Source organism: Streptosporangium sp. NPDC001681 (assembly GCF_040298085.1).
Taxonomy (GTDB): domain Bacteria; phylum Actinomycetota; class Actinomycetes; order Streptosporangiales; family Streptosporangiaceae; genus Streptosporangium.
Genome location: NZ_JBEOZN010000068.1, coordinates 1 through 50,812, shown reverse-complemented (window position 1 = coordinate 50,812; position 50,812 = coordinate 1). Strand labels below are relative to the sequence as shown.

The 50,812-nt window shown below is 70.3% G+C and carries 44 protein-coding genes and 4 tRNA genes; 32 read left to right on the top strand and 16 right to left on the bottom strand.

What is annotated here, in order from left to right:
- The first annotated feature begins 418 nt into the window (after positions 1–418).
- The 11 genes from ABT130_RS27840 to ABT130_RS27790 all read left to right on the top strand — a co-directional run bounded on the left by ABT130_RS27840 (position 419) and on the right by ABT130_RS27790 (position 9,388).
- The gene (locus ABT130_RS27840) at positions 419–1,183 is read left to right on the top strand and encodes an ABC transporter ATP-binding protein (RefSeq protein WP_350960081.1); all 765 of its coding nucleotides are present in this window, start codon (positions 419–421) and stop codon (positions 1,181–1,183) included.
- Positions 1,180–1,890 (top strand): ABC transporter ATP-binding protein, encoded by a 711-nt coding sequence (locus ABT130_RS27835; protein WP_350960078.1) that lies wholly within the window; start codon positions 1,180–1,182, stop codon positions 1,888–1,890. The genes ABT130_RS27840 and ABT130_RS27835 overlap by 4 nt, the downstream gene beginning before the upstream one ends.
- A gap of 7 nt (positions 1,891–1,897) precedes the next feature.
- Positions 1,898–2,797, top strand: coding sequence for a branched-chain amino acid ABC transporter permease (locus ABT130_RS27830; protein ID WP_350927153.1), 900 nt, complete (start codon positions 1,898–1,900; stop codon positions 2,795–2,797).
- A complete protein-coding gene (locus ABT130_RS27825; protein WP_350960075.1) occupies positions 2,794–3,813 on the top strand; it encodes a branched-chain amino acid ABC transporter permease in 1,020 nt (339 codons plus the stop codon). Before ABT130_RS27830 ends, ABT130_RS27825 begins: the two co-directional genes overlap by 4 nt.
- Before the next feature lie 35 nt (positions 3,814–3,848).
- Entirely contained in the window at positions 3,849–5,171 is a 1,323-nt protein-coding gene (locus ABT130_RS27820; protein ID WP_350960072.1) for an ABC transporter substrate-binding protein, read from the top strand.
- A 10-nt stretch (positions 5,172–5,181) separates the two neighbouring features.
- Positions 5,182–6,003, top strand: coding sequence for an SDR family NAD(P)-dependent oxidoreductase (locus ABT130_RS27815; RefSeq protein WP_350960070.1), 822 nt, complete (start codon positions 5,182–5,184; stop codon positions 6,001–6,003).
- A 258-nt stretch (positions 6,004–6,261) separates the two neighbouring features.
- Entirely contained in the window at positions 6,262–6,801 is a 540-nt protein-coding gene (locus ABT130_RS27810; protein ID WP_350927161.1) for a TetR/AcrR family transcriptional regulator, read from the top strand.
- Between the two features lie 509 nt (positions 6,802–7,310).
- Positions 7,311–7,433 carry a hypothetical protein gene (locus ABT130_RS27805; RefSeq protein WP_350960067.1) on the top strand — a complete coding sequence of 41 codons (123 nt, stop codon included), beginning with the start codon at positions 7,311–7,313 and terminating at the stop codon, positions 7,431–7,433.
- Positions 7,434–7,492: 59 nt separating this feature from the next.
- Complete coding sequence (locus ABT130_RS27800; RefSeq protein WP_350960064.1) at positions 7,493–8,068, top strand: biotin transporter BioY; 576 nt, start codon at positions 7,493–7,495, stop codon at positions 8,066–8,068.
- A gap of 43 nt (positions 8,069–8,111) precedes the next feature.
- Entirely contained in the window at positions 8,112–8,786 is a 675-nt protein-coding gene (locus ABT130_RS27795) for an energy-coupling factor ABC transporter ATP-binding protein (protein WP_350927167.1), read from the top strand.
- Positions 8,786–9,388: an energy-coupling factor transporter transmembrane component T family protein gene (locus tag ABT130_RS27790; protein WP_350960062.1), complete on the top strand. Its 603-nt coding sequence runs from the start codon at positions 8,786–8,788 to the stop codon at positions 9,386–9,388. Before ABT130_RS27795 ends, ABT130_RS27790 begins: the two co-directional genes overlap by 1 nt.
- Before the next feature lie 7 nt (positions 9,389–9,395).
- On the opposite strand, the gene ABT130_RS27785 is transcribed toward ABT130_RS27790, so the two are convergent.
- Positions 9,396–10,889 carry a PucR family transcriptional regulator gene (locus tag ABT130_RS27785; protein ID WP_350960060.1) on the bottom strand — a complete coding sequence of 498 codons (1,494 nt, stop codon included), beginning with the start codon at positions 10,887–10,889 and terminating at the stop codon, positions 9,396–9,398.
- Positions 10,890–11,060: 171 nt separating this feature from the next.
- Between ABT130_RS27785 and torT the strand changes: the two genes are divergently transcribed.
- The 12 genes from torT to ABT130_RS27725 all read left to right on the top strand — a co-directional run bounded on the left by torT (position 11,061) and on the right by ABT130_RS27725 (position 23,344).
- Entirely contained in the window at positions 11,061–12,185 is a 1,125-nt protein-coding gene (gene torT, locus ABT130_RS27780) for a TMAO reductase system periplasmic protein TorT (protein ID WP_350927173.1), read from the top strand.
- 58 nt (positions 12,186–12,243) lie between these two features.
- Positions 12,244–13,773: a sugar ABC transporter ATP-binding protein gene (locus tag ABT130_RS27775; protein ID WP_350927175.1), complete on the top strand. Its 1,530-nt coding sequence runs from the start codon at positions 12,244–12,246 to the stop codon at positions 13,771–13,773.
- A complete protein-coding gene (locus ABT130_RS27770; protein WP_350927177.1) occupies positions 13,770–14,807 on the top strand; it encodes an ABC transporter permease in 1,038 nt (345 codons plus the stop codon). The genes ABT130_RS27775 and ABT130_RS27770 overlap by 4 nt, the downstream gene beginning before the upstream one ends.
- A 2-nt stretch (positions 14,808–14,809) precedes the next feature.
- Positions 14,810–15,541 carry a 5-oxoprolinase subunit PxpA gene (pxpA, locus tag ABT130_RS27765; protein WP_350960057.1) on the top strand — a complete coding sequence of 244 codons (732 nt, stop codon included), beginning with the start codon at positions 14,810–14,812 and terminating at the stop codon, positions 15,539–15,541.
- A gap of 10 nt (positions 15,542–15,551) precedes the next feature.
- The gene (locus ABT130_RS27760) at positions 15,552–15,797 is read left to right on the top strand and encodes an acetyl-CoA carboxylase (RefSeq protein WP_350960054.1); all 246 of its coding nucleotides are present in this window, start codon (positions 15,552–15,554) and stop codon (positions 15,795–15,797) included.
- 5 nt (positions 15,798–15,802) lie between these two features.
- Positions 15,803–17,164 (top strand): acetyl-CoA carboxylase biotin carboxylase subunit, encoded by a 1,362-nt coding sequence (locus ABT130_RS27755; protein ID WP_350927183.1) that lies wholly within the window; start codon positions 15,803–15,805, stop codon positions 17,162–17,164.
- 11 nt (positions 17,165–17,175) lie between these two features.
- Complete coding sequence (locus ABT130_RS27750) at positions 17,176–18,066, top strand: 5-oxoprolinase subunit B family protein (protein ID WP_350960052.1); 891 nt, start codon at positions 17,176–17,178, stop codon at positions 18,064–18,066.
- Positions 18,056–19,030 (top strand): 5-oxoprolinase subunit C family protein, encoded by a 975-nt coding sequence (locus ABT130_RS27745; RefSeq protein ID WP_350927187.1) that lies wholly within the window; start codon positions 18,056–18,058, stop codon positions 19,028–19,030. Before ABT130_RS27750 ends, ABT130_RS27745 begins: the two co-directional genes overlap by 11 nt.
- Positions 19,030–19,497, top strand: coding sequence for a RidA family protein (locus ABT130_RS27740; RefSeq protein WP_350960049.1), 468 nt, complete (start codon positions 19,030–19,032; stop codon positions 19,495–19,497). Before ABT130_RS27745 ends, ABT130_RS27740 begins: the two co-directional genes overlap by 1 nt.
- Positions 19,498–19,563: 66 nt before the next feature.
- The gene (locus tag ABT130_RS27735) at positions 19,564–20,466 is read left to right on the top strand and encodes an FAD binding domain-containing protein (RefSeq protein WP_350927191.1); all 903 of its coding nucleotides are present in this window, start codon (positions 19,564–19,566) and stop codon (positions 20,464–20,466) included.
- A complete protein-coding gene (locus ABT130_RS27730) occupies positions 20,463–20,960 on the top strand; it encodes a (2Fe-2S)-binding protein (RefSeq protein ID WP_350927193.1) in 498 nt (165 codons plus the stop codon). The genes ABT130_RS27735 and ABT130_RS27730 overlap by 4 nt, the downstream gene beginning before the upstream one ends.
- Positions 20,957–23,344: a xanthine dehydrogenase family protein molybdopterin-binding subunit gene (locus ABT130_RS27725; protein WP_350960046.1), complete on the top strand. Its 2,388-nt coding sequence runs from the start codon at positions 20,957–20,959 to the stop codon at positions 23,342–23,344. Before ABT130_RS27730 ends, ABT130_RS27725 begins: the two co-directional genes overlap by 4 nt.
- Before the next feature lie 284 nt (positions 23,345–23,628).
- Here ABT130_RS27725 and ABT130_RS27720 read toward each other — a convergent pair whose 3' ends face one another.
- The 5 genes from ABT130_RS27720 to ABT130_RS27700 are packed head-to-tail and all read right to left on the bottom strand — an operon-like array spanning position 23,629 to position 29,405.
- Positions 23,629–24,582, bottom strand: coding sequence for an LLM class flavin-dependent oxidoreductase (locus ABT130_RS27720; RefSeq protein WP_350960044.1), 954 nt, complete (start codon positions 24,580–24,582; stop codon positions 23,629–23,631).
- Positions 24,579–25,877, bottom strand: coding sequence for a threonine synthase (locus tag ABT130_RS27715; protein ID WP_350927199.1), 1,299 nt, complete (start codon positions 25,875–25,877; stop codon positions 24,579–24,581). The genes ABT130_RS27720 and ABT130_RS27715 overlap by 4 nt, the downstream gene beginning before the upstream one ends.
- On the bottom strand, positions 25,874–27,061 hold the full coding sequence (locus ABT130_RS27710) for a M24 family metallopeptidase (RefSeq protein WP_350960041.1): 1,188 nt from the start codon (positions 27,059–27,061) through the stop codon (positions 25,874–25,876). The genes ABT130_RS27715 and ABT130_RS27710 overlap by 4 nt, the downstream gene beginning before the upstream one ends.
- The gene (locus ABT130_RS27705) at positions 27,058–28,077 is read right to left on the bottom strand and encodes an LLM class flavin-dependent oxidoreductase (protein ID WP_350927203.1); all 1,020 of its coding nucleotides are present in this window, start codon (positions 28,075–28,077) and stop codon (positions 27,058–27,060) included. The genes ABT130_RS27710 and ABT130_RS27705 overlap by 4 nt, the downstream gene beginning before the upstream one ends.
- On the bottom strand, positions 28,074–29,405 hold the full coding sequence (locus ABT130_RS27700; RefSeq protein ID WP_350960038.1) for a cytosine permease: 1,332 nt from the start codon (positions 29,403–29,405) through the stop codon (positions 28,074–28,076). Before ABT130_RS27700 ends, ABT130_RS27705 begins: the two co-directional genes overlap by 4 nt.
- 109 nt (positions 29,406–29,514) lie before the next feature.
- On the opposite strand from ABT130_RS27700, the gene ABT130_RS27695 reads away from it, so the two are divergent.
- Entirely contained in the window at positions 29,515–30,729 is a 1,215-nt protein-coding gene (locus ABT130_RS27695; RefSeq protein ID WP_350960037.1) for a PucR family transcriptional regulator, read from the top strand.
- A gap of 124 nt (positions 30,730–30,853) precedes the next feature.
- Here the strand turns inward: ABT130_RS27695 and manA are convergent, their stop codons facing one another.
- Both manA and ABT130_RS27685 read right to left on the bottom strand, forming a co-directional pair.
- A complete protein-coding gene (gene manA / locus ABT130_RS27690; protein ID WP_350960035.1) occupies positions 30,854–31,954 on the bottom strand; it encodes a mannose-6-phosphate isomerase, class I in 1,101 nt (366 codons plus the stop codon).
- A gap of 316 nt (positions 31,955–32,270) precedes the next feature.
- Positions 32,271–32,939: a TetR/AcrR family transcriptional regulator gene (locus ABT130_RS27685; protein ID WP_350927211.1), complete on the bottom strand. Its 669-nt coding sequence runs from the start codon at positions 32,937–32,939 to the stop codon at positions 32,271–32,273.
- A 476-nt stretch (positions 32,940–33,415) separates the two neighbouring features.
- On the opposite strand from ABT130_RS27685, the gene ABT130_RS27680 reads away from it, so the two are divergent.
- Positions 33,416–34,954, top strand: coding sequence for an MFS transporter (locus ABT130_RS27680; protein ID WP_350960033.1), 1,539 nt, complete (start codon positions 33,416–33,418; stop codon positions 34,952–34,954).
- 4 nt (positions 34,955–34,958) lie between these two features.
- Here the strand turns inward: ABT130_RS27680 and ABT130_RS27675 are convergent, their stop codons facing one another.
- The 5 genes from ABT130_RS27675 to ABT130_RS27655 all read right to left on the bottom strand — a co-directional run bounded on the left by ABT130_RS27675 (position 34,959) and on the right by ABT130_RS27655 (position 37,399).
- Positions 34,959–35,885 carry an NAD(P)H-binding protein gene (locus ABT130_RS27675; protein ID WP_350927215.1) on the bottom strand — a complete coding sequence of 309 codons (927 nt, stop codon included), beginning with the start codon at positions 35,883–35,885 and terminating at the stop codon, positions 34,959–34,961.
- A gap of 267 nt (positions 35,886–36,152) precedes the next feature.
- Complete coding sequence (locus ABT130_RS27670; protein WP_350960030.1) at positions 36,153–36,947, bottom strand: YwqG family protein; 795 nt, start codon at positions 36,945–36,947, stop codon at positions 36,153–36,155.
- A gap of 195 nt (positions 36,948–37,142) precedes the next feature.
- Positions 37,143–37,217 (bottom strand) — tRNA-Val (locus ABT130_RS27665).
- A gap of 14 nt (positions 37,218–37,231) precedes the next feature.
- Positions 37,232–37,302: transfer RNA gene (locus ABT130_RS27660), tRNA-Cys, on the bottom strand.
- A gap of 25 nt (positions 37,303–37,327) precedes the next feature.
- Positions 37,328–37,399: transfer RNA gene (locus tag ABT130_RS27655), tRNA-Gly, on the bottom strand.
- Between the two features lie 150 nt (positions 37,400–37,549).
- Between ABT130_RS27655 and hutH the strand changes: the two genes are divergently transcribed.
- Positions 37,550–39,097 carry a histidine ammonia-lyase gene (gene hutH, locus ABT130_RS27650; protein ID WP_350927217.1) on the top strand — a complete coding sequence of 516 codons (1,548 nt, stop codon included), beginning with the start codon at positions 37,550–37,552 and terminating at the stop codon, positions 39,095–39,097.
- On the opposite strand, the gene ABT130_RS27645 is transcribed toward hutH, so the two are convergent.
- Positions 39,094–40,350, bottom strand: coding sequence for an NAD(P)-binding domain-containing protein (locus ABT130_RS27645; RefSeq protein WP_350960027.1), 1,257 nt, complete (start codon positions 40,348–40,350; stop codon positions 39,094–39,096). The two genes, hutH and ABT130_RS27645, sit on opposite strands and share 4 nt — an antisense overlap.
- Positions 40,351–40,424: 74 nt before the next feature.
- On the opposite strand from ABT130_RS27645, the gene ABT130_RS27640 reads away from it, so the two are divergent.
- Genes ABT130_RS27640 through ABT130_RS27630 form a run of 3 tightly spaced genes read left to right on the top strand, consistent with a single transcriptional unit; the run spans position 40,425 to position 43,163 of the window.
- Positions 40,425–41,312 (top strand): LysR family transcriptional regulator, encoded by an 888-nt coding sequence (locus ABT130_RS27640; RefSeq protein ID WP_350927221.1) that lies wholly within the window; start codon positions 40,425–40,427, stop codon positions 41,310–41,312.
- A 4-nt stretch (positions 41,313–41,316) separates the two neighbouring features.
- Entirely contained in the window at positions 41,317–42,315 is a 999-nt protein-coding gene (locus ABT130_RS27635) for a chorismate-binding protein (RefSeq protein WP_350960024.1), read from the top strand.
- A gap of 17 nt (positions 42,316–42,332) precedes the next feature.
- Complete coding sequence (locus tag ABT130_RS27630; RefSeq protein ID WP_350960021.1) at positions 42,333–43,163, top strand: aminotransferase class IV; 831 nt, start codon at positions 42,333–42,335, stop codon at positions 43,161–43,163.
- A 55-nt stretch (positions 43,164–43,218) separates the two neighbouring features.
- Here ABT130_RS27630 and ABT130_RS27625 read toward each other — a convergent pair whose 3' ends face one another.
- Positions 43,219–44,616 carry an LVIVD repeat-containing protein gene (locus tag ABT130_RS27625; protein WP_350960019.1) on the bottom strand — a complete coding sequence of 466 codons (1,398 nt, stop codon included), beginning with the start codon at positions 44,614–44,616 and terminating at the stop codon, positions 43,219–43,221.
- A gap of 58 nt (positions 44,617–44,674) precedes the next feature.
- Here ABT130_RS27625 and ABT130_RS27620 point away from each other — a divergent pair, with 58 nt between their 5' ends.
- A complete protein-coding gene (locus tag ABT130_RS27620) occupies positions 44,675–45,307 on the top strand; it encodes a DUF305 domain-containing protein (protein WP_350960016.1) in 633 nt (210 codons plus the stop codon).
- A gap of 37 nt (positions 45,308–45,344) precedes the next feature.
- Here the strand turns inward: ABT130_RS27620 and ABT130_RS27615 are convergent, their stop codons facing one another.
- The gene (locus tag ABT130_RS27615; protein ID WP_350927231.1) at positions 45,345–45,761 is read right to left on the bottom strand and encodes an SsgA family sporulation/cell division regulator; all 417 of its coding nucleotides are present in this window, start codon (positions 45,759–45,761) and stop codon (positions 45,345–45,347) included.
- Positions 45,762–46,225: 464 nt separating this feature from the next.
- Between ABT130_RS27615 and ABT130_RS27610 the strand changes: the two genes are divergently transcribed.
- Both ABT130_RS27610 and ABT130_RS27605 read left to right on the top strand, forming a co-directional pair.
- Positions 46,226–46,297 (top strand) — tRNA-Val (locus ABT130_RS27610).
- Positions 46,298–47,078: 781 nt separating this feature from the next.
- Positions 47,079–50,678, top strand: coding sequence for a discoidin domain-containing protein (locus tag ABT130_RS27605; RefSeq protein ID WP_350960013.1), 3,600 nt, complete (start codon positions 47,079–47,081; stop codon positions 50,676–50,678).
- Positions 50,679–50,812 lie beyond the last annotated feature (134 nt).

Below are 50,812 nucleotides of genomic sequence, written 5' to 3'. Positions count from 1 at the left end.
GGCCGTGGCCATCGCGCGACCTCGGCGTGCCGTGTGCACCTTTAGAAATGAGGTTTTCATTCATCACCTCAAAGCCTTGTCTGGCAACCCTGCTCAGAGTCCGACCCGTAGTCGTTGCCGGAGAAATATAGGCTTCTGAACTGGCTAAACATGACACTTCTTGTCAGGCGGCCGGGCTACGGGACTTCACTGTATAGAGTCCCCGGAAACCTTGACGAAACAAGAATCCTGTTTCAGGATCGGACGCAACCCGATCGCCGGACCGGCGAGGGCACCTGGTGAATCTCACCCCCTTAGACGTCGTCCCCGTCGACTCAGATGTCCCGACACGTGCCCGATTCGACAAGTGTCATCCAGGAAGGGGCGGTTCCATGATCGCCTACAGTCCACCCACCCCCCAAAGCAGCGGAGGCCGTTCATGAGCCTCCTTGACGTACAGGACCTGACCTTGAGGTTCGGCGGTGTACGCGCCCTGGACGGCGTGTCCTTCGCCGTGCAGGAAGGCGCCCTCGTCGCCCTTGTCGGCCCCAACGGTGCCGGGAAGAGCAGCGTGTTCAACTGCGTCAGCGGCCTTTACCGGCCGAATGACGGCAGCATCGAGTTCGCCGGCGAGAACATCCTCACGCTGCCCTCCCACGCGCTCGCCTCCCGCGGGATCGGACGGACCTTCCAGAACCTCGCCCTGTTCCCGCGCCTGACCGTGCTGGAGAACGTGCTGCTCGGCGGCCATACCGCGCACCGCTCCAACGTCCTGGCGTGCGCCCTGCGCTGGCCGGGGGAGAGGCGCCGAGAGCGGGAGGCGCGAGGACGCGCCCTGGAGGTGCTCACCGAGCTCCGGCTCGCCCATCTGGCGGACCAGCCGGCGGCGGGGCTTCCCTTCGGCACGCTGAAGCGCATCGAGATCGCCCGCGCCGTCATGAGCGGCCCGCGCCTGCTGCTGCTGGACGAGCCCGCCGCGGGCCTGACCCACGGCGAGGTCGAGGAACTGGGCACGACGATCCGCTCGCTCCGGGAGACGCACGGGCTCACGGTGCTCCTGGTGGAACACCACATGGGCCTGGTCATGACCATCTCGGAGAAGGTGATCGTGCTCAACCTCGGACAGGTCATCGCCCAGGGGCCGCCCGGAGAGGTGTCGACGGACCCGGCCGTGGTCGCCGCCTACCTGGGAGCCGCCGCATGACCGCCGCACTGGCCGTCACCGGCCTCACCGCGGGCTACGGATCGCTCATCGTGCTGCGGGACCTGACCTTCCATGTGGAACCCGGCGAGATCGTCGTCATCCTGGGGGCGAACGGCGCGGGCAAGACCACCACGCTGCGCGCGCTCAGCGGCGAGATCCCGGCAGAGGGGACGATCGAACTCGCCGACCGGCAGGTGGGCGGGCTCCGCGCCGACCAGCGGGCCCGGCTCGGCATCGGGCACGTGCCCGAGGGACGTGGCACCTTCGTGGACCTCACCGTCGAGGAGAACCTGCGGCTCGGCGCCTACCACCGGCCGGCGCGGGAGGTGCCCGGCGCGATGGAGCGCTGGTTCGAGGTCTTCCCCCAGCTGGCGGAGCGACGCGGCCAGCTCGCGGGCAGCATGAGCGGAGGCGAGCAGCAGATGCTCGCGGTGGCGCGGGCCCTGATGGGCGCACCGAAGCTGCTGCTGCTGGACGAGCCCTCGATGGGACTGGCGCCGATGCTGGTCGCGGAGCTGTTCCGGAGCCTGGCCGAGATGAACAGGCAGACCGGCACCGCGATGCTCCTCGTCGAGCAGAACGCCGAACTCGCGCTGTCGATCGCCGACCGCGCGTACGTGCTGGAGCACGGCCGGATCGTCTCGACCGGCACCGCCGAGGAACTGCGCGGCGACGACTCCATCCGCCGGGCCTACCTGGGAGTTTGAGACCGCAATGGAACTGCTGATCCAGCGCCTGGTCGACGGAACGTCGAACGGGTTTCTCTACGGGGCCGTCGCACTGGCCCTGGTGCTCATCTATCGCTCCACCGGACTGATGAACTTCGCCCAGGGCGAGATGGCGATGTTCAGCACCTTCGTGGTCTGGAAACTGGCGGACCAGACCCTGGGGCTGGGGCTCGCCCTGGTCGTCGCCATCCCGATCGGCATCCTCTTCGCCTTCCTGCTCGGGGCGGTCATCGAACGCGTCGTGATCCGGCCCTTCGAGGGAGGGACCAACAACCACCTCAGGCTGCTGATCGTCACGCTCGGCCTCTTTCTCGCGATCAACGCCCTGGCCGGATACATCTTCAGCACCGACACCGAACGGCTGGAGTCGCCGTTCCCGGACGGAGGGCTGAACCTCGGCGGCGTCAACATCAGCTACCTGGAGATCGGCACGGTCGTCGTCTTCCTGCTCGTGGCGCTGCTCATCCGGCAGCTGTTCATGGGCACGAAGCTCGGCCTCGGCCTGCGCGCCGCCGCCATGAACCCCTCCTCAAGCCGCCTGGTCGGGATCGACGTGAGCCGGATGATGATGATCGGCTGGGGGCTGGCGTCGGCGATCGGAGCCCTCGCGGCGGTCCTGGTGGCACCGGTCGTGTTCGTCAGCACGAACATGATGGCCACCCTCCTGCTGTACGGATTCGCCGCGGCCGTGGTGGGCGGCTTCGAGAGCGCGCCCGGTGCCCTGGTGGGCGGCGTGCTGGTGGGCCTCATCCAGTCCCTGTCGGCCGGTTACCTGCCCTTCATCGGTAACCAGCTCCAGCTCGCGACCGCGTTCGCGGTGATCCTTCTCGTCCTGCTGATCCGCCCGCAGGGGCTGTTCGGCCGAGTTCCGGTGGAGCGGGTATGACCACAATGCGAACGACAGTCAGCGCGGCGCCCTGGCTCGCCGGCCTGGTCCTTCTCTTCCTGGCCCCGTTCGTCCTGGGAGTCACCGGTATCCGGGGCCTGCTGGAGGTGCTCTTCCTCGCCGTCGCGGTGATGAGCCTCAACCTGCTGACCGGTTTCAACGGGCAGCCGTCGATCGGCCACAGCGCGCTGATGGGCCTCGGCGCGTACACCACGGCGCTGGCGGTGCAGAACTACGGCTGGTCCTACTGGACGGTGCTGCCGCTCGCGATCCTCATCGCCGCGCTGGTGGGCGCGGTGGCCGGCATTCCGGCCCTGCGGATCCGCGGCATGAACCTGGCGCTCGTCACGATGGCGCTGGCCCTGGTGTTCCCCCAGATACCGGTGCGCTTCACCGACTGGACCGGCGGCACCGCCGGGCTGACCGTCGACCGGAACCTGAGCGCCCCCGCCTCGCTGGGCGTCTCCGACGTCGCGTGGCAGTACTGGGTGCTGTTGACGATCACCGCGCTGGTCTTCCTGCTCATCCGCAACGTCATGCACAGCTCGATCGGCCGCTCTCTCATCGCGATCCGCGACCAGCACGTGGCGGCGCACACGGTGGGCGTCAACGTCAAGGCGACGAAGGTGGCCGTGTTCGCCGCCAGCGCCGCGGTGGCCGGCGTGGCCGGATGGATGTTCACGGTCGCCAACCAGTTCGTCAGCCCCGGCGACTTCACCGTCCTGGTGTCGATCAACCTGCTGCTCGGCATGGCCATCGGCGGATCGGGAACCCTGGTGGGCCCGATCCTCGGCGCGGTGTTCCTGCACTACGTCCCCGAACTGCTGGCCGCGGCCGGCGTCAACCCCCAGCTCACGCCCGCGGTGTACGGCGTGCTGCTGATCCTGCTCACCTTCTTCCTGCCCCAGGGCCTCGCCGGAGGCGCCAGGACCGTGATCCAACGGCTCCGCGGGCCGCGTGGCGGCGCCGTCACGCCGGAGAAGGAACCCAGCTCCCCCCGTCCCGTCGCCGCCTGACTCCGGCCCTCCGCGCACCACCCGAAGGAGAACCGATGACCCACAGATCTCAGGTACGGCTGCTCGCCGTCATGGCCGTGCTCTCCCTTTCCGCCACGGCCTGCGGCGGCAGCGCCATCTCGGCCGCGGGCGCCGACCGGTCCGCGCCCGCGTCCAGCGGAGCGGCGGCCGGTTGCCCCGACAACGGCACCGAGGGACTGACCGACACCACGATCAAACTCGGCGTGTCGCAACCGATGTCCGGACCACTCGTCGCCGTCGGCGGGGGCTTCGTGGTCGGGATGAACGCCTACTTCAACTACGTCAACAGCAAGGGCGGCATCCAGGGGCCGGACGGTAAGAGGCGCAAGGTCGAACTGATCGCCAAGGACGACCAGTACGTGGCCACCAAGACCAAGGCCAACGTCTCCGCGCTGATCTCCCAGGACAAGGTCTTCGCGATGCTCGGCCTGTTCGGCACGTCCGGGAACCTGGCGGCGCGGCCGTTGCTCGCCAAGGAGTGTGTGCCCTCCTTGTTCCCCACCTCGGGAGCGCCCGAGCTCGGCAACCCGGACTACCCCTGGGGCGGGCCCGCGGGAAGCATCTCCTACCTGCTGGAGGCCAAGGCGACCGGGGAGTACCTGAAGTCGGTCAACCCGAACGCCAAGGTCGCGATCCTGCACCAGGAGGACGACCTCGGCCGCGCCTACCTGCAGGGTTTCAAGAAGGGCATCGCCAACTCGAACATCGAGATCGTGAAGACGGAGTCCTTCGAGTCCACCGATCCCGACGTCGCCAACCAGATCACCAGCCTGGCCGCGTCCGGCGCCGACACGTTCTACGACATCGCCATCGGCCTGCAGGCGATGCAGGCGCTGAACCACGTGCACGCCAGCGGGTGGAAGCCGCGCATCCTGCAGGCGGCACAGCTCGGCCTGTCGCTGCTCAAGAAGCTGCAGCCGGGGGCGGGTGACGGCCTGATCATCTCCACCACCGCCTACGACCCCGACCTGCCGGAGAACGCCGACCTACCGCAGATCAAGCTCTATCTGGAGTGGTTCGAGAAGACACCCGGGCACGAGAAGCAGGTGCCGTCCACGGCCGTCGGCGGCTGGACGGCCGGGATGCTCGCGACGTGGGCGATCGAGCACGCCAAGACCATGGACCGGGTGGGCGTGATGGAGTCGGCGCACAACATGGAGGTGACCGAACCGACCATCTACCTGCCGGGTGTGAAGGTGCGCACCGGCGACGGCGACGACTACCTGATCGAAGGGGTCCGGCAGCAGCGGCTGGACCGTGCCGCGGGCAGGCTGGTCCCCATCGGAGAGGTGCAGGACTTCGACGGCACCACCAGGTACGAGAAGATCACAGGTTGAGGTCCCCGTCATGTTGCTGACCGGATTCGAGGGCAAGGTCGCGCTCGTCACGGGAGCGGCGCGGATGCGATCCATCGGCCGCTCCATCGCCCTCGGCCTGGCCGGGGCGGGTTGCGACGTCGCCGTGACCGGCACCGACCGGCCACCGGAGGCGTTTCCCGAACACGAGCGGAACGCCGGGTGGCAGGGGCTGGCCTCGGTCGCGACGGAGATCGCGGCGCTGGGACGGCGGTGCGTGACCATCACGACGGACGGGGCCGCGAACGAGGAGAACGCCGGCCGTGTCCTCGACGAGGCCGTACGAGGGCTCGGCCGGGTCGACATCCTCGTCAACAACGCGGCCGCGTCCCGGGGCGCCGACCGGGTGAGCGTGGCGGGGCTGGATCCGGCGGTGTGGGACACCGTGATCGGCACCAACCTCACCGGCTCCTTTCAGCTGAGCCGGGTGGTCGCGCGGCACCTGCTCGCCAGGAAGGAGGGTGGCAGCATCGTCAACATCTCGTCCATCGGCGGCAAGCTGATGGGGGCCAGGACGGCCGCGTACTCCGCCTCGAAGGCGGGACTGCACGCGCTGACCTCGGCGATGGCCCAGGAGCTGGGGCCGGAGGGGATACGCGTCAACGCCGTGTGTCCCGGGATAGTCCGGACCTCCCGGCTCGACGACCTGCCGGACGAGGCCTGGGATCGCATCATCGAGACCACGGTGCCGCTCCGGAGGGCGGGTGATCCCGGTGACGTGGCGAACCTGGTCGTGTTCCTCTGCAGCGACCAGGGCTCGTGGGTGACCGGGCAGGCGTGGAACATCGACGGAGGCCAGCTGACGATCCACTGACGAAGGGGCGGGTGGCCGGTGGCGGGGCGAGGGCCGGCCACCGGCCACTTTGAACCCGGAGTTCTCCCTCTTTGTGAACCAGGCAACAAAGAATTAACCCTGTTCACTCAGTCTGATCAGATCAACCAGTGAAATAGAGCTGTATTCTAGGTCAGTGTCCAGCGGGTCGAGGGGGAACTGCCGGTGATTACTGACGTTTCGGGTCCGGTCGCGCCCGAGCTGCTTCGCCGAGATCAGCGTGAGCGCCGGGAGCGAATCGTGCGCACCGCGCTGCGAAGCCTCGCGAGTAGTGATTACGAACGGGTCAAGGTGTCCGACGTGGCCCGGGACTCGGGTGTGGCGCTGGGCACGCTCTACAGGTACTTCACCTCCAAGGAGCATCTCTTCGCGGCCGCGTTCCGGGAGTGGCAGGAAGGGCTCAAGCGCAAACTCGACAAGTCCGCCCCTGCTGGAGAAACGGAGCGCGAGCGCATCGGTGATGTGCTTCATCGCACGGTTCGCGCGTTTCAGCTGCAGCCCCAGTTCTATCGGGTTCTCATCGTGCTGGAGACGGCGTCCGACCCTTATGTCGCGGACATCTACCACTCGCTCGACGGGATCTTCGTCGACATCGTGAGATCCGGGTTCGCGAGCGAGGAGGCTCTGGACGAGGACCACCAGGCGATTTTCAGCGTCCTCACGGCCGTCCTCAACGGGGAGCTGCGCGCCTGGATCATGGGACGCCGGACCATCGACAACGTGTACAAGGCCATCGACGACGCGATTCGCCTGATCTACGAGTTTCCGGCGGGACGCTGAGGAATTCCGGGCCGGAGAGGGCGTGCGCGGGATTCGGGGTAATGTAATCGCTCGTACGCCGACCGGTCGTTGAGCCGAGAATCCCCGGGGTGTGGTTCACGACGAGACTTCCATCGGGTCGTGAAACGCAATCGGCTCACTCTCCGGGAAGCGTCTGATTCGCGGGTTCCCGGGTACGCCGCGCCATGGCCTGCCATCTCTAGATCGACGGACTGAGTGGTCTGTCACTTGTGCGTGGCGATCCGTATGGAGACACGGGCGCGGTCATGCCGGTTAAAGAGAAAACAAGGTGAAAGATCGGGGCGGGTTGAGCCGTCGATCGCACCGCGCGATATGACGAGACGCGAGAGGATCGTCGATATCTCGGCGCACCTGTTCGCGGCCAACGATTATGCCGATACCGGCTGCGCCGAAATAGGTGACGAGATCAATCCGGCCGGTGGCGCACCGTACCACCACTGCGGTTCGAAGGACGTCGGACCGGCCACCGGGCCGCGGGAGAGGCGAACATGACGCTGGACCGCATCACCGGGATTCTCCCGCCCGCCATCCCGGGCGGCATCGAGCCGGCACCCGGTTCGGAGGCCGAGTCGAAGCGCGGCCGCGGGTTTCCCGCCACGGCGAACGGCTGAGGGGGCTCACCCCGAAGGCCCTGGCGTTTCTGGGATGACCAGCGGATATCGTGTCTGATGTGTCAGAGTCCCGCTCCCCCCTGCCCGCTGTCGATCTTGCTCGTACGGTCGTCTTCGCCGCCTTCATCGCGGTGCTGGGCATCTTTCCCGGAATCTACGTCGGCGGTTCGAGCGTCCCCATCGTGATCCAGAACGCCGGGCCGTTGCTGGCCGGCAGCATCCTGGGCGCGCGCCGTGGCGCCGCGTCCGTCGCGCTGTTCCTCGGGCTGGTCGCGATCGGCCTGCCGCTGCTCTCCGGCGGGCGGGGTGGTATCGCCTCGTTCTCCGTGCCGAGCAGTGGATTCCTGATCGGCTGGGTCCTGTCGGCGCTGGTCGCAGGTCTGATCGTGTCGCGCGCCAAGCGCGTCGGACTGCCGGTGCTGCTGCTGGCCAACGCGGCCGGGCTGGCCGCCGACTACCTGATCGGCATCCCGTTCCTCGGCGTGTACATCGGAGACCTGCCGGCGGCCGCGCTGCAGTCGCTGATCTTCGTGCCGGGTGATCTGCTCAAGGTGGTGGCCGCCTCGCTGATCGCCGCCGTGGTGCATCGCGCCCTGCCGGGCCTGTCGGCGAGACCGGCGACGCGGACCGGATGATGCTCGCGATCCCCCGCTCCCGGACGAGGCGGAAGACGGCTCCGTGATCGAGTTCGAGGATGTCGGGCACAGCTACGGCGAGCGGGTCGTGCTGTCCGGGGTGAACCTCCGCCTGTCCGAGCGGCGGGTGGCCTTCGTCGGCGCGAACGGTTCGGGAAAGTCCACCCTGGCCCGCATGATCAACGGCCTGGTGCTGCCGAGCACCGGCCGGGTGCTGGTCGACGGGCTGGACCCGAGTCGCAAGGGCCGTGAGGTACGGCGGCGCGTCGGGTTCGTCTTCACCAATCCGGACAGCCAGATCGTGATGCCGACCGCGGGCGAGGACGTCGCCTTCTCCCTGCGGCGCAGCGGGCTCTCCGCCGGGGAGCGTGCCGCGCGGGCGGCCGAGATCCTGGCCGAACACGGGCTCGGCGGCTACGCGGACCATCCCGCGCACCAGCTCTCCGGCGGCCAGAAGCAGCTGCTCGCGCTGTGCGGGATGCTCGTGCTCGACCCCGACGTGCTCGTCTGCGACGAGCCGACGACGCTGCTCGACCTGCGGAACAAGAGGCAGTTCTGCACCCTGCTCGCGGGGTTGAGGCAGCGGGTCGTGCTGGTTACCCATGATCTTGACCTGCTCGGCGACTTCGACCGGGTGATCGTGCTCGACGGGGGCCGCGTGGTGGCCGACGACGAGCCGGACCCCGCGCTGCGCCACTACCGGAAGCTCGTCGGCTGATGGTGGGCGGATGGTACGAGCCGGGATCGAGTCCGCTGCACCGGACACCGGCCGGCTGGAAGTTCCTCGCCCTGTTCGGGCTCGCGGCGGTGGTGTTCGTCCTGCGCTCTCCGGTGTGGCTCGGCGGGATCTGCGCCGTCATGGTCCTGGGGTACGCGCTGGCACGGGTCTCGCCCGGGCGTTGCCTGCGGGTCGCCCGCACGCTCGGGGTGCTGGTGGCGTTCATGTTCGCGCTGCAGTGGTGGTCGCTCGGCCTGGACGCGGCCGTGCTGGTATGCCTGCGGATCGTGGCCGCGCTGACCGCGGCGAACCTGTTCACGATCACCACCAGGGTCGATGACGTGGTGTCCGCCGTCGAGCGCGGGCTGCGGCCGCTGCGGCGGTTCGGGGTGCGTCCGGACCGGATCGGCCTGCTCGTCGGGCTCACCCTGCAGTCGGTGGCCGTGCTGTCCAAGATCGCCGCTGAGGTGCGCGAGGCGGCGAAGGCCCGCGGGGCGCAGCGCTCGGTCATCGCGTTCGCGGTGCCGTTCCTGATCCGTACCCTGCGTCACGCCGACGAGCTGGGCGAGGCCCTCGCCGCGCGCGGCGAGGGCGACCGCTGAGCCGGCGTCATCCGCCCGCCGGGTCGTACATCCGGTACGCCAGGTTGCAGATCAGCAGGGTGTCAAGGTGGTCCAGGTCGGCTTCGAGCAGCCTGCCGATCTGGGCGAGCCGGTATCGCAGGGTGTTGCGGTGCACGTGCAGAACCTGGGCCGTCGTGTGCTGTCTGGCATCCAGCCGCAGGTAGGTCCGCAGGGTGTGGAGCAGCTCGCCGTTGGTCTTGGCATCGTGATCGATCAGCGGCTGCAGGAACTCCCGCGCGGCATGCTGCCCGCCCCGGCCGGCGGCCGCGGCCACGATCGAGGTCAGGTCGAAGGCGCGGGCGCGGATCGGGCTCGACTGGTCCGGGGTGATCACGGCACGCGCGGACGCGAAGACCATGCGAACCTCCCCGGCGTCGTGTGCCGGTCCGGCCACGACGATCCGCCGGCTGGGCATCTCCCGCCGGAGAACCTCCAGGATCTTGCCCGTGGCGTCGGCGACGTCGCCCTGGGCGAGCAGCACCAGGGTCTCGCCGCTGCGCACCGAACGCACCATGGGCAGCACCTGCTCCACGGCCAGGCGCAGCCGGAGGGAGTAGCCGGCGGAGAACGCGGGATTCGGATGGGCGACCAGCACGACGAAGGGCACGTCGCTTTCGAACCCCGCCACCCGTAGCGCTCTGATCAGCGTTGTCGTGGGTGTGGTCCAGTCGGTCAGGCCGGCGAGCACCGCGGCCATCCGCGTCGCGCTCGACGGTTCCTCCTGCAACCTCCGCGTCAGGTCGATCGCGACCAGGGTCGCCGCCGAGCCCATGGCCATCCGGACGCTCTCCATGGCCTCGTCGGATCGGCCGACCAGAACGTGGTCGTGCGCGCCGGCCTGGTCGAGGGGGACGGCGAAGTAACCGGTCGTCCCGTTGGTGGCCAGCCCCTCCAGCACCAGGTCGGTCTGCCACTCCCAGTGCGAGGGCCAACTCGCCATCACCTTTCCGTCGATGTCGACGATGGCCGCCTCGCCTTTGATCTCCTCGGCGATCTGTTTCAGCAGGGCCGCCAGGGGAGCCCCGTTGGAGATGAATCTCGCCAGTTCGGCGGCGAGATTGGAGGCCCGCCCCATGTCCTTGAACCGGTCGGCGATGATCGCGTCGGCGACGAACTCGCTGATCCGTACGAAGGGCACGTTGTAGGGGACGATCAGCAGCGGCAGGTCCACCGCCGTGGCGCACTCGACCAGCGCGCGTGGCACCTCCTGGTGCGTCAGACCGCAGCCGAAACCGAGGGCCGTGGCCCGCACCGCCTTGAGCCGCTGGGTGAAGGCCCGCCACCCTTCGTAGTCATCCGCGCCGATGAAGGCACCGGTGGTCAGCACCAGCTCGGCCCCGCGCAGGAAGGGGGTGGGGTCGACCAGTTCGGTGGACGCGACCCATCGAACGGTGCGTTGCAGCAGCTCAGGGCTGCTGGGGGTGACCAGTGTCAGCTCCAGGACCGCTTCGGCGATGAGCTGGTCGAGCGTCAGGGCCATGGGGCGGATTCCTCTCTGTGGCGGAGCCTCACGCTGTGCAACTGCACAATACAAGCTCCGCAGCCTTGGCCCGCACGCACGTAGACGGTGAAACCGGCATCCCTGTTGACTGCTTGGCATCCCACCCCTGTACACGAAGTTCCCGATGTGGAACGAATAAAGGGAGCATTCGTGCGGTTCAAGCATCCCGCCTTCCTGGCGACCTCCGCTGTGGCCATGCTGTCGCTCGCGGCCTGCGGCTCATCCACCCCCACCGGCTCGGCCGACGGCGCCGCGGCCGCCTCGGCGGCCCCCGCCAAGAACTGGGCGCCGGCGAAGGTCGATGTGTGGGCCGACTTCTCCATGGACAGCGAGCGGACCAAGGCGGAGTACACGCCCGTGGGGAAGGCGGAGAAGGCCTGGAACATCTGCGTGTCGGTGCCCCACATGAAGGACGCCTACTGGCTGGGCCTCAACTACGGGGTGGCCGAGCAGGCGCGCGAAGCCGGCGTCAACATGACGATGGTGGAGGCGGGCGGCTACGAGAACCTCGACAAGCAGACCCAGCAGATCGAGGACTGCGCGCAGAGCGCCGACGCCCTGGTGATCGGCGCCATCTCCTACGACGGGCTCAACAGCACCGTGAACCGCCTGGCGGCGACCGGTAAGCCGATCATCGACGTCGTCAACGGCATGTCCAGTGACAAGATCACCGCCAAGTCGCTCGTCTCGTTCAACGACCTGGCCGCCATCACGGCCGACTGGCTCATCAAGGACTCCAAGGGAGAGCCGGTCAAGGTCGCCTGGTTCCCCGGGCCGAGCGGCGCCGGCTGGGCCGAGGCCGGCGAGGCGGGCTTCAAGAGCGCGCTCAAGGACAGCAAGGTGGAGATCGTCGACACCAAGTGGGGCGACACGGGCAAGGACGCCCAGACCCGGTTGATCGAGGACGTGCTCGCCGCCACCCCGGACATCGACTACATCATCGGCACCGCGGTGACCGCCGAGGCCGCCGGGCCGATCCTGCGGGACCGCGGCCTCAGCGACAAGATCAAGGTCGCCGGCTACTACTTCACCCCGGGCACCCACACCGGAATCCAGCGCGGCACCGTGCAGGGCGCGCCGAGCGACAGCACCGTGCTGCAGGGCCGGATCGCCATCGACCAGGCCGTCCGGGCGCTGGAGAAGAAGGAGTTCATGAAGCACGTCGGGCCGGAGCTCGTCATGGTCACCAAGGACACGCTCGGTGACTTCGACCTGACGACCACGCTGGCGCCCGAGGGATGGTCCCCGACGTTCCAGGTCAAGGCCGGCAGCTGACCCGTCGCGTCGGTTCCGGCTCGGCTGGAACGTTCCATCATCAGAAAGATTGCCTTCTATGACCGAACCTGACCACGGAGCCGTGCTTCGGATCCGCGGGCTCACCAAGAAGTACCCGGGTGTGACCGCGCTGGACCAGGTGGATTTCGAGCTCCGCCGAGGTGAGGTGCACGTACTCTTCGGTGAGAACGGGGCCGGGAAGTCCACCCTCATCTCCATCATCTCCGGAGCACAGCACCCCGATGGCGGGACCATCGAGGTCGGCGGGCGGACCGTCGAGTTCTCCGGCGTCGCGGCCGCACGCGAGCTGGGCATCAGCGCGGTGTTCCAGGAGTTCTCGCTGATGCCCACGATGACCGTGGCCGAGAACCTGGTGATGGGCTCCGAGCCCGGCCGGTACGGATTCGTCAACCGGCGACAGAGCAGGAAGCTGGCGCAGGCGCGCCTGGACGAGTTCGATTTCCGCATCTCGCCGGATCGGCTGGTGGAGACGCTGAGCCGGGCCGAGCAGCAGATGGTCGAGATCGCCAAGGCGTTCCGGCCCGAGCTCAGCGTGCTCATCCTGGACGAGCCGACCGCCTCGCTGACCGAGGAGGAGTCGGAGCGGCTGTTCGCCCTCGTCGAGGAGGCGCGCGGCCGAGGGGTCGGCATCATCTACATCACGCACAGGATGGCCGAGATCCGGCGCCTCGCGGACCGGGTGACCGTGCTGCGGGACGGGCGGCTGATCACGACGGTTCCCGGTGGCACGCCGGACGACGAGCTGATCGGCCTGATGACGGGCCGGGTGGTGGAGGACCTCTACCCCGAACTGCCCGAACCCGGTACCGGCGTGGTGCTGGCCGCCCGCGGCATCACGACCTTCGACGGCGCGGTGCGCGACGCGAGCTTCGAGCTCCGCGCGGGGGAGATCGTGGGATTCGCCGGCCTCATGGGGTCGGGCAAGTCCACCGCGGCCCGTGCCTGCTTCGGTCTGGAGCGGATCGACTCCGGGACGTTGACGATCGCCGGCAAGGATCTGACCGGCGCCGATCCCGCCCGTGTCATGAAGTCCGGCGTGGTGTACCTGCCCAGTGACAGGAAGACCGAGGGGCTGTTCCTCAACCGTCCGCTCCGCGAGACCGTCACGCTTCCCTGGCTGCGCCGGGCGCCGATGTCCAGCGGGCCGGTGCTGCGGCCGGGACGCGAGCGCGCGGCGGCCGGCGACATGCTGCGCCGGATGAAACTGAACCCGGCCGACCCTGAGCGCCCGGCCGACAGCTACTCCGGCGGCAACCAGCAGAAGGGCCTGCTGGGGCGGGCGCTCCTGGGGGACTGCGACACCTACATGCTGGACGAGCCGACGGTCGGGGTGGACGTCGGCGCCCGGGTGACGATCTACGACCAGATCGTCGAACTCGCCCGGAAGGGCAACGCCGTGCTGGTCATCTCCTCGGAACTGCCGGAGATCCTTCATCTCTGTCACCGGGTGTACGTGTTCTCGCACGGAACGATCACCGCCGAGATACAGCGGGACGACCTCAGTGAGGAAACGGTCCTGCGCCACATGATGCATTGGGACGAACCAGCGACAAAGGAGATCGCATGACCCTCCCCGGTGAGGTCGGAGTGGCCCTACGACCTCGGAGATCTGTGATCTCGTACGCCGCCCGCACATTCGTCAAGATCGGTGTGCTGCCCATCCTCGTGGTCGTCGCGCTGATCGCCTTCTCCGCGATGTCGGACAACTTCCTGACCGTGGACAACATCCACTCGGCGCTGCGGCAGAACTCGTACATCATCATCGCCACCCTCGGCCAGTTCGCCGTGCTGCTGGTCGGCGGGTTCGACCTCTCGATCGGTGCCATCACCGCCCTGGTCTCGGTGACCACGGCGATGGCGATGACCGCCCAGTCGGAGACCTCCTCCCCCCTGACGGCCGTGCTCGTCGGTGTCGCCGCAGGCGTGCTGGTCGGCATGATCTGCGGGCTCGTCAACGGCCTGGGCGTGGCGAGCCTGAACATCAATCCCTTCATCATGACGCTGGCGACCGCCTCGGTGTTCTCCGGGCTCGCCCTGATGCTCACCTCGGGCGTGCCGGTCTCCGGCCTGCCCCAGGAGTTCAGTGACTGGCTGGGCTTCGGCAGCGTCCTCGGGATCGGCGTCTCCATCTGGCTCGCCGCACTGGCGGCCGGGCTCCTCTGGCTGTTTCTGACCCTGACCCGCCAGGGACGCCACATCTACTCCGTCGGGTCGAGCCCGCGCGCGGCCAGGCTCTCCGGGGTCAGCGAGTTCCGCACCCTGATCCTGACGTACGTGCTGGCCGGAGGCCTGGCGGCGGTCGGGTCCGTGCTGCTCACCGCGCGCATCGAGACCGGAGAGGCGAACATCGGAGCCTCCCTTCCGCTGCAGACGATCGCCGCGGCCGTCATCGGCGGGGTCAGCCTCCGCGGCGGATCCGGCCGGGTGCTCGACGCGGTGCTGGGCGCGGTTTTCATTGGAATCGTCGCCAACGGCATGAATCTGGCGCAAATCAATTCCTACTATCAAATGATAGTCACCGGCATTGTGCTGGCTCTGGCGGTTGTCGCCGACCGTCTCCGTACTCGACTCGCCGCCGCGGTGTACGCAGGAAAGGTGTGATTATGAAGGTCACTCTGAATTCCGATATGGGGGAGTCCTTCGGGATCCATTCCTTCGGGAACGACGGGGCGCTGCTCGCCCTGATCGACACGGCGAACGTGGCGTGCGGGTTCCACGCCGGAGACCCGAGCGGCATGCGCGAGACCGTCGCGGCCGCGGCCGCCGCGGGGGTCTCCGTGGGCGCGCACCCGGGACTGCCCGACCCGGTCGGCTTCGGGCGACGCGAGATGAAGTTGTACCCTGATGAGGTACGTGACATCGTTCAGTACCAGGTGGGAGCGCTGAAGGGCTTCCTCGACTCCGCGGGTGTACCTCTTGATCACATCAAGCCGCACGGCTCGCTGTACGGCATGGTCGCGCGGGACGAGGCACTGATGGACGCGGTGTGCGACGTCGCCGCGACGTACGGGGTGCCGGTCTTCGGAATGGCGGGAACCGCGCACGAGCGGGTTTGCCAGGCTCGGGGAATTCCATTTCTCGCCGAGTTCTACGTCGACCTCGAATACACGGCCGAAGGCGGTTTGATCATCGCCAGGCGGCCGCATGCCACACCTGTCGAGCGAGCGGTGGAGCGAATGACCATTGCTCTCGAAGAGGGAGTCGCCATTGCCGTCACCGGTGAGCGGATCCCCATGAGATTCGACACGGTCTGCGTCCATTCGGACACGCCCAACGCGGTGGAAGTCGCCTCCGCCATCAGAAATGTCATCGATTCGACGAACTCGTCGTCCTGAAAGGCTTCTCATGTCTGAGCACGTTGTGCAGTCTCCGCTCCCCGGCGTCTTCTACACCCGGCCCGCGCCCGACCAGCCGCCCTTCGTCGAGGTGGGCAGCGTGGTCACCGCCGGGACGACCGTGGGCCTGGTCGAGGTCATGAAGCAGTTCGCCGAGATCAAGGCCGGGGAGAGCGGGACCGTGACGGCGATCCACGCGGAGAACGAGAGCATCATCGGCCCCGGGGACGGCGTCGTCACCATCGAGAAGGACTGATCCTGTTGCGTAAGTTGCTGGTCGCCAACCGCGGCGAAATCGCGGTGCGGATCATTCGGGCCGCCCGCGAACTCGGGATCAGCACGGTGGCGGTGTACAGCGAGGCCGACCAGGACGCCCTGCACGTCCGGCTGGCCGACGAGCGGGTGCTCATCGGCCCGCCCGCCGCCTCCCGCAGCTACCTGAACATGGACGCCGTCGTCACGGCGGCGGTCGATCTGGGCGCGGACGCGGTGCATCCCGGGTACGGATTCCTCTCCGAGCGGGCCGAGTTCGCCGACAAGGTGACCGGGGCCAAGCTCCTCTTCGTCGGACCGTCGGCGGAGACGATCCGGCTGATGGGGGACAAGGCGCGGGCCAGATCCGCCGCCGAGGAGGCCGGAGTGCCGACGGTGCCGGGATCCGACGGGCCCGTCGACGGCCTGTCCGAGGCTCTGGCCGCGGCGGAAAAGGCGGGATACCCGGTGGCGGTCAAGGCCGCCGCGGGCGGCGGTGGCCGCGGTATCCGTATCGTGGCCGACGCGACGGAACTCGCCGAGGCGCTGCCGGTCGCCCAGGCCGAGGCCCAGGCGGCGTTCGGCAGCGGGCTGGTGTACATCGAGCGGTTCGTGCCCAACGCCAGGCACATCGAGGTCCAGGTGTTCGGTGACGGAGAGAACTTCGTCCACCTGGGGGAACGCGAGTGCTCGATGCAGCGGCGGCGGCAGAAGGTGCTGGAGGAGGCGGGAGCGCCGGGCCTGCCCGATCACGTGCGCACCGCCATGGCTGACGCCGCCGTCGCGCTCGCCAAGGTCTCGGGCTACTCCGGGGCCGGCACCGTCGAGTTCCTCTACGACTCCGCGAGCGAGGGGTTCTACTTCATCGAGATGAACACCCGGATCCAGGTGGAGCATCCGGTGACGGAGATGGTGACGGGCCGGGACCTGGTCCGCGAACAGCTCACGGTGGCCTCGGGCGACCCGCTGTCGTTCTGCCAGGCGGACGTCGAGTTCCGCGGCCACGCCATCGAGGTGCGGCTCAACGCGGAGAACCCGGACTTCGGGTTCATGCCCAGCCCCGGCGTGCTGTCGGCCATGCGGATGCCGGGCGGCCCGTTCGTCCGCATCGACTCGGGATTCGGGCCAGGCAGCGAGGTCAGCCCCTTCTACGACTCCCTGCTCGCCAAGATCATCGTTTGGGGGGACAGCCGCCGGGCGGCGATCGCCCGGATGGCCCGGACCCTGGACGAGGTCGAGATAGCAGGCGTCGTCACCACCGCGGGATTCCTGCGCGAGGTGATCGATATCGAGGAGTTCCGCGACGGCCGGTACCACACCACCTTCCTGGAGGACTGGATGGCCGGCACCAGGACCGGGGGCGGCAAGTGAAGGAGAACACCGTGTGCAGAGCAGGCGAGAGCCGCTACTCCTGGGGTGGCGACGAGCATCTGGTCGTCCAGTTCGCCGAGGCGATGAGCCTTGAGGTCAACTTCACGGCCATGGCGGTGGCGAAGGCTCTCACCGAGAACCGGCTGCCGGGGATCGTGGACATCTGCCCGGCGAACGCGTCCCTGCTGATCAGGTTCGACCCCGACGTCGTGCCGCCCGCCACGGTCGAGGCGGCGGTCAGGGCGGCCGAGGCGCAGGTCGCGGGCTCACCCTCGCGGAGCATCGAGACCAGGATCTTCGAGGTCCCCGTCTGGTACGACGACCCGTTCACCAACGAGACGGGGGCCAGGTTCCGCGACCGGCACCAGCGGCCCGAGGGCAACGACCTGGAGTTCGCGGCCGTCGAGAACGACATGGACTCCGTGCAGGCGTTCATCGACGCCCATTCGGGCTCGCCGTGGATCACCTCGATGGTCGGCTTCGTGGCTGGACTGCCGTTCATGTTCCAGATGGTTCCCCGGGAACGCCAGCTCGAGCTGCCCAAGTATCTGCGGCCGCGCACCGACACGCCCGCCCTCACCATCGGACACGGCGGATGCTTCGCCTGCATCTACTCGGTCCGCGGAGCCGGCGGGTACCAGATGTTCGGCGTCACCCCCGTGCCGATCTTCGACCCGGAGCAGAGGCTCGCCGACTTCAGCGACTTCATGGTGTTCTTCCGGCCCGGCGACATCGTCAAGTTCCGCGGTATCGACAGTGCCGAATACGACAGCATCCGAGCGCAGGTCGAGGCCGGCACCTACCGCTACCGCCAGCGCCCGATCACCTTCGACCTCGATCGATTCCTCGCCGACCCCGACGGCTACAACACCGAACTTCTGGGAGCTCTCTATGCCGGTTGAGATTCTGGAGCCCGGGCTGGCCTCAAGCATCCAGGACCGCGGCCGGCCCGGCTACTACAGCGTGGGCATCCCGCCGTCCGGCGCCGCCGATCTGCGCGCCGCGGCCGCGGCCAACCTGCTCGTCGGCAACACCCCGGACGCGGCGGTCATCGAGTCGCCCTACATGGGGCCCGCCCTGCGGTTCGACGAGCCGACGGTGGTGGCCGTCACCGGCGCGACCATGCCGGTGCTGCTCAACGGAGCACCGGTCCCGCAGTGGGAGTCCTTCGCGGTCGCGGCCGGAGACCGGCTGACCTTCGGTTTCCTGCAGGCGGGCGCGCGCGTCTACATCGCCGTCGCCGGTGGGTTCGACGTTCCCGTGGTGCTGGGCAGCCGGTCGACCTACGCGCTGGGCGGATTCGGCGGCTTCGAGGGCCGGAACCTGAGGAAGGGCGACCTGGTCCCGATCGGCGGGGCCGGGGGAACCCCCGGCAGGGTCGTGCCCGAGGAGCTTCGGCCCGTCCACAGCCGTGACGTCGAGCTACGGGTGGTCATGGGGCTGTACGACTACCGGCTGACCGACGCCGGTCGCAGCTGCCTGCTGGAGTCGGAGTGGTCGCTGACCCCGGTCGCGGACCGCACCGGTTTCCGATACTCCGGTCCGGTGCTGGAATGGGAGCAGCGGGTTCAGCCGTTCGGCGCGGGCTCCGACCCCTCCAACATCGTCGACGCCGGATATCCGATCGGTTCCATCCAGGTGCCGGGCGGCGTGGAGCCGATCATCCTGCATCGCGACGCGGTCTCCGGCGGCGGCTACGCCATGCTGGCCACCGTGATCAGCACCGATCTCAACCTGGTCGCCCAGTGCTCTCCGGGGACGCGAACCCGCTTCGTGGCGGTGACCCTGGAGGAGGCGCTGCGGGCGCGTGCCGCCGCGGCGGACTGGGAGTCGCGGGTGCGCCAGGCTCTGGGCGCGGCCGCCTGATGCGACCCCAGCCCGCTTCGGAACGGCTGGCGGCACTGGGACTGGTGCTGCCCGACGTCCCCGCGCCGGCCGGTGCGTACGTCGCGGCGGTCCGGCACGGCGACATCGTGATCACAACGGGCCAGCTGCCCTTCGTCGACGGCCGCCTGCCGCTGACGGGGCTGGTCGGCGTCGACCTCGACATCGCCGCCGCGGCCGGTGCGGCACGTCAGGCCGGCCTGAACGCGATCGCCGCCGCGGCCGGCGTTCTCGGCGGTGTCGACGACATCGTCCGCGTTCTCAGCGTGACCGGGCACATCGCCGGCGGCCCGGACTTCGTCGAACATCCGGCCGTGCTCGACGGCGCGAGCAAGCTCATGGTGGAGATCTTCGGGGAAGCCGGCCGGCACGTCCGTACCAATGTGGGAGCCCCGCGGCTACCGCTGAACAGTCCGGTGGAGGTCGGCATCATGGTCGCCGTCCGCTGAGCCGGGCCGTGGCCCGCGGCCGGACCCCGGCCGCGGGCCCTTGGACAAGGAGTTCCGTTGACAGCTTTGACGACAGCTTCGGCAACACCGGCGTTGTACCGGCCGGCCTCGCTCGACGACGCCATCGAGCGGCTGGCGACCTCCGACCTGGACGCCGTGCCGATCGCCGGTGCCACCTGGGTCATGCGGAGTCCCGCCCGTGGCGAGCCGTTCCACGGCGAGTACGTGTCACTGGCCCGGATCGAGGAACTGGGACGGATCGACGACGACGGTACGAATCTCACGATCGGCGCGGCCGTCACCCATGCCCGGCTGGCCGAAGCGCTGGCCGGCCACCCCGGGCTGGACGTCCTCCGGCAGGCCGCGGCGAAATCGGCCAACCCGTCCGTCAGGCGTCAGGCCACGGTCGGCGGCAACCTCTGCACCACCGGCTTCGCCGCGGCGGATCTGGTACCCGCGCTGCTGAGCCTGTCGGCCGTCGCCATCGTGAGGGGTCCGGCCGGTGAGACCAGGATGCCGCTCGGCCGGTTCCTCGCCACGCGGGGCGCGGCACTTCCCGCGACGGTGCTGTCGCACGTGTCCGTGCCGCTGGCTCCCGTCGTGTCCGCGCACGCTCGCCTGACCATGCGGCGGGCGGGGGACTACCCGGTCGTCATCGTCAGTGCCACGGCCGCGGTGGACGACGCGGGGGTGGTGGAGTCGGCCACCGTCGCGGTGGGTTCGGTCGAACCCGTGGCCCGCCTGTGGCCGGAGATGGCGGCCGCGCTGGTCGGCCGGCGACTCGACGCGGACGCGGCGGTGCTCGCCGCCCGCGAGCACGCCGGATCCTTCCAGGCGCGGGAGTCGGTGGAGGTGGACGGCTGGTACCGGTCGCAGGTGCTGCCGGCGGTCGTGGGCCGGGCCGTACGCGCACTGGAGCGGTCCAGTCGCGCCGGACGGGAAGAGCGCGGAGAGGCGGGCAGGGCATGAGCACCGAGTTGACGGTCAACGGCGAGGTGAGGCGGGTGCACGCCGGCCCGATGACCCCGCTGGCCAGGGTGCTCCGCGAGGAGTTGCACCTGAGCGGCACGAAGATGGCGTGTGGCGAAGGGTTCTGCGGATCGTGCACGGTGTTCGTGGACGACGACGCGGTGGCGTCCTGCCTGGTTCCGGTGGGGCACGCGGAGGGCAGGTCGGTCCGGACGGTGGAGTCCCTCGCGGACCCGGCCGGCGCGCTCTCCCCCCTTCAGCAGGCGATGAAGGACGCCGACGCGGTGCAGTGCGGGATGTGCTTTCCCGGGATGCTGATATCGCTGAGCGCGCTGCTGGAGTCGGATCCGGACCCCGACCGGGATGACGTACGGGAAGCCCTGGTCGGCAACATCTGCAGGTGCACCGGATACGAGCGCATCGTGGACGCCGCGCTCGCGGCGGCACAGGCGGCCGCGGGACAGGGACGACAGGCGGAGGGGAACGGATCGTGAGCCAGGTCATCGGAGCCAACCTGCCCCGTCGCGACGCCGAGGACAAGCTGCGCGGCCGGACGATGTTCACGGTGGACGCCGCCGCGGGAGGGCTCCTGCACGCGGCGCTGCGCCGGTCGGACGTGGCCGCGGGCCGCATCGTCTCGGTCGACCTGGAGCCCGCCCGGCGCATGCCCGGAGTGCGGGCCGTCGTGTCGGCCGCCGACGCCCCCGGCCGGTACGGGATCACCGTCGCCGACCACCCCCTGTTCGCCGTCGACGAGATCCGTTACCTGGGCGAGCCCATCGCGGCGGTCGCGGCGGAGACCCTCGAGCAGGCCCGCGCGGCCGCCGCGGCCATCGTGGTCGAGATCGAGGAGTTCACCCCCCTGATCACCATGGCCCAGGCGCTGGCCGGCGACGCCCGCGATCTCCATCCGGGCTGGGAAGACTACGACGTGCTCATCGAGGGCGGCCGGCGGGCGCGGAACATCGGCTGGGAGGCCACGGTGGTGCGCGGGGACACCGACGCGGTGTTCGCCCGGAGCGACGTCAGGATCATCGAGACGGAGTTCGTCGCGGGCAGGCAGAACCAGACGCCGCTGGAACCGCGCGCCTGCGTGGCCGGCTACGAGAACGGGCGATTCGTCCTTCAGACGTCCACCCAGGTCCCCTGGGCGGTCCGCAACTCCACGGCACGCCTCCTCGGGGTGCGGGAGTCCGACGTCCGGGTGGTGGTTCCGCCGGTCGGCGGTGGATTCGGGATGAAGTTCGAGGTGAGCATCGAGCCGTTCGCCGCCCTGCTGGCCCGCGCCTCGGGCCGTTCCGTCAAGCTGGTCAACAGCCGGCAGGAGGAGATGCAGACGGCGCTCTGCCGGGAGAACGCGGAGATCCGCATCCGGTCCGCCGTGTCGGAGTCGGGCGAGATCCTCGCCCGGGAGGCGGTGGTCCTGATGGACTGCGGCGCCTACGGCGGTGAACAGCCGTTCCTGACCAGCATGACGGCTCACACGCTGGGCGGGAACTACCGCCTGGGAGCCGTGCGGCTGGTGAGCCGCGCGGTCTACACCAACTCGCCGCCCAACGGGGCGTTCCGCGCCTGCAACGGCACGTACTGCACCGCGGCCCTTGAGCGGCACACCGACGAGATCTGCGCGGCGCTCGGCATGGACAGGGTGGAGTTCCGGCGGCGCAACGTCCTCGGCGACGGCGACATCGGGTCCACCGGGCAGGTGTTCGAGGGCGATGTGCTCGCTCCCATGCTCGATCGGATGATCTCGTTGCGGGACTCGGGCGAGCCCGTGAGGCAGGCCGACGACGGACGTCTGTACGGCACCGCGACGACGGTCGGCACCTGGTTCATCTTCGTGGGGCCCTCCGCGGCGACGGTGAACCTCAACCCGGACGGCGGCGTCACCCTGGTCACCGCCGGGGTCGAGATCGGTTCGGGATCGACCGTGCAGGCGATCCCGCAGATCGTCGCCGATTCGCTGGGCCTGCGGGTGGAGGACGTCACGGTCCGGGCCGCGGACACCGACGCGGCCGGATACGACGGCGGCGTGGGCGGCGGCAGGACCACCGTCTCGCTGGGGGCGGCCGGCGTCGCCGCCTGCGACGAGGTGCGCAGGAAGGTCTTCGAGGTCGCGGCGGAGATGCTCGAGACGTCTCCCGGCGACCTGAGCCTCGCCGACGGCCACGTCGTCGTGAACGGGGTGCCGTCGGCGCGGATCACCCTCAGAGAGGTCGCCGAACACGCGCAGCAGGTGTCGGGACCGATCTCCGGCTCCGGCTCGTTCACCGGCACCGGCGTGCAGCCCATGTCCGGCTGCGCGGCCGGACACCTGATCGGGGCACTGGACCTGCCGGTCTTCGCCGTGCACGAGTGCGACGTGGCGGTGGATCCGGACACCGGCCACGTGGAGGTGCTGGCCTACCGCGTCGTGCAGGACGTCGGCCGGGCGATCAACCCCAGGGCCATCCTGGGCCAGGTGCAGGGCGGTGTGGTCCAGGGACTGGGCTACGCGCTGCACGAGGAGATCACCATCGACCCTCGGGGGAAGGTGCGGCAGACGGGTTTCGAGACCTACCGCGTGCCCCTGTCCGGCGATGTCGTCCCGGTCCGGCTCGATCTCTACGAAGGGGCTCCGTCCATCGGGCCCCTGGGCGTCAAGGGCGCGGGTGAGGTGCCGATCCTGAACGTGGCCGCCGTGGTCTCCTGCGCGGTGGCGGACGCCATCGGCAAGTCCGTGGCGCAGATCCCGCTGACCCCGCAGCGGGTTCTCGGGCTCATCCTGGAGCGGGACGGCGAATCCGTGGATCTCCGGCACATACCGCAGGGCTGGCGGGAGAACGTGATCGCCGACCCGGACGAACTGATGGCCGCGGCCGGTGTGGGACGCCCCTGATCGTCCGTCCGGACGACTCCGGTCCAGGCTCCCCCGTTGGAGCCGGGACCGGGGCGCTCAGCCGGTCACCAGGTGCTCGGCCTCGTGGTGCAGTACCTCGACCAGGATCAGCTCCAGACGGAGGTCCTGGTCCGCGACCATCTCGGATGGTGTCATCGAATAACCTCCAGCCTCGCTGGTGGGGACGCTTCGCGCACCGTAAGGGTTATCCGTCATAGCGGGCCGGTATGGACGGTGAGCGCCCGCCGGGAGCGTAGGTCCCGGCGGGCCGGCCAGAAGGCGGGTCAGCGGCCGATGGCGAGGGCGGCCGCGCGCATGAGCCGTCCCGGATCGGTGTCGGGGTCGTCGCGGACGACCGCCACGTCCAGGCCGGCGGCGGCCAGGCGGCCGAGTGACGCGGCGGCGTCGGCGGCCGTCCCGGCGGCGGCGAACAGTTCGAGCAGCGCGTCGTCGACGAGGTCGGTGCGCGGAGCGTCGGAGAGCCACCCCTCGCGGAACGCGGCGCACAGCCCCGCGTCGAGCCCCGCGGTTCTGGTGATCTCGTGGTCGCCGTGCACGCCGAGGTAGGTCGCCACCATGGGGCGCAGCCGGTCGCGGGCCGCGCGCGCGTCCTCGCCCACCGACAGCCCGACGTAGGCGGCCAGTTCCACCCCGGCCCCGACGCGCTCGCGGACCGAGGCGACGTAGGGCGCGGAGGAGAGGATGGACAGCAGCAGGCCGTCCGCCCGCTCGGCGGCCAGGGCCAGCGCCCGCGGCCCCTTGACCCCCAGCACGATCGGCGGGGTGCGGCGCGGCGGGGTGAAGGACAGCCCGGCCGACACGCGGAAGTGCTCGCCCCGGTGGTCGACGCGCTCGCCGGTCATCATCGCCCTGACGATGTCGACCGCCTCGGCCAGGCGGCCGATCGGCCGGTCGAAGGGGATGCCGAGCCGGTCGGTCATCCAGCGGGAGTTGCTCGCGCCGAGGCCGAGGATCGCGCGCCCGCCGCTGATCTCCTCCAAGGCGGCGAGCTCCATGGCGATCAGCGCCGGGTGGCGGGTCCAGGGGTTGACCACCCCGATGCCCACCCGGATCCGCCCGGTGACCGCGGCGATCGCGCCGGCCAGCGCGAAGGCGCCGCGCTCGCAGTAGTCCTCGGTGATCCACACGGTGTCGAACCCGGCCTCCTCGGCGAGCCTGGCGACCGCGACGGCGGAGGCGGCGTCGCGGTGCCCGGAGATGGAGAACGCGAGTCTCATCGCTCGCCCTCCGGGCCGAGGCCGCCACTTCGCCGGTCGAGTGCGGCGAGCCCCCGGTCGAGCGCGGCGGGCGTGGGTTCCACGACGGGCACCGGCGGCAGGGTGGCGGCGGTGGCCCCGACGTCCTTCAGGCCGGTGGAGGTGCCGACCACGACCACGGTGGCGTCGGCGGGCAGCGCGCCCGACCCGGCCAGGTCCTCCACCGCGACCAGCGCGGTGACGGACGAGGCCTCCAGGTACAGGCCCGCCTCCCGGCCGAGCCTGCCCTGCGCGTCGAGGATGCGCGCGTCGTCGGGGACGGGCACCGCCCGGCCGCCGGTCGCCCGCAGCGCGGCCAGGCCCTGGAAGGTCCCGTACGGCGAGGCGATGGAGAACGCGACCGACGGGGCGGTCGGCACCGGTCCCGCGGTGTCCGTGCCGGCGGCCAGGGCGGCGTGGTGCGGGCCGAACGGCTCGGCCGCGACGAGGACCGGCATCCGGTCGGCCAGCCCCGACTCCACGAGGTCGGCGAAGCCGCGCCGGATCCCGGCCAGCCCGTCGGCGTAGGCGACGGGCACGACCACGTGGTCGGGAGTCCGGCCGAGGTCGGCGACGATCTCGTAGGCGATCGTCTTGTAGCCGTCGACGCCGTAGGGGATGGACCCCACCGGCGGGTCGGCGTGCCCGGACATCGCCAGCCAGCCGCGCTCCTCGACGAGCCGCCGCATCAGACGCCACCGATCCGGGGGGTTCTCCAGGGCGACGACGCGAGCACCGTACACCTGCATGAGGGTCTTCATCGTGGCCGGTACCGACGCCACGGTCAGCACCACGCAGGGCAGCCCCGCGCGTGCCGCGTAGGCGGCGACCGCCGCCCCGTGGTTACCGGTGCTCGCCACGACCACCGCCGGGGCGCCCAGTTCCACGGCCTTGGTGACCGCCACGGCGGCCAGCCGGTCCTTGTAGGACCAGGTCGGGTTGCGGGTCTCGTCCTTGACGAGGACCGCGCCGAGCCCGAGGCGTTCGGCGGTGCGGGGGAGCGGCACCAGCGGGGTGCCGCCCTCGCCCAGGCTCACCGCGGGTGTGGCGCCGTCCAGCGGCAGCAGCGCGCGGTGGCGGAACAGCCCCGGCTGGGCGGGGTCACAGGGCAGGCCGCGCAGGCCGCCGAGGTCGTAGACCGGGAGCACGTTGGCGGGCGCCCCCTCCTTCTCGCAGGCCGGGCAGCCGCGCCCGGCGAGTTCCAGCGAAGGGTCGGGGTAGGTCGCCGAGCACCGCTGGCAGGCCAGCCGGCCGAGGTAGCGGGAGACCGGGGTCATGCCGGCACCACCGTCAGCTCCCTCGGCGAGCGGGTGAACAGCTCCGCCCCGTCGCCGGTCACCACCAGGGTGTCCTCCACCATCATCCCGCCCCATCCGAGGTTGTAGTACGGCGTCTCGAAGCAGAATGTCATGCCCGGTTCCAGCACCGTCTCCACGCCGGGGGAGACGATGGGCGGTTCGTAGACGGCGAGGCCGATGCCGTGCCCGCAGTGCTGGCGCCGGTAGGGCGTGACCCCCTCCCGTCGCACCGCCCGCATCGCGACGTCGAAGACCTCCGAGGCGGTCACGCCGGGGCGGGTCAGGGCGACCTGCTCGTCCAGGCCGGCGAGGATCGCCGCGTAGTGACCGGCCTGGCGGGCGTCGGGCGCGCCGAGCACCGCGGTGCGCCCGATGTCGGACCAGTAGCCGGCGTACAGGCAGCCGATGTCGAAGCGGGCCAGCTCGCCGGGGCGCCAGCGCCGGTCGGTCGGGTGGGCGTCGGCCAGGGCGGAGCGCGGGCCGGTGGTCGCCACCACGAAGCGAGGCTCGGCGCCCCCGGCGACCATCGTGGCGGCCACCGCCTGGGCGAGCTCGTGCTCGGACACCCCCTCCGCGGCGATCTCCAGGGCGGCGTGGACTCCGGCCTCGGCGAGCCGGGCGGCGTGGCGCAGCAGCGCCACCTCGCCGGGGAGCTTCACTCCGCGGACCCGGCTCGCCCAGCCGGTGGCGTCGGCCGCGGTGGGGTCGCCCGCGGCCTCGCGCAGGGCCACCTCGCCGTCGAGCCCCTCGACGCCGTACCGGAGCCCCGCCCCGGCGGCGCGGGTCGCGGTGGCGAGCGCCGCGTACAGGTCGGGGTGCCGGTCGGCGGCACCGGTGAGGGGCGTGGGGCCGGACGACTCGAAGTAGAACCGGCCGAACGGCACCACCCGGTCCTCCGGCACGCCGCCGTCCACCGCGGGGGCGGTGTCGGCGGCCGGGCATACCAGCCAGCAGTCGTCGCCGGTCACCACGGCCGCCATCCGGTGGGCGCGGAACAGTGCCCCGGCCACGCTGCGGTAGCCGGTGGCGTACAGGACGCTCTCCGGAGTGGTGAGGACGACGGCGTCGAACGGAGCCTCGGCCAGGGCCCCGCGCAGCCGGGTGAGCCGCTCCGCCGCCAGCCGGCGCAGGTCGACGTCCGGGGCGGGGGGAACGGCGCTCATGGCCGACCTCCCGCCTGCTTGGCGATGACGGTCTCGCTGAACTCGTGCATGGCGTCGAGCGTCTCCGGCACGGTGTCGGCCGCGAACAGCAGCCCGGCGAGGGTGTCGACGCCGGCCTGCCGGTAGGCGGCGATCTGCTCGGCCACGCTGTCCGGAGTGCCGATGAGGTTGCGGCTCGCCAGGTCGGAGACGCCCTGGTCCTTCAGCGTCGTGCCGGACAGCGAGACCATGTGGTTGTGGAGCTGGGAGGCGCGGAATCTGCGCCAGGCCTCCTCGTGGGTGGGCGCCACGCAGACCGCCACCTGCAGCGCGACCTCGAACCCGCCGGGCAGCTCGCGGCCCGCGGCCGCCGCCTGCGCCCTGATGTCGGCGATGCCCGCGGCCACCTCGCCGGGGGTGAGGCAGGCGGGCAGCCACCCGCCGGCGTACAGCGCCGCGCGGGTGCGGGAGCCCGGCGCGTTGCCGCCGGACAGGATCGGCAGCGCGGGCTGTGCCGGCTTGGGGTAGGACTCCACGTCCTCGAACTCGACCCAGCGCCCCTTGAAGGAGGCGCGCCGCTCGGTGAACAACGCGTTGAGCGCCTGGATGGCCTCGGCCGCGTGCTCGCCCCTGTTGATGCGCCGCCCGGGGTTCATCGCCTCGAACTCCTCGCGGTAGGCGCCGATGCCCACGCCCAGCACGGCCCTGCCTCCGGACAGCCGGTCGAGGGTGGCGACCTGCTTGGCGGCCACCACCGGGTTGCGGAACGGCAGCACCATGATCGCCGTGGCCAGCCGGATCCGGCTGGTGAGCGCCGCGACGTAGCTCAGATAGGCGAACGGGTCGTAGTAGCGGGGCGGGGTGTCGAACTCCTCGCGCACGTAGCCCTGCGTGGTCACGTGGTCGTTGCCCCAGACCGAGTCGAATCCCAGCCGCTCGGCCTGGACGGCCAGCTCGACCGCCTCGGCGGCGTCGGCGTAGGGGACGGGGTACATCAGTCCCTCCGTGCCCGTGGGCACTCCCAGACCGAATCTCATCGAACATCTCCTTCCCGTGCGTCGGCCGTGACCGGAATCGGGGCGTTCCGCCTGAGGGCGGTCACCGCCCAGCCCAGTACGGCATAGCAGACGAACCCGTAGACCAGCCCCTCGATGGCGTCGGTCAGCAGGACGTCGGTGTACTTCGCCAGCAGCGCCGCCACGACCCAGGCCACGAGGGCCTCGGCCCGCACGGCCGGTGCCGACTCCAGCAGCTGGTCGCCCGTGTGGTGGCGGGCCAGGATCCAGAAGTGCGCGATGAGCACGCCGGCGAACGGCGGCGCGATGATCGCGATGACGTTCAGGAAGACGAGGAACTGGGCGGCCAGGCCGGCGAAGGCGACCAGGATCGCGATGACGATCGAGATTATGGTCCAGGTGGGTTTGCCGACACGCAGCCCCAGGGTGTTGGAGGCGTTGGTGAAGGCGAGCGAGGCCGAGTAGAGGTTGTTGTCGGCGGTGTTCCACAGGGCCAGCACCAGCATCACCGCGGCCGGGGCCAGCAGGCCCAGTCCCTGCATGACCAGCACGAAGTTGCTGTTGCCCACGGACATGGCTGAGACGGTGGCGATGATCTCGAAGACGCCCGCGCCCACGACGAACCCGGCGAAGCAGGAGATGATCACATCCCGGCCGTGGGAGGCGAAACGCGTCACGTCCCCGACGAGCGCGGCGCCGGTGACCCACGTCGAGATGACGGCGCCGACCGCGACGGCGAACCCGATGGGCACCGCGGGCTGCTGGGCGGCCACCTCGGCGAACCCGCCGTCCCCGCCGCCGATCTTGAAGAGCGCCAGCAGCGCGATCGCGACCTCGATGGGCACCGCGATCGCGGAGAACTTCGCCAGTCCCTTGAACCCGAAGATCGCCGTCGTGGTGATGGCGGCGCCGAACGCCAGAATGAAGGCCCATGGTGGGATCGCCGGAATCAGCTTGTGCACCGCCCCGCTCCAGGTGTCCATCAGCACCCCGATGAACCCCATGGCGATCACACCGAGCAGCAGCGAGACCACGACCGCGCCCTGGCGGCCGAAGACGACCCTGGCGGCGAGGTAGCTGGACAGGCCGGTCCGGTAACCGACCAGCCCGATCAGCGCGGACACGGCCACCAGGACCAGGTTGCCGACGAGGATCGCGGCCATTCCCTCACCGAAGGTGGTCCCGCCGCCCACGACACCGCCGACGAGGAAGCTGCTGACGCTGATGTTCCAGCCGATCTGGACGATGATCATCTGGATCAGGGACTTGCGCCGATGTGCGGGCACAGGCTCCAGCGCGTGGTCGTCGAGGTCGGTGGCGATCGACTCCGACTCCACTTTTGTACTCATAGCGCCCTCCTTGACTGGGACTGTGCCCTGGGATAGTCCATAGTCCATTAAGGGGCGTATGCCCAACTACGTGGCTCTGCCGGAAGATGGGGAGATCGCTTTTGTGGACATGACACAAAAGGCCCGCGGCCTCCTCGCGCAGGTCGAGGAGATCGCGGCCACCCTGGTCGGCACCGTCTGGGAGCGCCTGCCCGGATACGACCAGGCGCGGATGGAGGTCGAGGACCTCACCGAGGTGGTCGCGCCCAACCTCACCGCCGTGCTCTCGGCGGTGGCCGAGCGGCGGGCCCTCACCGAGGCCGAACTGCTGTCCGCGGCGCTGCTCGGCCAGCGGCGGGCCATCCAGGGCGTGCCGATCGAGAGCCTGGTCGCCTCCTGGCACACCGCCGAGCGGGCGCTACTGGAGCGGCTCGCCGCCGCGGCCGGGCCGTCGGTCCAGGGCCACGACCTCGCCGGGCTCGTGCAGCGGCTGGCCGCGCTGACCGATTCCATGATCGACGCCTCGACCGACGCCTACCGCCAGACCCGCAGCGAGGCCGCCGCCCATCTCGACCAGATCGCCACCGACCTGGTGTCCCGGCTCGCCGGCGGGGAGCCGCTCGACCCCGCCGACGTCGAGGAACGCGCCCGGCTCGTCGGAGTGCCCGCCCAGGTGCCGCATCGCGCCGCCGCGATCGGCATGGCCGACGTGACCAGCCCGCTCGCGCTCGCCAGGGCGCAGAAGGCGGTGCTCGACTCGCTGCGCCCCCGGCTGCGCAGCCGGATCCTCGCCGGGAGCAAGGGAGCCACCACGCTGCTTCTGCTCGCCGACGCGCCCGGCCTCGACGAGGCGCTGACCCGCGCCGCCCGCCGGCCGGGCATCCCGCCGGGCCTCGTCCTGGGCCTCGGTGAGCCGCGGCCCAGGCTCGGGGAGGCGGGCGGGTCGTGCCGGGAGGCGCTGGCCGCCCTGGAGGCCGGGCTGCGGATGGGGGCCGACCGCGTGGTCGTCCACTTCGAGCGGGTCATCCCCGAGGTGCTTCTCATCGGCAACCCCCTCGACGCCGGCCGCCTGGTGGACACGGTGCTGACCCCGCTGAGACCCAGCCCGGTGCTCATCGAGACCCTGCGGACCTACCTCACCTGCGGCCTGTCGGTACGGCTGACCGCGCAGCACCTGTCGATCCATGAGAACACCGTCAGCTACCGCCTGCGCCGCATCCTCCGGCTGCTGGACCTGGACGCCCCCTCCCGGCTGCTGCGCCCCGACGTCCTCCTCGCGCTGCGGGCCGACGAGCTCGGCCAGGGCCGGCAGGACGCGCGGCTCGACGACCGCGGCCCGGAGTGACCGGCCCCGGCCTGCCCGGGTACGGGACTGCCCGTCGTCACGCGGCCGGGGCGCCGGGGCGGGGACGATGGCGTGCGCCGTGCTTCCCCGGCCCCGGCCTACGGCGGCCGAGACGGTGGGCGGGTCAGTCGAGGCCCGGTTCGGCCCAGAAGATCGTCCCGGAACCGCGCAGGCGGACCGGTCCGGCGGCGGGGACGAAGGCGGACTCGCCCGGCCGTAGCACCTGCCCGCCGGCCTCGACCTCGCCCTCGGTGCACACCAGGATGCGCGGTACTCCGCCCTCCAGGGTGAGCCCGGAGCCCGGAACGGCCGTGCCGAGGCGGAACTCCGGGGCGGGCGTGCGGTAGAGGTTGCCGACCGGCTCGACCGGCAGGGGCGAGATCGAGGGGTCGGTGACGCGCAGCAGCTCGTCGACGTCCATCGGCTTGCTGGTCAGCCCCGCGCGGAGCACGTTGTCGGAGCTGCCCATGATCTCCACACCGAAACCGCTCAGGTAGCAGTGCAGGACTCCCGCGCCCAGGAACAGCGCCTCGCCGGGCCGCAGCTCGTGGCGGCGCAGGAAGAGCGGGGCGAGGCAGGCCGGGTCTTCCGGGTGGATGCCGGTCAGGCGTACCACCAGTTCGTCGTCGGGGCCGCCCGCGGCCGACGCGGCCCGCGCGATCGCGGCCACAAGGTCCTCCCGGCCCTCCTTCGGCCACTCCACCAGCGCGCGGAGCGCGGCGGAGGCGTCCCCGGCGGCCAGCGGCGCCACGACGGGCTCCAGTTCCGGGATGCCCAGCCCGCCGATGAGCGCCGCGGCCTCTGCGGGCGGACGGAACCCGGCCAGCGCGGTGAACGGGGTCAGCGCGCAGATCAGCTCGGGCTTGGGGAACGGGTCGACGTAGACGCCCCTGGCGTAGCCCTCCTCCGCCTGCCGTCGCGACGGATGAACCTGCAGTGACAGCGGCAGGTCCACGGCGATCAGCTTCAGCAGGTACGGCAACCGCGAGCCGAACTGCTCAACGGTCCTCTCCCCGAGCTCGGCCACCGGGTCGGCGGCCACCGTCTCGGCGAGGGAGCGCCACGTCCCCCGCCGCAGCACCGACGAGGAGCCGGACGGGTGGGTGCCGAACCACATCTCCGCCTCGGGCCGCTCCGCGGGGGAGGGGCGCCCGGCCAGCGTGGCGATGGCCGTGCGCGAGCCCCAGTCGTAGTTCTTCACGGGATTGCGCAGCAGGCTCGTCACGGCGTCTCCACCGTCTCCGGCAGGAAGGAGCGCCGCGACGCGGGGATCTCGCCCGGCCCGGTCTGGTCGGCCGCCGCGCGGGCGGCGGGGATGAGGGGGCCGTTCATGATCCTCCGTGTCCGTGAGTCCGAGCAGGAAACGAATGAATGCCACAGAACGCCGATGCTACGCGTCTTCGGTGTCTCCCGGCCGCCAATGCACGGCCAAGACCGGGTGAACAAGTCCGTCGACCGCGGGGTCTCACCGCCCGGGGCACCGCACCGCCACGCGACGGTCCTTACCGTGCCGGACCGCGGGCCGAATCCGGCTCCGCGTCCTACGCCGTCCCTTTCTCCCGGCCTTCCACCAGGACGGCGAGACCGTCGAGGAGACGCCGCAGGCCGAACTCGAACCACTCGTCGATGTCGATCACGTCCCCCCGCTCCGCGTGGAGTCTGGACAGTATCGGGAACCGCCCGGACTCCAGGATCTCCAGGAGCGCCGGCGTCCTCGACACACGCCACTGCCCGGCCGTGACCCCGGTGCGACGCTCGGCCTCCACTTCGTTCACCAGCAGCAGGGCCGCGCCCTGCACCTGGGCGCTCACCGTCATGGCCACCCAGTGCGTTGTCGTCGGGTCGAGGCCGAGGCCGTCCATGGCGCGCATCGCCCACTCGACGTCGGTCAGCACGTTCGGCCCGATCGGCGGCCGGGGGGTGGCGATGACCCGCAGCACCCAGGGGTGCCTGGAGTACATGCGCCACTCCCGCCTCGCCGCGGCCTCCAGTCCGGTGCGCCAGCCACCGGGACCGGAGCCCGGATGCGGGTCCTCGCCGAAGACGGCCTCGACCATCAACTCGACGAGCGCGTCCTTGCCCGGCACGTAGCGGTACAGCGACATCGCGCCGGTGCCCAACTCGGTCGCGACGCGGCGCATCGACAGCGCGTCCAGCCCCTCGGCGTCGGCGATCCGGACCGCGGTGCGCACGATTCGCTCGGTGCTCAAGCCGGCTGGGGGCTCGTGCCGTTCCGTCGGATCGCCGGTGCTCGGCGGGGGCGTGGGGAGAACGGTCCGCGGCGCGGGCTCGGTGAGGCGCGCGGCTCGTCCGGCGGCGCGGATCCGGTAGGCCCGTGCCTGACAGGCACGGGAGCAGTACCGCGGGCGTCGACCCCGAGGCGCGGCGTCCAACGGCTTTTCACATTGCGCACACGTCAACATGCGTCCTCGTCCAATTCCGGCACGCCCACTGGTGTGACGAAATTCTAACACGCGTTTTTTGTGACGTAATGAAAGGCGGCGGTGTGACGTTATGGCGAGTGAGATACGCCGTCACCTGGCTGAACCTCCTTGTTTTTGAAGGTATTTCTGCACGTTAATGCGTGCCGTATTGGCCTGGATATCAACCCTTGCATGCGTCCAAAAATTTTGCGTACGATGTATACGCATATTTTGCGTACAGGGTATCCGAGGAGGTTTCGGCAATGGTGCGAACGGTGGCCACGGCAGGGCGGAGGGAATGGCTCGGACTCGCGGTGCTCGTCCTGCCCGTCCTGCTCGTCTCGGTGACCGTGACGGTGCTCTACTTCGCGCTGCCCTTCCTGAGCGCGGACCTCATGCCGACCGGCTCCCAGCTGCTGTGGATCGTCGACATCTACGCCTTCCTGCTGGCCGGTCTGCTGATCACGATGGGTGCCCTGGGGGACAGGATCGGCCGCCGGAAGCTGCTGCTGATCGGAGCCGCCGCGTTCGGTGTCACGTCGGTCATCGCCGCGTACGCCCCCAGCGCCGAGTCGCTCATCGCGGCCCGCGCCCTGCAGGGCGCCGCGGCGGCGAGCCTGATGCCGCCCACCCTCGCGCTGATCCGGGACATGTTCCGCGATCCGCGGCAGCGCCGGATGGCCGTCGCGGTATGGGCCGCCGGCTTCGCCGGGGGCAGCGTGCTGGGGCCGATCGTGGGAGGCCGGCTGCTGGAGCACCTCTGGTGGGGGTCGGTGTTCCTGATCAACGTGCCGGTCATGGTCCTGCTGCTGGTGCTGGGGCCGATCGTGCTCCCCGAGTACCGTGATCCGCGCCCCTGGAGGTTCGACCTGCTCAGTGCCGCGCTCTCACTGGCGGCCGTGCTGCCGACGGTCTACGGGATCAAGCAGTTCGCCGTCGACGGCCTCGGCCTCCAGGCGCTGCTCGGTGTCGTCGCCGGGTCGCTGTTCTGCGTCGCCTTTCTGCACAGGCAGCGGACGCTGCCCACCCCGATGCTCGACCTGAGGCTGTTCGCCGGCCGGGGCTTCACCGTGTCCCTGATCGCGAGCACGCTCGCGGTCTTCGCCCTGGTGGGGCTGTTCTACTTCGTCGCGCAGTACCTGCAGATGGTGCTCGGGCTACGGCCGTTCGTCGCGGGGCTGCTGACCCTGCCCGCGGCCGGAACCGCCCTCGCCGGCTCGATGCTGGCCGCCGTGATCGCGCAGCGGGTACGCCCGGGACACATCATGGGCGGCGGCATGGCGCTCGTCGCCGGAGGCTTCCTGGTGATGAGCGGGATCGAGGTGAACTCCGAGCGATGGCCCCTCATCGGCGGCCTGCTCCTGCTGGGGACGGGGATCGGAGCGGTGCAGGCGACGGCCTCCGACATGATCGTCGCTGTCGCCCCGCCGGAGCGCGCGGGCTCGGCGTCCGCGATCATGGAGGCCGCCACCGAGCTGGGCGGTGCGCTCGGCGTCGCGATCCTGGGCAGCATCGGCCTGGCCGTCTACGGCGAGAGGCTCACCGCGGCGGGTCCCGCGCTGCCCCCCGAGTACGCCGAGGCGGCGCGCGAGACCCTGGGCGGTGCCGTCGAGGTGGCCGCGCGGATACCGGGAGAGGCGGGAGCGGCCCTGCTCGACGTCGCCCGCTCGGCCTTCACCGACGGCATGCACCTGGCCGCCCTCCTCGGGGCCGCCTGCATGGCGCTGACGGCGCTGCTGACCGTGCTCCTGCTCCGGCCGGTGCGCGTGGACGCCTCGACGGCGGACGGCGGCGCCGAGTGACCGCTCACCGCGGGCGACGGGTGAAGAGAGCGGCCCTTTCCGCGACGAACTCCCGCACCGTCGTCGCGGGCCTTCCCGTGATCGATTCGACGTCCCCGGTCATCCGGTCGTAGCGGTTCTGGCGGTGCAGGCGCGCCATGGTGACGATGTGCTCCTCGGTGTGCGCCGGGAGTCCCGCGGGCGCGAGGTCCCGCTCGACCCAGGCGTCGAGCGGGACGTCCACGTAGCGGATCTCCCTTCCCAGGGCCAGGGAGTATTCCTCGGCGATCCCGTCCATCCCCTGCGACCTGGGGCCCGTCAGCTCGTAGACGTGCCCGACGTGAGGCCGGGGGTCCCGCAGGATCGTGGCGACCACGGCCGCGACGTCGCCGGCCGCGACGGGCGACGTGCGGCCGGTCCCGAAGGGAAGCCGAATGGTCCCGCTGTCGGCGATGGAACGCTCGGCCAGCGTCGTGAACATCGGGTTCTCCAGGAAGACGGTGGGCCGGACGTGCACGACCGGGAGTCCCGACCAGTCGAGCACCTGCTCCGACAGCCAGTGCAGCCGCTGCTGGTGGGACTCCGCGGTGCTCAACGCGTTCATCTGCGACACGGTCAGCTGCGAGATGCCGACCAGGACCTCAAGGGCGCCCACCGCGCGGGCCACCGTCGCGACGGTGGCGGCGGCCTCCAGGTACGACGGCGACACGCTCATACCGAAGAACATCCGGGAACTGCCGTCGAGGGCGTCCGCCACGTCCGTGGGGCTGGTGAGGTCACCGATCACCACCTGCGCGCCGAGGGCGCGCAGTGCGTCCGCGCGCTCGTCGTCGCGATGCGCCATCGCCCGTACGGGCAGGCCGCGTGCGCGCAGCAGCCCCACCACGGTGCGCCCGACGCCCCCGACACCTCCGCCGGCACCGGTGACGAGGACGGGGTCGTCGTCGGCCATCGCGATCTCTCCTCACCTCGGGGTGGTCACGTCGGGGTGGTCACGGTGCCGAGGCCGCGGCGCTCCCGGCCGGTCACCGATCGCGGCGCGCACCGCCCCCGGCGCTCTGACGCACAGTGATCGGAACACTACTCCGGGCCACGTGCCGGCGCACCGGCCGATTCGACCACTTACCGGTCACGTGACCATTTCAATGGTCATGTTTCTCGGCTCTGGCTCACTTTCGATGATCGGTTACTCGGGGGGATGCCGGGCGTGGGCGGAACGTCAATGGCCCTGGACGTCGAAGACGGCCCTGGAGAAGTCGCGGGTGGCGAGGTGGTCCCGGCGTATGCCCCAGACGATGTGCGCCCCGTCGCCCCAGCCCATGTGCTCTGTCTCGTCCAGCTGAAGGAGCAGCACCCACTGACGGGCCTCGGCATAGAACGACTCTTCGTCATACCAGCCTGCGCCCTGACGTTCGGCGGCAACGGCCTCGAACGGTGACTGCAGGACCATGGCATGGCCGCCGACCTGGTGCCGTGAGCCATGGTGGCGGAGCTCATACTCGCCGACCACTTCCATGAACTCCCGTCCGGCCGACACATGGTTCCAGATCGCAGGAAACACCGCCGAGCCTCCGCCAAATGCTTCGGCGAGCTCCGGCTGAACATTGTCCGGCCAGGTGAGCACGGTTCGCGCGGTAAGCGGCTCCTCCGGGTAAACCCAGCCCTCGGACCGCTGAAGCGTAGGCGTCCCGACAGGCACGTAGATCACGGCATCGCCGTCACCCTCGGACTCGACAAAGAACAGCAGTGTGCCATCCCTGGGCAGCTCGATGTCGACCTCATACGCGGCCAGTCGCGCGCAGTCGAGGGTGGCGACGAGCGACAGCGGATGCGAACTCGGACCGACCGGCCAGGACACGCCTTCCGGCAGGTCCGCGGCCCCGCCCAGCCGCCCGACCATCGGCTGGTCATCCTGAGCGATCGATAGCTGGATTGCCGGACGTAACAGCGCGAGCAGCCGGTCGGCGGTGTCAGCGGGCAGATGGGCTCGGGCGAGGTCGGCGAAGTCCGTCATACCCGGGGAGCATGCCACGGTGCACCGACATTTAGTCTGTGTGGGGACATTCCATCCGCGCCCTACATCAGGGTGAGGCCAGCTGGAGATCCGGAACAACCGACATCACCCAGAGAAGCCGGAAGGCCGCCAGGGCCCCTGAGCCGGGACCTTGACGGCCGTCTGCGGTGATCTGCCCATGGCTGCCATGAGCGGTGGTGGACGATACAGGGATTGAACCTGTGACCTCTTCCGTGTCAGGGAAGCGCTCTCCCGCTGAGCTAATCGTCCTCGCTGCGAACCAGAGGTGGAGACGGGATTTGAACCCGTGTACACGGCTTTGCAGGCCGTTGCCTCGCCTCTCGGCCACTCCACCGAGTGGGGGACCGGAGTCCCTTCCGAGCGGAAGACGGGATTCGAACCCGCGACCCTCACCTTGGCAAGGTGATGCTCTACCACTGAGCCACTTCCGCGTGCCTCCGGGGCCTGCCCGGACTCACTGCGAGAACTCTAGCGAATACCCGGCCACTCCCCAAACCGAGCGGTACCGGTATCGTGAGATGTAAGGAGCCAGTAATGGGTTCACCAGTTACCAAGTTCAACCTACGCGAGAGAGTGACAGCATGCGCGACAACGAGGTCGTGAACGTCGGACCGGAGCCGCTGAGCTTCGAGCAGGTCGTCGAGGTCGCCAGGCACGGTGCCCCCGTGCGCCTCACCGACGACGCCGTGGCGGCCATGGCCGCGGCCCGCACGCGCGTGGACGAGCTGGCCGAGAGCCCCACCCCCGCCTACGGCGTCTCGACCGGGTTCGGCGCCCTGGCCACCCGGCACATCGACCCGGCGCTCCGCGCACAGCTGCAGCGATCCCTCGTCCGCTCGCACGCCGCCGGGTCCGGCCCCGAGGTCGAGGTCGAGGTGACCCGCGCGATGATGTTGCTGCGCCTGCACACCCTGGCCACCGGCCACACCGGCGTACGCCCGAAGACGGCCAAGGTGCTGGAGAGCCTGCTCAACGCGCGGATCACCCCCGTCGTGCACGAGTACGGCAGCCTCGGCTGCTCCGGCGACCTCGCGCCGCTCTCCCACGTGGCCCTCACGATCATGGGTGAGGGCGTCGTCCGGGACGCCGCCGGAGAGCGGGCCGACGCCGCGGAGGCGCTCAAGCAGGCGGGCATCGAGCCCGTCGAACTGGTGGCCAAGGAGGGGCTCGCGCTCATCAACGGCACCGACGGCATGCTCGGCATGCTCATCCTGGCCATGGACGACCTCGCCCGCCTGTTCAGGACCGCCGACATCGGCGCGGCCATGAGCGTGGAGGCGCTGCTGGGCACCGACCGCGTCTTCGCCGCCGACCTGCAGGCCCTGCGCCCGCACCCCGGGCAGGCGGCCAGCGCCGCCAACCTCAGGGCGCTGCTCGCGGACTCGCAGATCATGGACTCCCACCGGGACGGCACCTGCACCCGCGTCCAGGACGCCTACTCCCTGCGGTGCGCCCCGCAGGTCGCCGGCGCCGCCCGTGACACCCTGGCGCACGCCGCCTCGGTCGCCGGACGGGAGCTCGCCTCGGCGATCGACAACCCGGTGGTCCTGGCCGACGGCCGGGTGGAGTCCAACGGCAACTTCCACGGCGCCCCCGTCGGCTACGTGCTCGACTTCCTCGCCATCGCGGTCGCGGACATGGCGAGCATCTCCGAACGCCGCACCGACCGCATGCTGGACGTGGCACGCAGCCACGGCCTACCGGCCTTCCTCGCCGACGATCCCGGTGTCGACTCCGGTCACATGATCGCCCAGTACACCCAGGCGGCGGTGGTCTCCGAGCTCAAGCGCCTGGCCGTGCCCGCGAGCGTCGACTCGATCCCGAGCTCCGCCATGCAGGAGGACCACGTCTCCATGGGCTGGTCGGCCGCGCGCAAGCTGCGCCGCTCGGTGGACGGCCTCACCCGGGTGCTCGCGGTGGAGATCCTCACCGCCGCGCGGGCCCTGGACCTGCGCGCCCCGCTGCGTCCCGCCCCGGCGACCGGAGCCGTGGTGGCCGCCCTGCGCCAGGCCGTCCCCGGCCCGGGACCCGACCGCTTCCTCGCACCGGAGATCGAGGCGGTGGTCGGGCTCGTCGCGGGCAACGCGGTCGTCGCCGCCGCCGAGACGGTCACCGGCCCCCTGGCCTAATACCGTCCCGCCGGGACGGCGGCGATCACCTCCACCTCGATGAGCAGCCCCGGCGAGAACAGCCGCGACACCTCCACCGTCGTGCTGGCCGGGGGCGCGCCGGTGATGTGGCGCCCGCGCACGGCCCCGTACTCCGGCAGCAGCGACATGTCGATGAGAAAGGTCCGGATGTGGGTCACGTCGTCGAACGTGCAGCCCTGATCGGCGAGGACGCGTGACAGCTGGTCCATCACGTACTCGGACTGGCGCGTCATGTCCCCCTCGCCGACCACCTTCCCCTCCCCGTCCAGGGCCACCTGCCCGGAAACGAACAGCAGGTTCCCCGCCCTGGTGGCGTGCGAGTAGCGCCCGTTGGTGGCGGGGACCGTGGCCGGGTTTATCCTCTCCACGCCTGTACGGCCCCGCTGGTCGCTCCGCTCCGTGTCCCGGGCCGCCCCCGCGGGGCCGGTCACGGTGAGGTGCGCGAAGATCGCCGTCAGGTCCGCGTCGCCCAGCCCGGCCGCCGTCGCGCCGGCCAGCCGCTTCCCGGCCGCGGCGGCGAGGGTCCGGGTCCCGTGCGCGGCCAGTGCCATGTCCTTGGCGGCCAGGCCGAGGGCGTAGCGCGTCTCGTCCGGGCCGTTCTCGACGGCCGGGCGGACCCGTTCGGTGAGCGCTCCCAGCGGTGTGCCGCCGAGCACGTCCAGCAGCGTCCCGATGTCCACCCCGGTCGCCTCCGCGCAGGCGACGGTCTCGGCGAGCAGCACCTGGGCGGGCACCAGCGCGCTCATCACGGCCAGCTTCATCGCCGCGCCCGCACCCGGGCCGCCGACCTCGCGTACCAGGCCGAACACCTCCAGCGCCTTCCGGCAGCGGGCCAGGTCCTCGGGGAGCCCGCCGGCCAGCACCGTCAGCGTGCCGTCCCCGGCGGGTCCCACGCTGCCCAGGACCGGTGCGTCGACCAGCCCCACCCCGCGGGGAAGCAGGTCGCGGAGCCCGGCCACCGCCTCGGGCCCGATCGTGGACATTTCCGCGACCACGCTGCCCGTCCGCAGCCCCGGCGCCGCGTCCGAGAGCACCCGCCGCACCGCCGCCGGGTCACCGAGCATCGTGATCACCAGTTCCGCGCCCGCCACGGCCCTCGCCGGCGAGGTCGCCACGGTGGCTCCCTCGATCGCGCGGGGGGTGCGGTTCCACACCGTCACCTCGTACCCGGCCGCCACGAGCCGCCGGGCCATCGGGGTGCCCATGCGCCCCAGACCAAGAAAGGAAATCATGCGCCTCACGGTAGGGAACCGGCGAGGCATTCCACCAGCGACTAGATTGCATGTAAGCCATGCAGAGGAGGAATGTGTTCGACATCGAAGGGCTCCGCCTGCTGGACACCGTGGCCCGCACCGGTTCTTTCACCGCGGCGGCCGCCAGGCTCAGCTACACCCAGTCGGCGGTCTCCCGGCGCATCGCCGCGCTCGAACACCGCGCGGGCGGCCCGTTGTTCGAGCGGCTGCCGCGGGGTGTGCGGCTGACGCCCGCCGGTGAGGCGCTGCACCACCACGCCCAGGTCGTGCTGAACCGGCTGACCAGGGCGGAGGAGGAGCTGGCCGGCATCCACGGCGGCTACCGGGGGCGGCTGCGGGTGGGCGCGTTCGCCACCGCCAACGTCGTGCTCGTGCCGGGTGCCCTGCGCGAGTTCCGCGAGGAGTTCCCCGAGGTCGAACTCGTCCCGATCGAGGGGCCCAGCCGGAGCCTGCTGCGCCGCATGCGAGAAGGCGGCCTGGACGTCGCGGTGGTCAGTGACTACCCCTCCGAGCTGCCCCGCGAGGAGGAGGTGGAGATGGTCGAGCTGGCCGACGACGAGCTGTTCGTCGCGCTCCGCCGTGACCATCGGCTGGCCGGGGAGGAGGTCGTCGACCTGCGCGAGCTGCGGGAGGAGACCTGGATCGAGGCGCCTCCGCCGGGCCGGGCCACCGCCCTCGCCGCGGCCTGTGCCAGGGCCGGGTTCACCCCCCGCGCCTCGGTCAGGATCAGCGAGTGGACGGGCAAGTTCGGGTTCGTCGCGGCCGGGCTCGGCATCACGCTGGTGCCCGCCATCGCCGCGCACGCCGTACCGCCCGATCTGGTGCTCCGCTCCCTCGGCGAGCTCGCCCCCCGCAGGACCGTTTACGCGGCCCTGCCGCCCGTCCCGCTGCCCGCGGCCCGCACCCTGGTGCGCCTGCTGGCCGTACAGGCGAGACAATAGGGAAGTGCATGACTCTTTTGCGCATGTCACCGGATATCTGGCCACGGGGCTCCGAGACATCACCACCGACCTGACCGCCTTGGACGGCGAGGGATGGTGGGCCGTCGTGGTCGACTACGAGGGCAAGGTGACGTGTGCCAGGTTCGACGACGTCCGTCAGGCCCCGCTGCCCGTGCCGCGCGGTCCCTGGCGCGGGCCGCACCCGTCGTCGTGGCGCAGCTCCCTGGACCGGGCCGCGTACGAGGACGGTGTGCGGCGCATCCGCTCGTACATCGAGCGTGGCGAGGTCTACCAGGCCAATCTGTGCCGGGTGCTGAACGCGCCGCTACCCGCGGGAGAGGAACCGGACCCGCTGGCACTGGCCGTACGGCTGGCGAAGGGCAACCCCGCCCCCTACGCCGCGACGGTGAGCCTGCCGGGACTGAGCGTCGTGTCGGCCTCTCCCGAGCTCTACCTGTCCAGGGACGGCGACGTGGTCGAGTCCAGACCGATCAAGGGGACCGGAGTCACCGAGGAGGACCTGCAGGAGAAGGACTACGCGGAGAACGTGATGATCGTCGATCTCGTCCGCAACGACCTGGGCAGGGTCGCCGAGGTCGGCTCGGTGAGCGTGCCCGCCCTGTGTGAGGTGGAGGAGCATCCCGGTCTCGTGCACCTGGTCTCCACGGTCAGGGCGCGGCTCGCGCCGGGGTGCGGGTGGCCCGAGCTGTTCGGCGCGACCTTCCCGCCGGGGTCGGTGACGGGGGCCCCGAAATCTTCCGCCCTGCGTATCATCGATGAGCTCGAACCCGAGCCGCGCGGGCCGTACTGTGGGACCGTGGGCTGGGTCGACGCCGGCCGGCGTCGGGCGTCGCTGGCCGTGGGGATCCGCACGTTCTGGCTGTCGTCCGGCGAGATCCGTTTCGGCACGGGCGCGGGCATAACCTGGGGGAGCGACCCGCGCCGTGAATGGGACGAGACCGAGTTGAAGGCCTCCCGGCTCGTCGCTCTGGCATCAACATAAGGTTCAGAAGGAGTCGCATGAAGGTACCTATATGGCTCAACGGGGCACTCGTCTCTCCGGATCAGGCCACCGTTTCAGTTTTCGATCATGGTTTGATGGTCGGGGACGGGGTGTTCGAGACCATCAAGTGCGTGAACGGCACCACGTTCGCGCTCACCCGCCACCTTGACCGGCTCACGCTCTCGGCGCGGCGCATGGAACTGCCCGACCCCGACACCGACGCGATCGCCGACGGGATCCGTGCCTGCCTGGCCGAGGCTCCGCCGTGGCGGCTCGGCCGCGTCCGGGTCACCTACACCAGCGGCCCGGGGCCGCTCGGCTCGGACCGGGGCGAGGCGGGCTGCACGACCGTGGTGATCGTCGACGAGCAGAAGCCGTTCCCGGCCACCGCCGACGTCACGGTCGTGCCCTGGCCGCGCAACGAGCGCGGTGCGCTCGCCGGGGTGAAGAGCACCTCCTACGGCGACAACGCCAGGGCGCTGTTCTACGCCAAGGCCGCCGGCGGCGGCGAGGCGATCTTCGAGAACACCGCGGGAGACCTCTGCGAGGGCACCGGCAGCAACGTCTTCATCGTGCGTGACGGCCGGCTGGTCACCCCCACGCTCGCCTCGGGCTGCCTGGCCGGGGTCACCCGCGCGCTCGCGCTGGAGTGGTGCGGGGGAGCCGAGGAGGACGTCCCGCTCTCGGCCCTGTACGAGGCGGAAGAGGCGTTCCTGACCTCCACCACCCGTGACATCCAGCCGATCCGCGCGGTCGACCAGACCGTGCTGCCCGCCGCGCCCGGCCCGATCACCGCCAAGGCCATGCAGGTCTTCGCCGAGCGCTCCGCCGCCGACCTCGACCCCTGAGGTTCCGGGTCTCCGGTTCCGGCGAGGGCACACCCCCCGCCGGAAGGCCGGTCGGCTAGTAGGACACCTGGGTCTGCGCGTTCAGCTCCTTGAGCCTGACCTTGGCCGCCGGGTCGGTCAGCGGGTCGTCGATGCGGAGCACGTCCAGGCCCCTGGTGATGTCACTGGAGTAGATGTGGCCGTTGTAGTAGTACGCCGACCACGAGCCGCCGACTCCCGAAACCGGGCCCCGCTCGAAGAAGCCGATCTCCCGGGGGCTGGCCGAGTCGGTGAAGTCCCAGACGGACACCCCGCCCTGGTACCACGCCTGGACCATGATGTCCTTTCCCGGCACGGGTAGCAGCGACCCGTTGTGCGCGACGCAGTTCTCGTCGGACGTCTGTTCCCTCGGGATCTTGAAGTAGCCGCGGAGCGTGAGCCTGCGGTCCTTGCCGAGGTCGTACACGGCGCTGGCGCCCTTGGTCTTCGGGGTGCCGGAGTCGCAGGTCGCGCTCACGCCGCCGCCCAGCTCGTCCCCGAAGACGATCTTGGTGGCGTCGTTGTTGAACGTCGCCGAGTGCCAGATGGCGAAGTTCTCCCGGTCGCTCACGTGCTGGAGCACCTTGGGGTTGGCCCGGTCGGTGATGTCCAGCAGGACTCCGTCGCCGAAGCAGGCCGCGGCGGCCAGGTTCTTCTCGGGGTAGGCCGTGATGTCGTGGCAGCCGCCGAGGCCGCCCTCGCCGGGCTTGTCGGAGAGCACCGGTTGCGAGATCACCTTGGCGGTCTCGGGGGCCTCGACGGGTACCTCGACCACGGAGATCTTGTTGTGCGGCGCCGGGCAGGTCGTCGACTGCGGCTCGGGGCCCGGGGAGGAGATGTAGAGGTAGACGCGGCCCGCGTCGCTGCCGGGGACGAGGGTGTGGGTGTGCGAGCCGCAGTCGGTGCGGACCGCCGAGACGAACCTGGGATGGGACTTGTCCGCGATGTCGAAGATCCGGATGCCCTCCCAGCCGTCCGACTCCGGCTCGCCGCGCTGGGCGTCGCACTTCGGGCCGACCCGGGCGGAGTCGATCGACAGGAACAGCAGGTTCCCGCTCACCGAGACGTCGTTCTGCTCGCCGGGGCAGAGCACCCGGCTGACCACCGAGGGGTGGGAGGGATCGGAGATGTCGAAGACGCTGAAGCCGTCGAAGTTGCCGACGAACGCGTAGTCGCCCTGGAAGGCCAGGTCGGTGCCCCAGGCCTGGGGCCCGTCGAGCGGGGCGCCGAGCGGCACGTTGGCCAGGTGCGTGACGTTGTCGCTGTGGGTGCCGTCCCCGGAGATCCCGGGGGAGGGGGATTCCACCGGTTTCTCAGTGGCGCTCGTGCTCTTCTCCGAGGCGGCCGCGGGTGGTGGGGCCTGGGGCGTTGGATCCGCCCCGCATCCGGCCACAAGAAGTAGCGCGGCCAGGCCGAACGCCATGGTCGATCGCACGGTGCCCCCATTACGTCGGTCCACTTGCCCCATTATTGAAGCTATGCGGAGGATTCGTATGCCGAGTCAGGTTATCGCGGTGATCATGGCGACAGTGGTCCTTGGCGGATGCACAGAGGCGGCACAGCGAGGATCGGCACCGCTCGTCGCGGAGACCGGTGCGCCGGTGATAATCCCGGGCGGCCCCGGCGAGGCGGGCCGTACAGCGCGGCCGGGCGAGAATCTCGGGGAGTCCGAGGCCAGGGTCACGGCGGCCGACGTGAGGTTCGCCGAGGGCATGATCCCGCATCACCGGCAGGCACTGGAGATGGCGGAGCTGGTCCCGGCCAGGTCGTCCTCGCCGGTCCTGCGGAAACTCGCCGAGCGGATCACCGCGGCGCAGCGGCCGGAGATCGCGGCCATGACGTCATGGCTGGAGGCGATCGGCCGGGCGCCGCAGGGGCACGAGGGGCATGACGAGCACGCTGTCACGCTGGAGGAGATGAACCGGCTCAGGGGGGCCAGGGGAACGGCCTTCGACACGCTCTTCCTGACCCTCATGATCGCCCACCACGAGGCGGCGGTCACGATGGCCGGGCTCCAGCTCCGCGAGGGCGCCGACCGGGCCATGCTGGCCGTCGCCAAGGACGTCGTCTCGGGCCAGGGCATCGAGATCGCCCGGATGCGGCGCCTGCTCAAGCCCGCGGCGTAGGCCTGCGGTCCCGTCGAGGGGCGCGGTGAGAGCCGGGTCAGGAGCTCCAGAGCATGTTGCTGAGCTCGGCGTCCAGATCCATGAAGTCGGTCTCGCGACCCGCGGGCACCAGCTCGTACGTCCGGTGCAGGAACTCCGTGAGCGGAGTCAGCGGCACCTCGAACAGCGCCTGTCCGAACGGCGAGGTGAGGCTGATGTGCAGCGTGCGCTCGCCGTCGGCACGCGCCGGCCACACCTGCACGTCGCCGTCGCCCACCCGCCGCACGATGCCGACGGTCAGCAACTCGCGGGCGAAGATCCACTCGACCGGCTCGTCGTTCCCCACGTGGAAGGCCATTCTGATCGCGTAAGGATCATCGGCCGTGTAGCTGAGTCCGGCAAGCAGGGGGACGGTGGTACGGTCGGGGACCACAAGCCGAAGGCCTAGCTCGGCAGAGACGGTGGCGCTGTTCATCGTCAGCCAAACCTTTTCGTCGTCGGTCCCCTCTTCGGGGCTTTCACTGCTTTCAAGCGGGCTTCGCTCCGCATGAGCCATCACGCGGAACAAAGAAACCTGTAGGAAAGATTCCGCCTCTACGCCCTTCTGTAACGCACATCACAGCGCGACATTTGGGCATCTACCGGGCTAAACATCACCAACAGGGCCGTATTTGCAAGGGTTTTGCGTCTCGTTTTGGTCACCGTCGACTCCCTGGCGGGGCGTCTCGGGTGATTCGGGTCGAGCCCGGGTCGTTCGGTGCTTCTGTGGATCAGGATGATGCTATGACACCGTAGCCCCCCGTCGGATGCATCCTCAGAGCTTTGCCTCCCGAGTGCGTCATCTCTCAAGATCAAATTTAGTGGCGGACACCGCTTCGCGGGCACTCCCGGATTGCTGTATGGTTTTCCACGTCGGCACCGCGAGGGGCCGGACAGGGCGGGCGATTAGCTCAGCGGGAGAGCGCTTCGTTCACACCGAAGAGGTCACTGGTTCGATCCCAGTATCGCCCACACTAGCAAGACGCAGGTCGGAGCCCGGCGGTTGACATCAACCGCCGGGCTCTTCCGTTGTTCCGCGATCTTCCGGACGGCCGGGCGTCCCGGGCGAGTTCCCGGCTCCGCTCGCCGGATGAGACGGGTTTCCGGCAGGGCGGGCCACGTCCGGCATCCACGCATCGGAATCCGGTCCTGGGGGCGGCTCCGCCTTCCCTGCCGCGCCTGCCGGATGTGTCTTCCACGCCAAGCTCGCCGCCCGGTTTCGCCGTGCCGGTTTCGCGGCGCCGGCTCCTCCCCGTGCCGAGGCCCGTGGACGTTGCCTCGCGCCGGCTTGAGGGGACCTGCGGGCCCGGGGCAAGGGATCGCACTCGGGGCTGCAAGGCGAAGCAAGCCGTCCTTCTCGACCCGTTGACGCGGTCGTAGCACGTATGTAACCTTTGGCCAACGCAATGCAAGAATATTGCAAAGTCCTGTTAAATTTTCTCTCTTCTCCGCAACTTCCGGTAGTGATGTGCCGCGCCACACATCCGTCGTATTCCTCCGGAAGAGCTCCCAGGTGACGTCGTTCTCGGCGTCGCATGGGCGCACCCGGCGACCAGCACCCCCCAGCGACGAACGAGACGAGTTTCGCGGACCGACCCCATCGCAGGTCACACCGGTCGGCCCGCCCGCCGGATGTCACGACTCCGAGTCCGCGTCTCGTGAGCGAGGCGCCCGCGCGCGTCTCGCGCTGCACGGCGGAGGCCCCGGCCTCCCACCCGACCCTGTCGTTCCAGCCGAGAGATAGAGGAACGCGATGAGAAAGCAGTATCGGGCGTTAAAACTGGTGGCGGCGATGGCCGCGACCAGTCTGCTCGTCCTGGCCGGGGCGGTCTCACCCGCCGCGGCGGCCGGCCCCAACCTCGCGGTGGGCAAGGCGGCCTCGTCAAGCAGCACCACCGCCCCCTACGGCGCGGCCAATGTCACCGACGGTGATGCCAACACCTACTGGGAGAGCAGCAACAACACCTTCCCGCAGTGGCTCCAGGTGGACCTCGGAGCCGTCACCAACGTGGACCAGATCGTCCTGAAGCTGCCCCCGGCGGCGGCCTGGGCCACCAGGACGCAGACCCTGTCGGTGCTGGCGGGCACGACTGCCTCGCCCACCGCCACCATCGTCGGCTCCGCCGGCTACACCTTCAATCCGGCGACCGGCAACACGGTGACGATCAACTTCGCCGCGACCACCGCCCGCTACCTCCGGCTGAACATCACCGCCAACACGGGCTGGCCGGCCGGCCAGGTCTCCGAGTTCGAGGTGTACGGCCCCACCGGCTCCGGCGGTGACACGTCGCCGCCGACCACGCCGTCGAACCTGGCCTACACCGAGCCCGGCTCCGGCCAGATCAGGCTGACCTGGAACGCCTCGTCCGACAACGTGGGCGTGACCGGGTACGACATCTACGCCAACAACGTCCTGCGCGCCAGCGTGGCGGGCAACGTGCTGACCTACACCGACACCCAGCCGGCCACCGCGACGGTGTCCTACTACGTCAAGGCCAAGGACGCCGCGGGCAACCAGTCCGGCAACAGCAACACCGTCACCCGCACGGGCAGCACGCCACCGGGCTCCAACCTGGCTCTCGGCAAGGCGATCACCGCCTCCTCCTCGGTCTTCACCTTCGTGGCCGCCAACGCCAACGACAACAACACGGCGACCTACTGGGAGGGCAACGGCGGCAGCTACCCCAACACGCTGACCGTCAGCCTGGGCGCGAACGCCACCCTCAACTCGGTCGTGCTGAAGCTGAACCCCGACAACGTCTGGGCGACGCGTACCCAGAACATCCAGGTTCTCGGGCGTGAGCAGAGCTCGACCTCCTTCACCAGCCTGGCGGCGGCGGCGAACTACACCTTCAACCCCGCCTCCGGCAACACGGTGACGATCCCGGTCAGCGGCTCCTACGCCGACGTCCAGCTCAGGATCACTTCCAACACCGGCGCCCCCGCCGGTCAGGTCGCCGAGTTCCAGGTCATCGGCACCCCGGCGCCGAACCCGGACCTGACGATCACCGGCCTGACGGCGTCCCCCGCCTCCCCGATCGAGACCGACGCGATCACGCTGTCGGCCACGGTCAAGAACAACGGCAACGCGGCCGCCGGCGCGACGGACGTCAACTTCTACCTGGGCACCACCAAGGTCGGCACCGCCCCGGTCGCCGCGCTGGCCGCGGGGGCCTCCGCCACCGTCTCGGCCGGCATCGGCGCCCGTGACGCCGGCAGTTACCCGCTGAGCGCCAAGGTCGACGAGGCCAACAGCGTCATCGAGCAGAACGAGTCGAACAACGACTTCTCCAGCGCCTCCCCGCTCGTGGTCAGGCCCGTCGACACCTCCGACCTGGTCGCGACGACCAGCTGGACCCCGAGCAACCCGGCGAACGGCAACGTCGTCACCTTCTCCGTGACGATCAAGAACCAGGGCACCGTGGCCTCCGCGGGTGGCGCCCACGGCATCACGCTGACCGTCGCCAACGAGGCGGGGACCGTGGTCCGCACGCTGACCGGCTCGCACACCGGTGTGATCGCCGCGGGCGCCACCACCGGCCCGGTGAACCTGGGCACCTGGACGGCGGCCAACGGTAAGTTCACCGTCAAGACGGTCCTCGCCGACGACGCCAACGAACTGCCGGTCAAGCGGGCCAACAACACCGTCACCCAGCCGTTCTTCGTCGGCCGCGGCGCCAACATGCCGTACGACATGTACGAGGCCGAGGACGCCGTCGTCGGCGGCGGGGCGGCCGTGGTCGGCCCGAGCCGCGACATCGGCACCCTGGCGGGTGAGGCGTCCGGCCGCAGGGCGGTGACGCTGAACACGACGGGCAGCTACGTCGAGTTCACCACCAAGGCCAGCACCAACACCCTCGTCACCCGCTTCTCCATCCCCGACTCGGCGGGCGGCGGCGGCATCGACTCGACGCTCAACGTCTACGTCGACGGCACCTTCCTCAAGGCCATCAACCTGACGTCCAAGTACGCCTGGCTGTACGGCGCTGAGGCGAGCCCGGGCAACTCGCCGGGTGCCGGCACGCCGCGTCACATCTACGACGAGGCCAGCATGATGCTCGGGACCACCGTCCCGGCCGGCAGCAAGATCAAGCTGCAGAAGGACCCCGCCAACACCACGACGTACGCGATCGACTTCATCAACACCGAACAGGTGTCGCCGATCGCCAACCCCGACCCCGCCAAATACACGGTTCCGGCCGGATTCACCCACCAGGATGTGCAGAACGCGCTCGACAAGGTGCGGATGGACAACACCGGCACCCTCGTCGGCGTCTACCTGCCGCCGGGCACCTACCAGACGGCGAGCAAGTTCCAGGTCTACGGCAAGGCGGTCAAGGTGGTCGGCGCCGGCCCCTGGTACACCCAGTTCCGTGCGCCGTCGAACCAGGACAACACCGACATCGGGTTCCGCGCCGAGGGGACCGCGAACGGCTCGTCCTTCGCCAACTTCGCCTACTTCGGCAACTACACCTCGCGCATCGACGGCCCGGGCAAGGTGTTCGACTTCGCCAACGTCGCGGACGTGGTGATCGACAACATCTGGAACGAGCACATGGTCTGCCTCTACTGGGGCGCCAACACCGACCGCGTGACGATCAAGAACTCCCGCATCCGCAACATGTTCGCCGACGGCATCAACATGACCAACGGCAGCACCGACAACCTCGTCAGCAACAACGAGGCCCGCGCCACCGGTGACGACAGCTTCGCGCTCTTCTCGGCCATCGACGCCGGCGGCGCCGACATGAAGGGCAACGTCTACGAGAACCTGACGTCCATCCTGACCTGGCGGGCCGCCGGCGTCGCGGTCTACGGCGGGTACGACAACGTCTTCAGGAACATCTACATCGCCGACACGCTGGTCTACTCCGGCATCACGATCAGCTCGCTGGACTTCGGTTACCCGATGAACGGCTTCGGCGCCAGCCCGCCCACCCGGTTCGAGAACATCTCGATCGTCCGCGCCGGTGGTCACTTCTGGGGACAGCAGGTCTTCCCGGCGATCTGGGTCTTCTCCGCCTCCAAGGTCTTCCAGGGCATCCGCGTCAGCAACGTGGACATCGTGGACCCGACCTACGGCGGCATCATGTTCCAGACGAACTACGTCGGGGGCCAGCCGCAGTTCCCGGTCAAGGACACCGTGTTCACGAACGTCTCGATCACGGGCGCCAAGAAGAGCGGCGACGCCTTCGACGCCAAGTCCGGCTGGGCCATCTGGGCCAACGAGATGCCCGAGCCCGGCCAGGGCCCGGCGGTCGGCTCGGCCACGTTCAACAACCTCCAGATGAGCAACAACTTCCAGAACATCAAGAACACGACGTCGACCTTCACGATCAACGTCAACCCGTAAACCCGTAGCAGGAGCGGGAAGGCAGCGCCGGGGGGGGGCGGGGGGGCGGGGGGCCCGCCCCGCCCCCGCCCCGCCCGCCGGCCCCCGGGCCGCGGGGCGGCCCCCCGGGCCGGCGCGGGGGGGGGCCAACACGA

Excerpts from the sequence above, each read along its gene's own strand:
- ABT130_RS27730 (WP_350927193.1), top strand. The coding sequence starts at position 20,463 with ATGAGCACCGAGTTGACGGTCAACGGCGAGGTGAGGCGGGTGCACGCC.
- ABT130_RS27705 (WP_350927203.1), bottom strand. The coding sequence starts at position 28,077 with ATGAGATTCGGTCTGGGAGTGCCCACGGGCACGGAGGGACTGATGTAC.
- ABT130_RS27675 (WP_350927215.1), bottom strand. The coding sequence starts at position 35,885 with ATGGCCGACGACGACCCCGTCCTCGTCACCGGTGCCGGCGGAGGTGTC.
- ABT130_RS27605 (WP_350960013.1), top strand. The coding sequence starts at position 47,079 with ATGAGAAAGCAGTATCGGGCGTTAAAACTGGTGGCGGCGATGGCCGCG.
- ABT130_RS27785 (WP_350960060.1), bottom strand. The coding sequence starts at position 10,889 with ATGGCCCTGACGCTCGACCAGCTCATCGCCGAAGCGGTCCTGGAGCTG.
- ABT130_RS27770 (WP_350927177.1), top strand. The coding sequence starts at position 13,770 with ATGACCCTCCCCGGTGAGGTCGGAGTGGCCCTACGACCTCGGAGATCT.
- ABT130_RS27775 (WP_350927175.1), top strand. The coding sequence starts at position 12,244 with ATGACCGAACCTGACCACGGAGCCGTGCTTCGGATCCGCGGGCTCACC.
- ABT130_RS27825 (WP_350960075.1), top strand. The coding sequence starts at position 2,794 with ATGACCACAATGCGAACGACAGTCAGCGCGGCGCCCTGGCTCGCCGGC.
- hutH (WP_350927217.1), top strand. The coding sequence starts at position 37,550 with ATGCGCGACAACGAGGTCGTGAACGTCGGACCGGAGCCGCTGAGCTTC.
- pxpA (WP_350960057.1), top strand. The coding sequence starts at position 14,810 with ATGAAGGTCACTCTGAATTCCGATATGGGGGAGTCCTTCGGGATCCAT.
- ABT130_RS27815 (WP_350960070.1), top strand. The coding sequence starts at position 5,182 with ATGTTGCTGACCGGATTCGAGGGCAAGGTCGCGCTCGTCACGGGAGCG.
- ABT130_RS27790 (WP_350960062.1), top strand. The coding sequence starts at position 8,786 with ATGGTGGGCGGATGGTACGAGCCGGGATCGAGTCCGCTGCACCGGACA.
- ABT130_RS27630 (WP_350960021.1), top strand. The coding sequence starts at position 42,333 with ATGAAGGTACCTATATGGCTCAACGGGGCACTCGTCTCTCCGGATCAG.
- ABT130_RS27645 (WP_350960027.1), bottom strand. The coding sequence starts at position 40,350 with ATGATTTCCTTTCTTGGTCTGGGGCGCATGGGCACCCCGATGGCCCGG.
- ABT130_RS27620 (WP_350960016.1), top strand. The coding sequence starts at position 44,675 with ATGCCGAGTCAGGTTATCGCGGTGATCATGGCGACAGTGGTCCTTGGC.
- ABT130_RS27615 (WP_350927231.1), bottom strand. The coding sequence starts at position 45,761 with ATGAACAGCGCCACCGTCTCTGCCGAGCTAGGCCTTCGGCTTGTGGTC.
- ABT130_RS27830 (WP_350927153.1), top strand. The coding sequence starts at position 1,898 with ATGGAACTGCTGATCCAGCGCCTGGTCGACGGAACGTCGAACGGGTTT.
- ABT130_RS27710 (WP_350960041.1), bottom strand. The coding sequence starts at position 27,061 with ATGAGCGCCGTTCCCCCCGCCCCGGACGTCGACCTGCGCCGGCTGGCG.
- ABT130_RS27805 (WP_350960067.1), top strand. The coding sequence starts at position 7,311 with ATGACGCTGGACCGCATCACCGGGATTCTCCCGCCCGCCATCCCGGGC.
- ABT130_RS27680 (WP_350960033.1), top strand. The coding sequence starts at position 33,416 with ATGGTGCGAACGGTGGCCACGGCAGGGCGGAGGGAATGGCTCGGACTC.
- ABT130_RS27740 (WP_350960049.1), top strand. The coding sequence starts at position 19,030 with ATGCGACCCCAGCCCGCTTCGGAACGGCTGGCGGCACTGGGACTGGTG.
- ABT130_RS27760 (WP_350960054.1), top strand. The coding sequence starts at position 15,552 with ATGTCTGAGCACGTTGTGCAGTCTCCGCTCCCCGGCGTCTTCTACACC.
- ABT130_RS27715 (WP_350927199.1), bottom strand. The coding sequence starts at position 25,877 with ATGACCCCGGTCTCCCGCTACCTCGGCCGGCTGGCCTGCCAGCGGTGC.
- ABT130_RS27670 (WP_350960030.1), bottom strand. The coding sequence starts at position 36,947 with ATGACGGACTTCGCCGACCTCGCCCGAGCCCATCTGCCCGCTGACACC.
- ABT130_RS27820 (WP_350960072.1), top strand. The coding sequence starts at position 3,849 with ATGACCCACAGATCTCAGGTACGGCTGCTCGCCGTCATGGCCGTGCTC.
- ABT130_RS27745 (WP_350927187.1), top strand. The coding sequence starts at position 18,056 with ATGCCGGTTGAGATTCTGGAGCCCGGGCTGGCCTCAAGCATCCAGGAC.
- ABT130_RS27700 (WP_350960038.1), bottom strand. The coding sequence starts at position 29,405 with ATGAGTACAAAAGTGGAGTCGGAGTCGATCGCCACCGACCTCGACGAC.
- ABT130_RS27695 (WP_350960037.1), top strand. The coding sequence starts at position 29,515 with ATGACACAAAAGGCCCGCGGCCTCCTCGCGCAGGTCGAGGAGATCGCG.
- ABT130_RS27840 (WP_350960081.1), top strand. The coding sequence starts at position 419 with ATGAGCCTCCTTGACGTACAGGACCTGACCTTGAGGTTCGGCGGTGTA.
- ABT130_RS27835 (WP_350960078.1), top strand. The coding sequence starts at position 1,180 with ATGACCGCCGCACTGGCCGTCACCGGCCTCACCGCGGGCTACGGATCG.
- ABT130_RS27720 (WP_350960044.1), bottom strand. The coding sequence starts at position 24,582 with ATGAGACTCGCGTTCTCCATCTCCGGGCACCGCGACGCCGCCTCCGCC.